Here is a 57,671-nt window from a genome sequence, read left to right on the forward strand (position 1 = left end):
CACGGATAAAGAGACGGGCCGGTTCGTGAAGGTGGAAGGCGACGAAGAGAGTCCCTACTACCAAGGGCGCCTGTGTGCCCGCTGCATCGCTCTTAAGGAGGCGGTGTACCATCCCGACCGCGTCCTGCACCCGATGAAGCGCGATCCGCGCGACCGCGGCAAGGCTGACAAGTGGGAACGCATCTCGTGGGACGAGGCGTACGCGCTGATCAAGGAGAAGTTCGACACCATCAAGGCCGAATCGGGCGCGAAAGCCGTCGTGTTCCACCTGGGAACCGGTCGCGGCACGGCACCTTATATGACACGGCTGCAGTACGCGTTCGGTTCCGTGCAGTACGCCTACATGCTGTCGGGCAACAGCTGCTATGTGCCGCGCGTGGGCGCCTCCAACGTGCTCATGGGTACCTACACCGTGCCCGATTGCTCGCAGAACCACCACGACCGCTACGATCATGAGGGCTGGGTGCCGCCCAAGAACATATTCATTTGGGGTAACAACCCGCTCGTGTCTAATGCCGATGGCAACCTGGGCCACTGGATCGTCGACTGCATGAAGCGCGGCAGCAAGCTCGTGGTGGTGGATCCGAAGCTCACGTGGCTTGCTGCCCGCGCCGACCTGTGGCTGCAGATTCGTTGCGGCACCGATGCCGCGCTCGCGCTGGCTATGGGCAAATACATCGTCGAAGAGGATCTCTACGATCATGAATTCGTGGAGGGCTGGTGCTACGGTTTCGAGGAGTACTACGAGGCAACGCGTGAATGGACGCTCGAGCGCGCGAGCGAGGTCACCTGGATTCCTGCGGAGAAGATCGCCTGCGCCGCGCGTATGATGGCCGAGAAGCCTACGGCAGTACAATGGGGACTTGCACTCGACATGACCATGGAGTGCCTCGCTGGCTCGGCTGCCGTCATCGACCTGTGGTCTATCACCGGACAAATTGACATCCCGGGCGGCATGGTGACAGTGCACCAACCATTCAACATTCAGACGTGGAACCCGCCCGATCCAGCCGAGTGTCTCACGCTCGAAGAGCAGAAGCAGCGCATCGGCGGCGAGGATTTTCCGGCGCTCAAATATTCGGGTGTGGTACTGACGCAGGCTGACATGACGGTTGATCAAATGCTGTCGAACCGCCCGTACAAGATACGCGCGAATTGGATACAGTCCACGAACCCGCTGTCGTGCACGGCTCAGGAGCCGAACACGCGCATGGAGCAGGCCTACCTGAACGCGGAATTCAACGTCATGGTGGATCCATTCATGACACCTACGGCGCAAGCGTGTTGTGACGTGTTTTTGCCCGTGTGCCTCTACCCCGAGCGCAACGGCATTCGCTCCATCTACTACCACGTTCAGACCACAAACAAGGCGTGTGAAGCGCTTGGCGAAAGTAAGTCGGACATGGAAATATGCTGGGAACTCGGACGCCAGTGGAACGCGGACATGTGGCCAGGCGAGACGCTGGAAGAGTTCTTCACCTTCACGATGAAGGAAACCGGTATGACGTTCGAGGAGGCGCGCGCCGAGAACTGGATCTACCCCGAGTATCACTACGAGAAGTTCCGCACGGGTGAGCAGCGCCCCGACGGCAAGCTCGGCTTCAACACACCCACGGGCCGCATTGAGTTGTACTCCACGCTGTTCGGCCAGTGGGGTCAACGCCCGGTGCCCCACTTTGCCGAGCCGCCCTACAGCCCCAACCAGGTGCCCGCGCGCTTTGACAAGGGCGAGTATCTGGCGAAGTACCCGCTTATCATGACCACAGGCGCGCGCCAATGGGCCTCGTTCCACTCCGAGCATCGCCAGATTCCCCACCTGCGCGCACTGCATCCCAACCCCGAGTTCGAAATCGCACCGGCGACGGCTGAGGCGTACGGCGTGCGTCACGGCGACTGGTGCTGGATCGAGAACCATCTGGGTCGTGTGCAGATGAAGGCAAACGTGTCGCCGGTTCTGGACCCGTCCACCATTTCGCTCGACCACGCGTGGTGGTTTCCCGAGCGTGACCCGGAGGACGATGGAGCCGGATGCTATGACACGTATCTTTCCAATCCAAACGTCATTGTGGAAGCGGGATGTGGAGAGAGCGGTTTTGGCAACAATTGCAAGTCGCATATGTGTCGCGTGTACAAATGCGAGCCGGAGGAAATTGTCGGCGACACCGACATGGACTATATCGTGGAGCGTTTCGCGATGAACGAGGAGCTGGTGTAAATGGCAAACGACAAGGTCTTCGGTCTTCTGATCAACTATGAATTCTGCACTGGCTGCCACTCGTGTGAGGTGTCGTGTCAGATGGAGCACAATTTGCCACCAGACCGCTGGGGTATCAAAATTCAGAAGGTGGGTCCCTGGCACATTGGCGGAGATGACTACCAGTACGATTTTGTACCTGTACCCACCGACCAGTGCAATCTCTGTGGAGAGCGCACGACGAAAGGCAAGAAGCCGTTGTGCGTGAAGCACTGTCAGAGCCTGGCTATGCGTTTTGGTTCAGTGGACGAACTTGTGCACGATATAGACGGCACAACAAAATACGTCCTCTTTGTGCCCAAGGCCGGTACGCTGCGGTCATAAAAATGATTGCATCTTAGTCTGCGGAAAAGGGCCTAGCGAGGGGTCCTTTTCCCTTTTACGAAGGAGTTCATCATGGTTGCTTACGGCACGACCGTACGAGTGCACTACGTGGGAACATGCGCAGACGGCACGGTGTTCGATAGCACTGAAGGTTTGGAACCTCTTGAGTTCACCGTGGGTTCGGGAAAGGTAATTCATGGCTTTGACGAAGCGGTTGCGTCCATGAAGGTGGGGGAGACAAAATCTGTCACGGTACCAGCGTGTAACGCATTCGGCGTATGGTGCGAAGATAAAGTGGAATGTGCTCCCTTGTATGCACTTCCGAATGCGAAAGACGTACGTGTGGGCAAGTTGTTCTACTTCGTGACGGAGGTGGGTATACGCATTCCTGCCAAGGTGCTGGATATCGAAGCGGGAGTGGCGCGCATCGATTTTAATCATCCTCTCGCAGGTCAGGATCTTACGTATCAGATCGAACTGCTGGATGAGTTGGGCTGACGTAGCTGTATAGATTTTAGCTTCGGGTTTAGCGCTCTGCTGGAGCCAGAAACTCCATGTTGGAGAGGCCGTAAAGGTCAACAAGTTTGAACGAAATAAGCAGTAAGAGTCTGACATCTGGGTTGTCCAGATCGAGTGCCAGTATCTTTTTGGCTTTTTCGAGCCGGTAAACGAAGCTACTGCGTTGCAAGTTAAGGTGCTTGCTTGCCTCGCTGGAGTTGCAACCTGATACGAGGTATGTTTTCAGAGCAAGGTATAGGTCCTGGTTTTGCTGCGCGAGTTCGATGAGTGGTCGTGGGCAGAAACGCTCAGGATTCATTTCCTTCATGATGAAGTTCATACCAATGTTGAGTGCATGATCGGTGAATAGAATAAGCTGGTCATCGTTTGCGGCATAGCCTTGCCGCAAGGCTGCAAATGCCTGTCGGTAGCTGTCTCGCAAACTGCGTAGTCCGTAGTACGGTGCACTTGCACCTGCGATGAGGTGGTGCTCCTTGGCGAAGTGCCTAAAGTTGGTAAAGAACTGCTCGTGAGGTATATTCATGCGCGAGCAGTTCACCACGGCGATAATGCGGTTCTCTGCAACGAATGCCAAGCAATCGAACGTCGCCTGGAGGCGACTGCATACGGCGGCATAGGGGCGCATGAAACAGCAGTCTTGAATTTGCAGGGATGACGCAAAATCGATGCACAGACAGCGATACTCGTCGGCGTCTTGGCTCCACCCTTGCGCGATGGCGCTTTGAATAAGATCGGCATCGGACACCTGTTTCCCCTGGATAAGCGCTTTTAACGAGGAATGGGCATTGATGAACGGCTGACTGCTCCCCGTGGCACTATTCGCACGAAACAGCCGCTCGATAGCAGCAGCAAGCGTGAGCATGGGTGCGCAGTCATGCTCACCGACGGGCTGGTAGTTAGGATGGACGGAAAGGACAACAGCATATTCGGGTGACAGTGTAATAGTTGAACGTAGCACGGTGCAGTGAAACGCGTGCATCGTGGAAAACGTAGGAACGTGAGACGCAAAGTTTTCGCCGCCTTGCTCGTCTTCTACGCCATCGAACATCATGCTTGTGGGAAGATACTCGCCCTCTGTGATGAGATCGGTTTGTTCGCGCGTAAAGCGTTCATTGCGGTACACGCGGTAGGCAAGAACGCGGCTGAACGGGTCGGTAATGCACAGATCGTTTTTGAAGATCTTGAGGCTTGCGTTTACGAGATCGGGAAGCTCGCCGCCTCGCTCAACAATCATACCGAGTTCGCGTTCCCAAGCGTTGAGACGTTGGAATGCCTCTTGGACAGCGTTAAAGGTTTTGCTCTCCTGGTACTCCGCATTGACCCACACAATATCGCAGTTCTTTGCTTCGAGGCAGTATGCAGGAGGCACGCCACGACACACGAAGGTGAGCGCGAGGTGCGGGTTGCGGCTCAGTTGTCGCTTAATTTTGTCTTTAGCGTTTTCGAGATCTTGGTGGTTAGTTACATAGACGATATGTTCTGAGAGACGGGGTTCGCCGGCACCAAATAGTGCTGGATAGTCAAGGGTTGGCTCGCATGCATTTGAGCATATGCTGGAACCTGCGACTGCTTCGCCCAGTTCGTGCTCGATGGTTTGAAGACTCAATTTCATGGCACGCCTTCGGAGAGGTTTTGTTGATGCTGCTATTTTACCATCGAGGTAGGCATGCTCGCCTCTCTTCCATTTTGGGAATGCTTCTTCGAAAGGGGGTGTGTTACAATGCACATACAATCGGAACGGAGGATGCCATGAGTACCACGTATACCATGAGGATGCAGGAAGGGCAAAAGAAGCTCATCAGCGAATATGCCAAGATGCAGGGTGTGTCCATGGCCGATCTAATGATTTCCTCAACGCTTGATGTCATTGAAGACGCTTTGGATTTGCGCGATTGGAAAGCCGCGAAGGAAGAATTTGACGCGCATCCGGTCACGTATAGTAACGATGAAATTATGCGAGAATTCGGGCTGAGATGACCGCCTGGAAGTTGGAGTATTCCGAGGCTGCTCGGCGTCAGCTTCATAAGATGGATGCCGGACAGCGTACGCTGGTGCTGTCGTGGATGAATAAGAACATCGACGGATGTTCCGACCCACGTTCGCAGGGAAAGTCGCTAACCGGCCAGCTGCCAGGCATGTGGCGCTATCGCATAGGGAATTACCGTGTGTTATGTGATCTACAGGACGACCGCGCGGTGGTGGTTTCTATCAAAGTGGGTCACCGTCGCGATGTGTATAGATGACGGGCGTGGGGAACGTGATTATCTGAGAGATTGTGCTCGCAGGGCAGAAAACAACCTAACTGTTAGCGAAACAGTTCGTCGTGTGATCCGGTGCGTTGAAACACTGCCAAGCCTTCGCCTGTTTTCCAGATGAGAAGCCAATCTCCCGCGTTTGCGACATGGCATTCATAGCTGCCCTTCCAAACGCCAGTGAGCACATGCATATTGTGACGACGCACAAGTTCGTTGTGGCTTCGCTCGCTATTCTCAAGCACGAGGGCGAAAACGCTTTCAAGAGGTGCTGTGTCCACGTGCTTTTTTTGAAGCTGTTTGAAGTCGCGCTTGAATTGGGGAGTGAATCGAGCACTCAGGCGCGCCATTTAAGCCTCCAGGGCTTCCATGAGTTCCTCGACGGTTTTGTATCCCGGTTTCCCTTCGGCAATGATGCGATCCGCTTCTTCGATGGCGCGCAAAGATTCCTCGTTGGGCAGCGGCGTGGTGATGTTAAGGGGAATGGCTCGCTCGCGCACCATTTGGCGATAGAAGGCGCGCGTGACCGAAGAAAGATCGAAACCAAAGCTCTCGGCGATGCGGGCAGCTTCTTCTTTTATGCTCTCGTCCACGCGGACGGTAACCGATGCCATAGCCATGAGATCCTCCTTGTGCTTAATAATTTATAACTAATGCAAGACGATAGTATCAGTATGTCTTACATTTCGCAAGAAGGAGGGCTGCCAAAAAGAGGTAAGGAATGTTTCGTGAGTTCTCTAAAACAGCACTTATCGTTATAACGAGGCAAGTTTTCATGGTTAGCGTACTTGGCAATCCGGCGCGTTCAAGTGTGACGCGCTTCGCGCTACAGATTACACCAAGGGCTGGTTGCCATCCCTACCGTAATGACGAGGGCGTGTTCTCCTGCGATTAACGTGCTTGCATGGTGGCCCCCCGTAGGGTCACTCCAGTGCACCCGCTCCGCCATAGGCGGAGAACGCAACCTCAACCTGTGTTTTCGCGCTTGCGCGCGAACGGGGCTGTAACAAAAGTTCCCTTTGTGAGTTTTCGTAGGGCAAGGGCTCTGCCCTTGCCGCTCAAGGGGAATAAACCTAATGGTCAAACGTAGTTGACGGCAAGGGCAGAGCCCTTGCCCTACGGGCAAGCTGGCAGGTTAAGTGCTTTTGTACCTCTCCCTACGGAGGTTTCCCCAACTGCATGGCAAGACCAACAAGTCAGTCAGCCCGCGTCGTAAAGCTAGGCAAGGCAGCCGCCTCATGGTGAAATAGATAGCGCGATAGCGCGCCACACTTTGATGGGCGACGATCGCTCTGCCAGAGGTGGAAACGCAATCGGCAAAAGGTATGCCAAAGGGAGGCTGACTCTGATTTCAGCTTTGCGCGACACTCAGTTCCCGAGAAAATGGCAGGGATCGCCGTTTGGGTACGGATTTTCGAATTCGAAAGAGGCGAATATTCTCTCCCGATAAAGAAATGCCTGGTCGTGATTTCCCAAAACCCATTTCAACCCTCGTAATCCGTACCTAAACGGCGATCTCTGCCAACCAGTTCCCAATCAAGTGCCAAGCTGCGATCATTCGCTACCATCCCTCTCAAACAACAATCGGCCGCAGGCTTGTAGCCTGCGGCCGATCTCATCTCGGCGAAACGTGGCGTTCAGGGGGTTGCTGCGCTTCGCGTTGATGGTTGGTGAATCCTCGCCCGCCAAGGCGGGGAGGGGTGTGATGTGCGGAAGAACTCTGCTACTTCTCGCCTTCAGCCTGCGAAGACGTGGCATACTTGCTGCAGCGTGCCATGAATACGATGGCGCATACCACGCCAATCACGCCCACAATACCCAGCGGCACGGCGGTCATCGCCCAACTTCCCGTGGACTCCACGATGGCACCCGCGATGGGGGCTGCAGGAATACCACCGAAGTTCGACCCGATAGGCAGTGCGGCCATGACCAGCGCCACGCCAGCCGGGGTCTTAGCGGCCCATTGTGCGTTCGAGAACAGTGCCGGCGGCACAATGTTGGTGAACAGGCCTACGAGTACGGCAACCACAATAATCATTGCCTGACCAGTAAAGATAAACTGGATGATGCCCGCAACGGTGCACAGCACCATGGTTCCCACCAAAATCAACGGCTGGTTCTTCACCTTGTTCAGCACCACGCCAATGATGAGCGAACCAATGATGCCGGTGACGGTGGTGATGGACGAGATGGAGTTCGCGGCCGCCATGTCCATACCCACAAGCGGGGTCTGCAAATACGTGGGCGCCATGGCCGACCACACGGAGAAAATGAAGGCAAAGCATGCGAAGATAATAACCAGAAGCCACGAGTTCAGCGAGGTCAGGCCTGCCCACGGCTTCACGTCGCCGCTGCCAGCCACCATCTGCATCTCTTCGGCGTGGTTGATGCGTACGCCGAAGACGGTCAGCACCAGGCCTACAACCACAATGGCCAGGCATACCCACCACACGCCTTGCCAGCTGCCCGTGGCATTCAGAATAAACGCGTAGGAGTTCAGCATAATGAGGGATCCGGCCGCGGTCCAGCAGGCCCAAATGGAGTTCGGCAGGCCGCGCTTGGCCGGATCCTTAAACAGAAGGGCAATGAGCGTCGGGCCGGCCGTGGCCAAAAAGCCGTTGCCGAGGCCGCCGATGAAACGTGACGCAATGAACACTTCCACGTTGGGGGCCAGCACGCCAATGAGCGAGTCGAGCGCCATGCACACCAGCGCGGCAATGAGCATGCCCTTCGGCCCGATCTTCGTCTGAATCATACCTGTGGCAAACGCAATGATAGTGCCGGCCACCGAGCAGGCAGACATGAACCATCCGGCCTGGCCCAGGTCGCATTGGAAGTACGCCATGAGGCTGCCCATGGCGGGCGGTACCTTAAAAAAGCCAATGGCGAAAATGGCTCCCATAATAAATATGAGAATAAAGTTCGCCCACGCGTTGCCGGTCTTTGCTTTTTCCATAATTTCCCTCTCCTCTTGTTGGCAGGTCCTGCCAGGTTGACCGTAGGGCAAGGGCTCTGCCCTTGTCACCAACTACGTTTGACCTGGCAAGTTCGTTCTTGTTGAACGGCAAGGGTAGAACCCTTGCCCTACGGTCAACCTGCAAAGAGCTTTTGTTGCGGCCTGTCGTCGGTCGTGTGGATGGGCTGCGGTGCGGTCGACCTCGCAGGCGTGGCGGGATCGGCCGCACCGCACGAGCGCTAGTTCTGCCCCGGAGCTTTCGGTGCTGCGGGTGCACCAGGGGCTGCAGGAGCGCCAGGAGCACCGGGCGCCGTGGGGGCACCGGGAGCGCCCGGTGCGCCGGACGTTGCGGGTAGCTCAGCGCCGCATTCGGGACACGTTGTCAGGTTCGGCTCGCAAGAGTGACCGCACGCGGGGCACTTCTTGTTGAGCTCGACAGCTGCTGGTCTGAAGCACATGGTCAAGCCTCTTTTCTGTTGGGGATTACTGGAGGGCCGGCGGGGGACCGACCTCACCAGCAGTATAGGAAACGCCTCCTTTCGCAGCCTATGGAGGAACTTCCAAAACTCCCCTTGCTTTTTTGGAACTTCCTCCGTATCGGCCACGGGAGCGCCGTCTCTAGAATGGGCGCTATTCGGCGAGCGGCTCGCGCTCAAAGATCCCAGAGGACGAGGTAAGAGAGGAATAGGTATGGAGTACAACAACGAGTACAACCTTGACCTGTACCCAAAACAGCTGCACTGGAAGGAGGGCGACCTCACCGCCACGCGTACAACCATGTGGTCGGGCCCGGGTTGCCACGAGGGCTGCCAGGTCATCTTCTACACCGATGACGACGGCAAGCTGGTGAAGGTGGAAGGCGACCCGAACAGCCCGTTTAACCAGGGCCGTTTGTGCATGCGCTGCCTGGAGCTGCCGGAGCTCGTGAACCATGAGGAGCGCCTGCGCTACCCCATGAAGCGCGCCGGCGAGCGTGGCGAGGACAAGTGGGAGCGCATCAGCTGGGATGAGGCGTACGACATCATCGAGGAAAAGGTGCGCGCGTTCCAGGAAAAGGATGGCCCCGAGTCCATCATCTCCATGATTGGCACCGGCCGTAACGTTTCCCAGGTCATCGCTCACAACCAGTACGCGAACTTCGGTGGCCCAGACCTCACGCTCTGCTTCCTCTCGGGCGACTCGTGCATGCTGCCTCGTACGGCGCTTTGCTACGTGGTCATGGGCAACCAGTGGGTGGCCGACATGAGCCAGTTCCGCCCCGACCGCTACGAGAACGACCCCGAGTGGCAGCTGCCTGAGTGCATCGTCATCTGGGGTACGAACCCGGTCGTGTGCAACTCCGACGCCTTCCTCGGTCACTGGATTGTGGAGTGCATGAAGCGCGGCAGCGAACTGGTGGCCGTCGATCCGCAGCTCACGTGGATTGCTTCAAAGGCGAAGTACTGGTTGCGTTTGCGTCCCGGCACTGATGCGGCGCTCGCGCTTGGCATGATGAACGTCATCATCGGCGAGGACCTGGTCGACCACGAGTTCATCGATAAGTGGACGTACGGTTACGAAGCCCTGGCCGAGCGCGTCAAGGACTACCCGGTTGAGAAGGTGGCCGAGATCTGCTGGGTCGAGCCTGAGCTCATCGTGGAAGCCGCGCGCTTCTACGCGAAGGCACATCCGTCCACCATCCAGTGGGGCCTTGCCGTCGACATGTCGAAGATCGGCACACCCACGGCCCACGCCATCGCCTGCTTGGCGGGCATCACCGGCAACATTGACAATCCGGGCGGCAACATCCTCATTGACCAGGCGTGCGGCCTTGAGTTTGGCTACAACTCCGGCATCGAGTACCTGAAGGAGGGCATGGTTGAGAAGCGCCTCGGCAACTCCAAGTACAACCTGAAGAAGTACGGCTTCACCGCGTCTTCCCAGTCCGACGCCATCCTCGTTGCCTGCGAGACGGGCCTCGACGAAAAGGGCGACCCGCGTCCGGTGAACATGCTGTGGATTCAGTCGTCCAACCCCATTACGAACATGGGCCAGGATGCTCCGCGCATCTACCGTGCCATGAAGAATGTGCCGTTCATCTGCGTGGTTGACCTGTTCAAGACCCCGTTCATCGTGGCATGCGCCGACCTCGTGCTGCCCTGTGCCATGTCCAACGAGCGTGACTGCATCCGCGTGTGGTTCGACCCGGTACGCTCGCTCACGAAGTGCTCCAGCTTCTACGAGGCCAAGGAAGACGAGCAGATTATGATCGACCTCGGTCATCGCCTGGCACCCGAGAGTTGGCCTGAGTGGGTTCAGGAGCCGCGCGACTACATGAACTGGCGTCTTCAGGTTGGCAACTGCGGCTTTACGATGGAAGAGCTCGAAGATAAGGGCGGCATGATCTACAACGACTTCCGCTACTATAAATATGAAAAGGGCCTGCTGCGCCCCGACGGCCAGCCCGGCTTCATGACCCCCACCGGCCGCTACGAGTTCTACATCAGCCTGTTTGACAGCTGGGGAGTGGACGCGCTGCCCTTCTACGAAGAGCCGCCCACCTCACCGGTGTCCACGCCGGAACTCGCCGAAGAGTATCCGCTTGTGCTCACCACCGGTAAGCGTTCCTTTGAGTTCTTCCACTCAGAGTGGCGCCAGGCAAACACCACCTCGCGTGAGCTGCACCCGGTTCCGTACTTTGACATTCATCCCGACACGGCCGCGAAGTATGGCATCCATGAGGGTGAGTGGGCCTGGATCGAAAACCAGATGGGCAAGTGCCGCCAGGTGGCGCGCTTCAACGACACGCTTGATGCGCGCGTGGTGTCCACCGAGCACGGCTGGTGGTTCCCGGAGCAGAAGGCCGCCGAGCCGAACCTGTTTGGCGTGTTTGACTGCAATCCGAACAACCTCATTCCGATGTGCGAAAACGGCCCCTCTGGCTACGGTGCGCCCATCAAGTGTGGCATGGCGAAGGTGTATGCCTGCACGCCCGACAACATGAAGCCTGAAGATCAGCCCACCTACCAGGTGACGGCCACCAATGGCTACACGCATGGCCCGTCCCACAAAAGCGACGAGCCCAGCTTCTACGACTACCGCGCCGAATAGAAGGGGAGAACAATGGCTGAAAAGGGACAATACGGTCTTTTGATCGACTACCAGTACTGCTCGGGCTGCCATGCATGTGAGGTAGCCTGCAAGAAAGAACATGACCTGCCCAAGGGCGACTTCGGTATCAAGATTGTGCAAGATGGCCCACGTCAGTGCTCCGATGGCGTGTGGGAGTATGACTACCTGCCGGTACCGACGCACCTGTGCGACCTCTGCGCCGACCGCGTGGCCGCAGGTAAGCTTCCCACCTGCGTGCATCACTGCCAGGCTGGTGTCATGGTGTATGGCGCGCTCGACGAACTTGCCGCCAAGGCAAAGGCTGCTGCGAAGGACAAGATGGTGATCTTCGCGAAGTAGCGCCTCACGGGATGAGCCTGCCCTGCCGAGTGCGACGGGGCAGGCTTCCCGCAGTGTCTCACCTGGTCGTATGCACGTGTGACCAGGCATCCCCGCAAGGTGTTTTCTGGCTGGCCCTCGAGGTCGGCTGGCCCTGTATGCGGCGGATTCAGGGGGATTTAACATACAAGGAGGTTTCCTATGCAAGAGGAAAAGCTCTATCCGTGGCGATGGGTCATCCTTATTGGTATGACCGTTTTGCTCATCAGTTTGCAATTCTCGTTTATCGTTCCCGGCGGCGCTGCCATCCTGGTCATGCAGGAGTATCAGTGCGAACCGATGATGTTTTCCATGATCATGTCTATCCCGTACTTCTCGGGTGTGCTGTTCTGCATGGCGGGTGGCGTGTTGGCGGACCGCCTTGGCTTGGGGAAGGTGTTCGCCGCGGCTTTCATCGTGTCGCTTTTAGGCGCGCTTGCCCGGTGCTTCTCGGGTGATTATTGGACACTGTTTATTTCCAGCTTCTTCATGGGTATGGGTGTGGCGGCCTTGAACGCGAACTCCGCGAAGCTGCTGCGCCTGTGGTTCCCCGGTACGGCGAACTCGTTTGCCATGGGCGTGTACACGGCTGGCATGTCGGCCGGTGCTGCGTTGGCCATTTGGTACGGCTCGCGTGTGGCGGTCATTCAGGACGCGTGGTGGTTCAGCTTTGGCCTGATGGTAGTAGGGGTTATCGTGTGGTTTGCCGTGTATCGCAAGCATCCTGATGGCGAGCATCGCTCTGTGGAGCCTGTCGGCCAGTACCTGCGTGTTGTGGTGAAGAACTGGCACGTGTGGGCGGTGGCTATCGTGGCGTTTTTGGTGTTCGGCATGACGAACGTGAACGGTTCGTACATGGTGGCGGCGGTGACCACCCTCATGGGCGACCCGAGCCTGACCAGCATTGCGGGCGACATGTCCACCATCAACACGGTTATCGCGTGCGTGGCTTCCATGGCGCTGCCGGTGGTATTCGCGAAGCTGTTCAAGAATATGCGCGCGCCGTTCATCATTTGTCTGGTCGGTACTGCCCTCTGCTTCGGTGTGGTGTTCTTCCTGCCGTATGGCCCCATCACGTGGGCGGTGTTCTGCATCCAGCCCATTTTGATGGCGTCGGCCATGCCGTTCACGAAGATGCTGCCCACGTTGCTGCCCAGCGTGAAGACCGAGCACTATGGCGTTGTCGGCGGTATCCAGGCGACGTTCCAGAACTTCGGTATGTTCCTCATTGCGTCGTACATCATTTCGCCCATCGCCATTGCGGCGACGGGCGCGGTGGATGGCGTGCCGTACTACCAAGGCGTGTACGTGGCGACGGCTGTGTTGTGCCTTGTTGCGGTGGCGTCGCTTTTTCTGTTCCCGAACGTACGCAGCTCGGTTGCCGGCAAGATTGCCGACGAGCAAGCGGCGGCGAAGAATGACCAGGTTTAAGGCTAACTGCTGCGGAGAATGAATGTGTTCGCATAAAGTGAGAGGGGGCCGGACTTGTTCCGGCCTCCCGTGTGGAGAGGGACGTGTATGGGCAACTGCCATTACTGCATGAACTGCGGTCGCTGCCGCGGCGAGAAACCAAAACCCATCCTCGTCCGCCGTTGCCCCACCTGCGGCCATATGAACGAACCCGGATCAACCGCGTGCGCCGCATGCAGCGCGTCCCTCACGCTCCAATCCGGCACCACGAGCCTAACCCCCGGCGCGGCACTACCAAAGGCCGAGTCCGCTCAGTAAACCTCCTGCTCAAGCTCTTGCCGGTTATGTTCCAAATAACGTGCCATATAAGGAATGGTAAAACTGACCTTCCCTCGATCAGCCGCTTCAATGATGCCATCCTTGATAAGCTTCGCGCGCACGGGGCTGGCACCGTTAAGGCTCATGCCCAGGCGAGCTGCCACTTCGCTTGTTTCGCTTGCTTTTCCCTGATCTTCGGCCATTGCGAGCAGATAGCGCATGGCTGAAGGCGATACATGGTGGACGGCGGGTTCAATAACCATGGCATCAAAGCGGGCAAGAGCCTCGGAGATTCCCTTTTCGACATCGGCGGCCGACACCTCGCCTGCTTCGCGGCCAAGTCGTCTAAAGGCGACCTGCCAGGTTTGGTAGCCAACCAGCTGCACCATGAAGGGGTAGCCAGCGGATGCGTGTGCGAGTTCGTCCACAAGATCATCCTTGATAGTCATACGACCCAGGCGGCGCATAGTGTCGGCGAGCGAGAAAGCAACCTCGGAAATGGGGATGGCTTCAAGATTCACGGGAATAGCGCGCCTCAGGAAGGTGAGCGTGTTGCCATTCACCACCTCGCTTATCATGGACGGAAGCCCTGCGAACACGAAGGCGATATTCCTATCTTCGCTGATGATGTGCTGGACGGCGATGGCGAGGGCCTTCGTTTCCTCAAGCGAGGCATCCTGCACCTCATCAAGAGTGATGAGCAGGCCCTGGTTCTTCTCGGTCGCTTTTATCATAGCTTCACGCAGATCAAGGGAGGCCCGTTCAATTTCCAGGCTACCCAGGCTCACGCCGAAGGCGGTCGGTTGAATCTTCATGCTGGAGGCATGGCTTGTTCGCGAAAGCGCTTCCAGAATGCGGGCGGAGAAGCCGGGGCTTGCCGTTTCACTGACAACGGTCCATTTCTTGGGTTCTACAAGCGCAATCCGCTTGAACTCACTGAGCATGACCGTTTTTCCCATGCCGCGCACACCTGAGACGCGCATTAAGCGCTCAGGCGCTCCCGGCCCGTTCGCAAGGCCGTCACGGAATTCCTCGATGACCTGGTCGCGTCCAATCAGCTCCGGCGGCATTTTCCCCGCGGTGGGTTTGAAAGGGTTTTGCAATGGTTGCTTGGTGGCGGACATAGGCTCAGCCTTTCATCTCGCAAGAAAGTGAAGGCTCTTTGCGCGGCGCTCTCTTTGTGGCGAGTGCGAGCCTTCTCGGTGTCTTTCTACCAATTTATATCACTTTATACTATTTTATACTAAAGTATAGCTCTTTATAACAAAGTATAGTGCTTCTCGCTGATTGCTATAGGTTTGTCATTCGCAGGCGCGTCACACTGTTATCTCTGCTCTTCGTCCTCTTCTTCCTCACCCTTTGGCACCCCTACCAGCACTTTCTCTATGGAGTCTTGGCTGGTGTTGAGGAAGAAGGCTTTGAAGTCCATGAGCATGCGCTCGTGGGCGCCGGGCATGGAGAGGTCGAAGTCGAAGCGCTTTTGGATTTTCTCTATGTGGTAGAGCACGGTGTTGCGGTGGAGGTGCAACTTCTGCGCCACCACGGTGGCGTTGCGGCCGCTGTGCAGGTAGTGCCAGAACAGCGCCAAATAGTTCGTGTTGTTGCGCACGTCTTCCGCGTGGATTTTCTCAACGACCGTATGGGTGAAACAGAAGCGCATGAAGCGCTCGTCTTTGTCCGAGGGGTCCACCAAAAAGTACATGAGGGCATCGCCAAAGAGGTACACGCCGCGGTCGGCATTCTCGTCGGCGGCGAACTGCAGCCGTATGGTCTGGCGCAGCCCAAGCGCAATCTTCGCCTGTCGGTATGCCAGGTCGAGGTTGGTAATGCCTTCGAAAATTTCCGATACCCCGCAGGCTATGTCGAAGGGCTCGGTCACCCGTTCTTCCAGTTCATCCATGGTGCGGCGGTGCGAAAGCAGGCTGTCGCTCGGTGGCGCGTAACACAGCGCCAGCACCTCGGAGCGAAAGGCGAAGCAGTGCACGTTGCCCTGGTTCAGGTGCGCAGCCGCCTTCACCACGCGCGCCGCCTTCTCGGGCTCGGCGCCCTCATCCACCTCCATGACTATCAGCTTGTACTGCGTGTCCCACCCCAGGGATGCCATCTCCAGTTGCGTGCGCACGTATTCGTCGGAGACGGGCGTGTGCTCCAGCAACTTCTCGAAGAAGAAGTAGTGGGGGATGTTGAGGCGCACTTGGAGGCGCCATTGCCGCTCGCAAATGGGCATGACGTGGCGAAAGAGGAGGGAGAACAGGTCCTTAAGCCCCTCGGTGAGCGGCACCTCGTGGCAGGACATGGACAGCGAGCCGAAGTACGTGTGGCTCAGGTAGAGCGGCCGCGAGAGGCGCGCGTAGGGTGTCACCTCGGAGGGTTCTTTGATGTAGAACGTTTTCTCGGGCAGGTGGAAGCGCTTCTCGGCGATCATCTGGGGCGAGAGGCAGCCGGTCTTCACCAGACGTCGGTGTAGGTCATCGGGTGGTTCTATGCCGGAAGTGCGCGCTATCACGTTAAAGTCGTTGTCGGTGACGAACATGAAATTCTTGATGATGGGCGCGCTGGCATCGAGCGCTTCGGCGAGTGTACCTTGGCGCGCCGCGATGCGATCGAGTTCGTTTTCCCACATCAGCAGCCGTAGAAAGTAGGTTTGCAGCAGGAAGATAAAGTAGGAAAAGCGGTTGGGTTGCCGAATGACCAGCAGACGTTCCGCCTTGTCGTGCAGCTCATCCGGGAAGGTTTCGCCTTCGTCTGCTAAGGCCAGCGCGAACGACGAAGGCCGGTCGCGCAGCGCCGCTTCCGCGTGGCTGAGGCGACACACGAACAGCACGTGGGCATCTTCGATGTCGTTCGGCATATCTGCGGCCACGTTATCGCGCGACAAGGCGGCGAACCAGCGAAACGTTCTGCGCGACCGCGTGGGGCGATGCACTATCTCGGCATCCGAGAGGAAATCCAGCAGCATGGACAGTGTCACGGAGGGCAAACTGCTCCCCGAGACAGATGGAAGGAAGATATCGTCGCCAAAGTCATGCGATGTCACAGCGAACCCCCTTCAAATGTGACAAAAGACCGCCGAGAATATGTGTCGAGTAACAGTAGTATACCAGTGGCTTTTGCGGCCTCCCTAGCGAGGCGAGGCGGGTTCACGAAAAACGGATTGCGGAGAGCGCGGGTGAAACAAGCAGGTGCTGAAGGTTCTTACCCTACGGATAACCTGGTGGACTGCGGGATCTGATGCTTGATGCCCTCGTCATAATGATAGGGAAGCGCAGCACATTTGGGCGTATTCGCTAACGCGAAGCGCGTCACACTTTAATGTGCTGGACATCCTGCTCCCGCTTGCCCCCCCATTCCCTCATTTAGTCGTTCATAACAACTATAAGACTTGCATTATTACTAGACTAAGTCTTATAGTTGTATAGGTCGCATAAAAGAATGCGGTGCGAACGAAAGGGAGGCTTGTCATGGACTATTCTGCTTACTATCGTAAAGCCACTTCGGAAGGGTACCAGGCGTACTATGATGTCGTCGCTCAGGCTGGGGGGATTGACCCGCAGGCGACGGCGCGGACGCGTAACGCGGTTGACGCCGTGCCTGGTGAGGCCAAGGACAAGCTGTTCAACGTGGCCGCCGAGATCAAGAATACCTTCCACGAGTTCGGCGCTCCGTTGCCGCCGCTTCTCGAGGGATGCACGGTGGTGGATCTCTGCTGCGGGTCGGGGCGGGATACCTACCTGGCGGCGCAACTGGTGGGGCCTGGCGGTAGAGTCATCGGCGTGGAATCTAACGAGGCGCGCCTTGGCATCGCACGCAAGTACCTCGACAAGGAAATGAAGCAGTTTGGCTTCGCGGAGGCCAATGTGGAGTTGGTGCACGGCGTGCCCGAGGACCTGTCCTTTATCCCCGACGACACGGTTGACGTGGTCATTTCCAACTGTACGTTCAACCTCTCGCCCGACAAGGCGGCCTACATTGCCGAGGTTAAGCGCGTGCTGAAGCCCCAGGGCGAGTGGTACTTTACCGACGTGTTCACCGACCGCCGCATCCCGCAGGCAACCTCAAACATCATCGAAAACGTGGCTCTGCGCCTCGGCGGCGCGCTCTTCGTGGAGGACTTCCGCCGCATGGCTCAAAGCCTCGGCTTCCACGACCCGCGCTACGTCATCACGCGCCAAACGCCGCTGACCGATGCTGAGGCCGCGCGCTTCCCCGGCATCGCATTCGCCACCATCACCTGCCGCCTTTTGAACTCCGAACTCACGTCGGACCATTGCGAAGACTACGGCGAAGAGATCATCTACGACGGCTCACTGCCCGACTACCCTGAGTTTTTCCTGTTCGACAAGGACATCAAGTTCCCCGCCGGCAAGCCGTGCCACGTGTGCGACAACGTGTCGGTGCTGGGTCTCGAGGGCTGCCGTTATGCGAAAGTCATCACGGTGAAGGGCAACCGCGAGGTGCATTACGGCGACATCCACGGCGACCAGATTATCAAGACAGCCCCCGACTGGGAGGGCATCGTGGACGAAGACGACCAGCCCCTCATGGTGAGCTGCTGCTAGCAGGCACTGCGGCGAAAAGGTAGACGAAGGCGGGCGGGCCAGATGGGTTCCGTCCGCCCTCTCGTGAAAGGTACGAATATGGACAAGATCAGATTTATGGTGGTGAGCGGGTTTCTGGGCGCCGGCAAAACCACCACGATGATAGCCCTGGCTGAGCACATGAACAAAACCTACGGCGAGACGGCTATCATCGCCAACGACCTGGGCGCGAACCTCGTGGACACCAACCTTACCCAAACGTCGGGCTGCACGGTGGCTGAAATTGCCTCGGGCTGCATCTGCTATCAGATGGACAACACCATCGACCAAATCCGTCGGCTGCGCGACAAGGACGGCGCCGTGTTCGTCATGTCGGACATCCCCGGCTGCGGCGTGGGCGCGCTCGACCACGTGTACCACCGCCTGGCCGAAGACTGCGCCGACGAATTCACGCTGTCGCCGTTCACCGTGGTGGTAGACCCGGAGCGGCTGCGCATGATCATGCCGGAGCGCGCCGACATCAACCTGCCCGAAGAGCTGGTATATCTGCTGAAGCTACAGCTGGAAGAGGCTGACCTCGTTGTGCTGAACAAGGCTGACCTGCTTGAACCCACCGACATCGAGCGCTACGTCGACTTCCTCAAAACCGCCTGCCCGGACATTCCGGTCATCGTTATTTCGGCACTTAAGCGGACGGGCATTGACGAGTTGGCGGCGTTTATCACCACGCACGAAACCCAGTTGAAGAACTTCTCCGTGCGTAACAATAAGGAATTCGAAGATGCCGAGGCGAAACTCACCTGGTACAACCGCCGCCTGTACCTCAAGACGAACGACGGCAACAAGATTGACTGCAACGCGGTGGTGGAGGACCTCATTGAGGGCATTCGCATGGGCTTCATTGAGCGCAAGCGCAATGTGCCACACCTGAAAACGTTCGCCACCTCGGGCAACGGCGACTTCAACAAGGCATCGCTCATCGGCGTGGACTACGACGTGGAATATGCGCAGCAACTGTTGCGGCCGCACAAGAACCTGCGCATGATTATCAACGCGCGCGCCGTGTGTGAGGCGCGACCGCTCGCACGGCTTATGGATGATGCGCTGGATGAAGTATGCGAGAAGTACGGTCTGGACTGCCAGGTGTTCTTTACGGAATGCTTTGGAATGGCGGACGAAGGACGATAGGACCTGCGGGGTGAGGCCTGAAGTGGGCGGGAGGGGCCTCGTGCTCAAACAGTCCTCGCTCGGTGGAACAGTCCGCTGGACTGTTCCATTCGCTGCGGAACTGCGCGCGAGACCCCTCCCGCCCACTTCAGGCCTCTAGGCATGTCCAATCACCAAAAATGAGGGGGGGGGTTCAACCTGTGAGGGGTTGGCGGTTAGATCGTTGGGGGAGGAAGAGGGAGGTCGACATGGGGTTTGATGAGGGTCGGGATATTCGGGAGCTGGTGCGGGAGTATTATGGGGAGGTGCTGCAAGGCAGTGATGACCTAAAGACGGATGCGTGTTGTTGTACTTCGCATACGCCGCCGAAGTATGTTCTTGATGTCATGAATGAGATAGATGACGAGATTATGGCGCATTTCTACGGGTGTGGGTCGCCTATTCCGCCGGCGCTTGAGGGGGCGACCGTACTCGATTTGGGGTGCGGGACGGGGCGCGATGTGTATATCTGCTCGAAGTTGGTGGGCCCGTCCGGGCGTGTCATTGGGGTGGATATGACTGAGCAGCAGCTCGCGTTCGCGCGTCAGCATGAGGCTGCGCAGATGGCGCGGTTTGGGTTCGAGCGCTCCAACGTGGAATTCCATTGCGGGTTCATTGAGGATTTGGCCGCGCTTGGCATTGCAGACGAGTCGGTGGATGTGGTCATATCCAACTGCGTCATCAACCTTTCTCCCTTCAAAGACCAGGTGTTTAAGGAAATCTGCCGCGTGTTGAAGCCCGGCGGCGAGCTGTACTTCTCGGACATCTTCTCCGACCGCCGTGTGCCGCCGAAGTTCTATGACGACCCGGTGCTGCGCGGCGAATGCCTGTCGGGTGCACTCTATATCGAGGACTTCCGGCGCATCTTGGCGAAGCATGGCATCGCTGCGTTCTATGACGTGGAGACCGAGCCATTGCACGTGGGCGATTTTCAGATTGAGACGAAGCTGGGCTGCATCGGCTTCGCTTCGCATACGGTGCGCGCCGTCAAGTGTGATGGCTTGGAGGACCGCGAGGAAAACTACGGCCAGACGGCCACGTACCTGGGCACCCTGCCCGAAAACGCGCGCTACTTCGACTTGACCGAAGACGTGCGCCTTATCAAAGGGCGGCCGGTGGCGGTGAGCGGCAACATGGCTGCGCTGCTGCGGACCTCGCGCTATGCGCCGCACTTCACGGTGACGGGCGACACGGCGCATCACGTGGGCGCCTACGACTACGGCTCAGCCCAGGAGGCGCTTGAACTCAGGCGCGGCAAGCGGCACTTCGGGCTCGCCGACTTGGAGCAGGCGTGCGATGACTTAGGCATTGAGCCTTTCGCCGAGCGCGTGCACGATAAGGAGTTGCTGCGCAGCGCGCCCAACCTCACAACCATGCAGGTCAACGTGGGGTATGGCTGCAATCTGGCCTGTAGTCACTGCTTCTTGGAAAGCGGCCCCGCGCGCACCGAGGTCATGGAGCGCGCCACGATGGAGGCGGTGCTTGCGGCCTTCGAAACGGGCGGCTTCCGCACGCTTGACATCACCGGCGGCTCGCCCGAGATGAACCCCCATCTGGAATGGTTCGTGCGCGAAGCGGCGGCGCGGGCAGACAAGGTTATTGTGCGCAGCAACCTGACCATTCTTGATGACCCGGCGTACCGGCACTTCATGCAGGTGTACGCCGACAACAAGGTGCACCTGGTCACCTCGCTGCCGTACTTCAACGAACAAGGCTGCGACCTACAGCGCGGCCGCCAGGTGTTCGATCGCGTGATCAAAGTGCTGCGCAAGCTGAACGCACTCGGCTATGGCGTGAACCCTGACCTCGTCATCGACGTGGCCTACAACGTGTCCGGCCCCTTCCTGCCGCCTGACCAGCGCGAACTGGAGGAATTCTACGCCTTCGAATTGGAGCGCGAGCAGCACGTGAAGTTTAACAACCTCTACGCCTTCAACAACTATGCCCTCGGGCGCTTTGCGCACCAGCTGAAGCACGAGGGGAAGTTTGACTTCTACCTGGACTTACTCTCTGAAAACTATAACGCGGCGGTGGTTGCACGCATGATGTGTCGCACGCAGGTGAACGTCGACTTCGACGGGCGGCTGTACGACTGCGAGGTCAACCACGTGTTGGGCCTGCCGCTCGACGGACCCAGCACCATCCACGACCTGGTGGATAAGCCGCTGGACGTGCGCACCATTGCCACGAACCCCATCTGTTACAGCTGTGCCGCCGGCTGCGGCAGCTCCTGCGGCGGCAGCCTCATGGAAAAGTACGGGGAGTGAGGGGGCAAGCTACCAACCCCCTCCTCTATCCTCGCGCGCAAATATAAGACCTGGTCAATCTCCATCTTTTTCTTTCCCTCACTAGCCAGCGGGACGAAGTTGGATAGGGCGCGGGCGTGCCTCAAGCGCGCATACTAGAGCCATGTTCAAGCGCCCGCACGTACGGGCCCTCCCGTTCGAGCGGACGCGACGTCCGTCTGAAAAGACGAGTGAGGAGGAGGTATCATGGCCGACCAAGTGGAAGTCAAGCGAGCAGGTTGCTTCTTCTGCCACGTGCGCTGCGGCGTGCTGGTAACGAAGGTGAACGGCCGCATCACCAAGATCGAAGGCGACCCAGATTGTCCGCACAACAAGGGATACATCTGCTCGCGCCTCGAGAAGGAACGTTACCTCGATGGGTTCGTGTACAACCCGAATCGCCTGAAGAAGCCGCTCAAGCGCAAGGGCGAACGCGGCGGCGGCCAGTGGGAGGAAATCACCTGGGATCAGGCCTTTGACGAAATTGCCGAGAAGCTGGCGAAACTCCGCGACGAATACGGCCCCGAGACTCTCGCCTTCACCGAGGGCACGGCGCGCACGTGGAGCTGGCTGCATTACAAGTTCACCAACCTGTTCGGCAGCCCGAACACCGGCGGCAACGGCACCATCTGCTACTCGTCTGACATGTGGCTTGAGCCGTGCACGTATGGCGGCTTCTGCTCGGACAAGTCCGACTGGGTGAACGCCGACCTCGTGGTGCTGTGGGGCCGCAACACCATTGCATCCGAGCCGCTTCTGTGGCACTGGGTGGACACCAATCGTAAGGAACGCGGCGCGAAGCTCCTGGTCATCGACCCGCGCTTTAGCGAAGTGGCCCAGCAGGCCGACCTCTTCCTGCAGCTGCGTCCCGGCACCGATGCGGCGCTGGCGCTCGGCTTCATCAACGTCATTATTGAGGAAGACCTCTACGACCACGAATTCGTCGACGAATGGTGCATCGGCTTCGACGAACTGAAGGAACGTGCGGCCGAATATCCGCCCGAAAAGGTGGCGGAAATTACCTGGGTTCCCGCTGACAAGATTCGCGAGGCCGCCCGCATGTACGCCACCATCAAGCCCGCGTGTTTGCCGTGGGGTCAGAAGGGCGGCGACGCCAGCGGCATTAACGCCTCCAGCGCCATCCAGGCGAAGGCAATCCTGCGCGCCATCACGGGCAACCTCGACAAGAAGGGTGGCGACCAGCTGGCTCCGCCGTCGCGCTTCCCCCCGGCGTTCTACGAGCACTACGCCCTTTCGCAGGAGCAGCGCGACAAAATGATTGGCAACGACCGCTTCCCGGGCCTCACGTTCAAGGGCTGGGACGTCATCTCGCAGGCCTATCCGTCGTTCTACCCGTACAGCAACGCGCCGCTGCTGTTCCGCGCCATGCGCGACGGCGACCCGTACCCGGTGAAGGCGCTCATCGTGCAAGCCGATAACCCGGTTATGGCGTTCTCGAATACAAAGCTGGTTGTTGAGGCGCTCATGAACCTGGAGCTGCTGGTGGTGCACGACTACTTCCTCACGCCCACTGCGGCGCTGGCCGACTACGCGCTGCCCGCGGCCACGTGGCTGGAGCGTCCGGACAACTGCTATGCCGTCATGAACCACCGCCCGATGTACTTTGGTGCACAGGCGCGCGTCATCGAGCGCTTCGAAGGCGGCACCGATGTGGACTTCCGCGACGACTATGAATTCTTCTATGGCCTGGCCAAACGCCTCGGCCAGGAAGACAAGTGGTGGGGACCCACCACCGAGGGCATGCTGGACTTCCAGCTTGCGCCCATGGGTATGACGCACGAGAAGTTCTATAACGACGTGAAGTACATGGCCGGTCAGAAGAAGTTCGAGAAGTACAAGGAGCCCGGCTTCAAATTCCTCACGCCCTCAGGCAAGGTGGAGCTGAAGTCCAGCGTGGTGGAGAAGCTGGCCGAAGAAACCGGCATCCCGTTCGACCCGCTGCCGCACTTCGAGTATCCGGGCCTCAGCGTTGAGAAACACCCCGAGTGGGAAGGCGAGTACCCGCTCATCATGATTACGGGCGCGCGCTTCATGCCGTTCTACCATTCGGAGCACCGCCAGCCCGGCCCCTACCGCGACCTGCATCCGGACCCGATTTTCGACATTCATCCCTCTACGGCGGTGGATTTGGACATCCGCGACGGCGACTGGTGTTGGATTGAGACGCACCTGGGCCGCATCAAGCAGCGGGCACGCAAGACGTCCATCGTGGATCCGCGGGTCATCAGCGTGCAGCATGACTGGTGGTTCCCGGAGAAGGACGAGGCGCTGCCCAGCCTGATGGGAGCGTTTGAGTCCAACGTGAACATGATTTTGGACGATGATCCCGACACGCTTGACCAGCTCATTGGCGCGTGGCAGCAGACCGGCGTTGCGGTGAAGGTGTACAAGTGCGAGGAGCAGGACGCGTAACGCATCCTGGCTGGTAGACACCCGGCGTTCGTTCAAAGGCCCCTCGCGCCTGAGTGCGTGAGGGGCTGCACCCGCAAGGGGCGAGGCGGCGCCCGCAAGAGAAAGGACGATGACATGGCGAATGACATCGCGAGCCTTTTCGGCATGGATCCCGAGGCTGCTGAGAAGATAAAAGCTCAGGGTATCGAAACCATCGAAGCGTTTTACGAGGTGGCTAAACACCCTGATACGCGTGCCGATTTGTCCGAAAAGATTGGTGTGGATACGTTTAAGTTGGAAGAGTGGTCGGCCACGGCCGGCAACTTTATTCTCATGTCGAATTGCGAATGGTGAGGGGGTGGGCGTATGTGCTTTAGACCGCCAAGCGCGGAGGCGGGGGAGATCGTGTGCCCCCACTGCTACACCGTGGCCGAGCCCGATGCTGAGGGGAAGTGTCCGGAGTGCGGGGAGCTGATGAGGCCGGCTGATGAGGCGCCTGCGCCTGGAGCGCCCGGGGCTCCTGCCGCTCCTGCGCCTGGGGCGCCTGGGGCGCCGAGTGCGCCGAAGCCGCCAACGGCGTAGCGCGAGAGGCTTGGGCCCGCTCCGCTTCGCAGAAGGGCTGACAAGCAAACCACGTGAGGTTCCCGTTGCTTTGGTGGCGGGAACCTTGGCGTGCTTTGGTTCGGTGAACTAAAACGGCAGGTGTCGGTGGGTAAAAAGGAGTATCTGTCGAAGGGGATGCGCTGCGCCGCGCAACACGCTAGGATGGGCCCAGGGCGCAAGGGGGATGATCGGATGGCGGGATACGACTCCAAACTGTGTGTGGCCGAGGCGTTTGCTTCGCTGGTGCAAACCATGCCGCTTGAGCGGGTGACCGTGGGCATGGTGGCCGAGCGCATTGGCAAGCATCGCAAAACGTTCTACTACCACTTCTCCGACAGGGGCGAGGTTATCACGTGGCTCTTCCGCTACGATTTGGCGCAGGGTCTCAAGGCGCTGTTCGATGATGGTCTGCTTGTGTGCGAACCTGCTGGTGAGGGGGCCTATCCCACGTTGCCGTTCTACGTGCGCAACATGCAATCCGACGGCCGGTTGTACAACGCACCGTTTTTTGACGAGCTGTCCCGCACGCTGGAGCGCCGGCGCGCCTATTACCGCGCGGTGCTGTCGGTCCGCGGGCCGGGGTCGCTCGAAGAGTATCTGTATCGCCTGTACCGCCCCCAGATCAAGCAGGACATCATGCTACTGATAGAGCGACGACTGGCCGATGAAGGGCCGCTTGAGCGGGCGGTTGAGCAGGAGTTATTGTCTGGGGGCTCGAATGTCGATTTCCTGGCTGAATTCTTTACGGGTGCGTTCATCCAGCGCATGGTCAAGCGCCTGTTAGATGAGCCCTGCCAGCGCTCGCTCGAAGAGGTGCGCCCGTACGAGAACATCGTGCACGACTCACTTGCGCTGCTCATTGAACGCTCGGTGAATTCGCGTCGACAGACGGGTGGGTGGACGAAGGGCGGTCAGCCTGGTTCGCCGCCGTTCGCGGCGGAATGAACGTGTAGCATTGCGGGCAACTAATAGCATCCGGAGGAACTGGCGAACCGCACTCCGGGCACACGCCTGACGTCGCGGTTTGGCCCGCGTCATCCTGCCAACAAGCCCCACACATCACGCAAGGAATACACACCCTCGCACTCCCCTTCCCGCGCCGCCACACACGCCACCCGCCGCGCCACTGTCGCCCCAATTATACGCTCCCCACAAAGACGTTTCCCTAACCAAGAAGCGAGAAGTGTGGTGAAGAAGACTTTGCGCGGAGGGGCTGCGGAAGGGGCCGTGTGGAAGGGGCCGCTGGTTGATGGCGGCCCCTTTCTTCGGTTGAATTACTCCTTCTCGCCGGGCGAGAACAATACGCACTTTTTGATGTACGTCATCTTCTTGGCTAGTTCTTCTACGTCTCCAAACTCCATGACTTTCGCCTGGCAATTATGTACGCAAGCGGGAAGTTTGCCCATGTCTACACGCTCGGCGCACAGGGTGCACAGATCGGTGGGTACGGGGATGTAGAAATAGTCCCATCGTCCATCTGGCTTTTTGGCTGGCCCATATTCCATTACCTTGATGCCGAACTCACCTTTGTCGAGGCCGAGTTCCTTTTTGCATGCCACTTCGCACGCATGGCAGCCGGTGCAGAAATCGTATTGAATGATAAGCCCTTGGTTAGAAGTCGAGATGGCTGCGCTCATAGCTCCAGCCCCCTTTCTCTGTTACTTGCTCGGTGGGGAGAACTTCGCTGTTGGCTTCGGTGCATCGATATATCGTGCAGAGCAGTCCGTTGTAGGGTGCGCCGTAGCCGCTTTGGCCGATATTGCATTGCGTGGTCAGGTTGTTGATGTTTGAGTCGAACACGCCGAAGAGCCGCTCGCGATCGCCTTCAGGGAACCACCACCCATGTTCGGCCATGACGAAACGAGGGTTCAGACCTGGGGTAATTTTGATGCGTTGACGACAGCGGCCGCGGTGATTCTCAACCCACACCCAATCGCCTTCTGCAAGGTGGTGTTCTTCAGCAAGCTCGGGGGATACCTCAATCAGCGGGTCGGGATGGAACTCACGCATCGTTTTAAGATTGCGGTGCTCGGAGTGGAAGAATTCCCACGAACGGCGGCCGGTCATAAGGATAAGAGGATACTTTTCGGCAAGTTCGGGAGTTGAAAGCGGGCTTTCTCGCGGCTCTTCGTAGTAGGGCGTTTGCGGGAGGCCGAACTGCTCAAGCAAAACGGGTGTGAATTCGAAGCGACCTGTTACGGTGTTGAATCCGGGCTGGCCGTCGTAGCGCACCTCACCGAGTGCGTACTTACGATAGTGCCACTCGGGCCATTCGATAACCTTCTTTTTCAAGTCTTCAAAGGTAAGATCGGTATTCGATTCCGAGAGAATTTGGTCCATCCAAGCAATGTCGTTGTCAGGGATGGGGCTTTCCGGGTTCAAGCGATTGCAAAGTTCGGCCACCAACTCCTCGTCGGATTTGCACTCGTAGTACCGCTCTGAGGTTTTACGTATGGAGCGTAGAGGCCACCACCAGGCGCGCAGGGAATTGCGCTCGGGTCCCATGGCGATGGGTAGTACCAATTCGCAGTACGCCATGGCGGAAGGGGTAAGAACATAGTTAACGTCAACATTAAATTCGGAGTGGTTCACCATAGCGTCATAGATGCGCGGTGCCTCGGTTGCCATGTTGGCGATAGGGTTGGTCGAGTAAAGGACGAACATCTTCAAAGGCATATCACCTTCGACGTCATTGATCTTGCCGTCGGACTCAAGCGCTTCGAGCACTACATCCTCTTGGGCCATGTTACCGACATCTCCCTGTGCATGCATGGGGAAGACGTTGTTTCCGAGAATCATCTTACGTTGGTCTTCGGGGACAAAACGCCAGTTGCTGCCCGTCGAAAGAGCCAGGTTGAACGCGTGGTCAACCATGAGTAGATTGCCACCTGGAACGTCTATGTTGCCGGTCATGGCAACGATGCCCAGAATTGCTTGGCCTGCAGGGGTAGCGGCTACCTGCTGGTCGAGCTTAAGACCCCACTGAAGTGACGTGGGATGAGAAGAACCGATGAAGCGGGCGGCAGCGCGGATGGTATCGGCATCGAGCCAACAAATCTCCGCAGCTTTCTCCGGTGTCATAGTGCGGCACGCTTCGATGAACGTATCGTAGCCGAAGGTCCAGCAGTCGATGAACTCGTGATCGATGAGCCCTTCTTCGTCGATGACGTTGGCGATGGCCATTGCCAACGCCGCATCGGTGGCAGGACGAAGTGGCAACCAGTACTTTGCTTTTGCTGCCATCCAGGTCAAGCGCGGATCGATGACGACAAGCTCGCTACCGCGCTTCATGGCTTCAACCATCCAATGACCAAGAAAGCCATCTGGATTTGAAACAATGGCGTCGTTGCCCCATATAAGAATGCACTCAGGCAGCACATAGTCAGGAGAGTCGAAGCGCTCGGGCAACGCTTGGGACATATCGGAGATCAGAAAGCATCCAGCCATGAGTGCCATAATGGACGCACGTGGCCCATAGCAGGAACTGCCGGAAAGGAAGCCTCCGGTATCCGAGGGACTGTTAAAGCCGATGTAGCAGAGTGCCGTCGAGTGGAAAAACGTCGTGTTGCGACCTGTTCCCTGCTGAACGACGATTGAGCCGCTTCCGTAGGTTTCTTGGAAATAGCGTACCTTCTCCTCAATGAGATCGAATGCTTCGTCCCAACTGATACGTTGCCAAGCATCCTTGCCGCGATCTTCGCGAGCGCGTTTCATGGGGTATTTTAGGCGGTCTTCCGCATACATGGCCTCGACGATATCAAGACAGCGCATGCATAAGGCACCGCGGTTGTACCCATTGGCCGGGTCGCCTTCAATTTTTTCGAGCTTCCCCTCCTTGTTTACGTAAGCCAGAATGCCACAGCCATCGTGGCATCCGGGGGCGCTCCACTGGGTGGTTCGATAGACGGTGTAATCGCCTTCTTGCCAATGGTCGAGATCGCTCCGGTAGATGTCGGGGTTGTAAGTGTTCCCCTCCAAATACTTTTTTGTCATGGTGTCACTTCCTTCTCCTCTTGCTCGTCCTCGTTCGAACTCTCCGTGCGGTGCCGAAGCACCTGTGCGGAAAGCCGCTTACTTACTTGCTGCCGGGAGCTTTGGGTGCCTGTGGGATACCAGGGGCCATCGAAGTGTCGGGGGCGCCTGGTGCGCCGGGTGTGCCAACGTTTGGAATCGGCAGCGTACTTGCTGGGAGTTCGGCTCCGCATTGGGGGCATACCGTCTCGGTGGGTTGACAGGTTGCTTTACATGAAGGGCAGGTCTTGTCGGTAGACACTGCGGCAGGTCTGAAGCACATAAGAATCTCCTTTCGGGAAACGGTGAATGAGGTAAATCGAAAGAGCCGGGTCGGCTTATTGCATCGTAGCAACGGTAAAAATTGCTGTCCCTCGTCCGGTGGTTTGTTCGTGAAAAAGGGCCTTCATACCGATGGTATGAATTGGGATCGAGGAGCGAATGCATACTTCCTGATAATGGTGTGTGCTCCAAGATTTTGAGAAGGTGGAATACATCGAAAGAGGGGGCTCGGCTTGGGCGGGACGTGTGCAGCTTTGACGTTTGAACTGGGAAAATCATCTCTCCTTTTACATTAGTTGCTCTGCGGGGGGAAACGATGGTTTACCTGAAGAGGGCGCAGAAAAAGTTGCTCTTCAATAGCAGTGAGCCCGTGAAGTCTGAGGGGGAACAGGTTGTTTTAACCGGACGTGAGGATCGGGGGCGTACCGGCCCGGTAACACCGTTTCCTCGCATCGGCGTTTGTTATGGAAGCACGGTATCGTCGGGCGTGTGGCGTCTGCGTTTCCCTGACGAAACGGTTGGTGCGAAAGATTGAACGTTCTGTTTCTGCGGATCAGAGCTACAAGTGGAATACGTGCAAGGGGGTTTCGATGGGCTACGCGCGCAAACAAGATGAATCACAGTGGGGCACAGGTCGCACGTCGAAAAACGGAGCCAAGATATCACTGTTGCTGAGTGGCGATGACGGAATGGTGCAAACGGCGCTCATCTCTCCGCTCTTGGCTAGTATCGCGATAGCGTATCCGGATGCCACTGAGCTTATGCTCGATCAAGCAATGTCGGTAACGGCAATGACCATGTTGCCTGCCATGCTGTGCTCAAGCGTTCTTGCTCGCTATTTCAACAAGAAAAAGCTCATCATGTTCGGCACGCTGTTGTTCATGCTTGCCGGCTTATCGGCGATGTTTGCACCGAACATGGTCATTTTGGTGCTGACGCGCGCGATCCTTGGTATTGGAGCGGGCATCGCGTTTCCGCTGGTGCCTTCATCGATTGCCTACCTATTCAATGAGCATGAGAAGAACCAAATGCTCGGATGGATGAATGCGTGCGGTTCGCTCCTCTCATTCACGTTGAGCATGGCGGCTGGATGGGTTGCGCTTGTCAACTGGAAACTTGCCTTTCTCTTCTATCTCATCTTTGTTCCGATTCTTGTGTTGCAAGCGATTTTTCTGCCGGATTTTAAGCCCGAGAAAAAGGAGGCGATCGACAGGGGGCTTCGCAAAGAGCCACTGAATTGGAAGATGTGGCTCGTTGGCATAGGCATGCTTTTGTTCATGGTCCTTGCGATGGTTGCAACGTTCAAATTATCTTTGTTTGTTGAACTTAACGGTTTGGGTACGTCGGCCGACAGCGGAACAGGCGTGTCCTGCATGACTTGCGCCTCGTTTCTTATTAGTTTGTTTTTTGCGACGTATTTCGAAAAGCTTACACGGTTCGCTCCGGTTGTCTCGTTGTGCTTCGCCGGTGCTGCGTTCATTACGCTTTCGGTTTCAGAAAGCATCCCCGCTGTGTTCGCCGGTATGGTTTTGCTGGGATTCTGCATGGGAACCATCAACCCGTTCTTTATGTCGACCATGTCACGTGTTGCTCCTGATACGCGAAAAACGCTCGGCATGACCATGATGTGCATCTTTCAGCTGGGCGGGCAGATTTTTACCCCGTACTACATGATGCTGGTCGGATCTCTCGGTTTTTCGTCCGAACGTTCCCTGTTTGGTTTTACGGCGGGCCTGTTCATTGTGGCAGCTGTTGTCGTGGCTGTATTCGCTCTTTACGCAACGGCGAAGGAAAGGAGGCGGCTGACACCTTTGTACCGGAATGCAGCTTATCTGCTGCGTTGTCTGTTTGAAGTATTTAGGAGGGGTTCAATGTCAAGTATTGCTAAAGCCTTAAACATGAAAGAGGCTTGGGGCGTGTATGCGCTTTATGTCATGGTTGCAGGTGCGGGAGCGGTGACACCTGCCCTGGCTGCCTTTGGTGCGGCGTTTCCGGATGCCAACCCGGTTACTATCAGCCTGATTCAAAGTCTGCCGTCTCTTACAACTATTATTGGTACGTTGTTCATCGGGGCTGTTGCGGGCAAGAAGATACCGTTTAAAGTAGCCGGCATCATAGCGCTTGTTGTGTACTTCGTTTTCGGGTGCCTACCTGCGGTGTGGAACGACTCGCTCACCTCAATTCTTATCGCGCGAGCGCTGGTCGGATTTGGTATGGGCATGGTGTCGCCTTTGGGCGCGGCAATCTTCCTGCGCCTTGTCGATAACAAGCAAGAGCGCTCCAAGTACCTTGGTCGTGGTGGAGCTATGCAGCAAGCAGGTTGTGTTGTACTGACACTGCTCGGTGGCTTTTTATGCGCGATCGACTGGCGTCTAACATTTTGGGCGTATGGTCTTGCTCTTGTCGCGCTTCTCATTTTTGTCATCTGCTTCAAGGAGCCCCCGTCGCTTGCTGAAGAGGCGGCTGCAAAAGGCACCTCGGAAGAGAAGTCGCGCATTCCTGGAACGGCTTGGTTCTTCATCGTTATCTTCCTGCTTGCCCAGGTGGTGTGCAGCCCAACTATGATGAACTTCTCAATGCTGATGGCAACTAACATTCCAGGCGAAGATCCAACAACGGTAGCAGGTATCGCAGGCACGCTCCTTTCGGTGTTTGTGCTTGCGGGTGTTGTCTCTTCGGTGCTCATGGACAAGCTGATAGGCCTGTTCGGGAAATATACCGGAGCGGTTGCCCTAGCAATTACGCTTATTGGTAACATCATTATTGCTAACGCCAATTCAGTCGCGCTGTTTACTATTGGCATCCTTGTATTCGGCTTCGGTTGGTGTCTTGTTATTCCTGTTATTAACCTTGAGTGCGGCAATGTGACCAACAAAGCAGGCCTTGCAATGGTTGCCTCGCTTGTCATGGTTGCGATGAACCTCGGCAACTTCGTTGCCTCCTACTACATGGGTGCCGTGTTCTCAGTCGTGGGAAACAATCCGTCGATGTGTCTGATTGTCGACTCGGCTGCATTTGCCATTCTTGCTATCGCATGGGCGGTCTTCAACATGCGGAATAAAGCATGGATGAAAGACAGTTCTTCGGAGAATTAGCGTTCGGCAGTCTTGCAGGGCTGTTTGGCAAAACCGCAGAGACGAAGCGCAGCTGGGCGGCACGCATGCTTAGGCCGTCCAGCGCGCGAAAGATTGGAGAAGCAATGGCATTCGGAACAATCACAACGCCGATATCATGGCAAGAGGGGGACTATACCGTCACGCGCACCAACTCGTGGTCACCTCCGGGAGATCATCCGACGGGCGCAGGCATGCTTCTGTATGTGAAAGACGGCATTCTGGAGAAGGTGGAGGGAGATCCTGAGCAGTCTATCACCAAAGGTGCGCTGCCCATTCGCATGCTGTCGTTACCGGAATACGTATATAGCCCCTACCGGATTCTGCATCCCATGAAGCGCGCACGCGACAAGCGTGGTGACGATACGGCATGGGAACAAGTGTCTTGGGATGAGGCATACGACCTGATCGTTGCTAACGTTCGTCGCTGCACTGAACAGTATGGGTCTAACTCCATTGCGACGTTTGTTGGAACCGGTCGCGAGGCTGGCAACTGGGGTCCCACTATGTCGTGCCGAGTATTCAATAGCCCTAACATTGTATACATGCAATCGGGCTGGTCGTGCTACGGCCCCCGCATGGCATGCACATCCTACGTGCTGGGGGCACCGTATCCTGAGCTCGATTATGCGTCTCAGTATCCAACGAGTTACGAAGATCCTCGTTGGCGACGCCCTGAAGTCATTCTTATATGGGGCAAAGAGCCTTTGAAGTCGAACCCTGACGGGTTCTGGGGACACTCGATTGTTGATATGTATGCCATGGGCACGAAGTTCATCGTTGTCGATCCTCGTTTGACCTGGGAGGCTGCTCGTGCTGAGATATGGCTTCAGGTGCGTCCTGGCACCGATGCAGCGCTCGGCATGGCGTTTTGCAACGTGATCATTTCAGAGGATCTGTACGATCACGATTTTGTTGAGAAGTGGTGTTTCGGATTCGATCAGTTCGCCGAGCGCGTGCAGACGATGAGTCCGGCCGAAGCGGCGAAGATATGTGAAGTGCCGGAAGAAAAGATCGTCGAAGCGGCGCGCATGTACGCCAAGGCAAACCCAGCAGCTTTACAGTGGGGCCTCGCCGTTGACCAGAAGCCTAACGGAATTCAGATGGGTTTCTGCTGCCTAGCTATGATGGCAATAACCGGAAACATCGACAACCCTGGCGGCAACATTATGGGCGCTATCGATATTGGCGGTTTAGGTTCGGGCTATACCGACCTCGACCCGCAGAGCAAGGTCAATGAGATGGTGGGTGTCGACGAATATCCCGCGATGGTGAGAACGCAGCAGTTCACCCATCCCGATACCGTGCTCGACGAGCTAGAAAAAGAGGACTCTCTCTTCCATATGGGCTTTTTCACAAGCGCAAACGCTATAGCGAACCCGTGTAACCTTCCCAAGCGGTGGGAGAATGCACTCAATAAGCTTGAGTTCAACGTTGTTATGGATATCGTTATGACGCCAACAGCTGAGGCGGTATGCGACCTGTTCTTGCCCGTTAACACCTACGCCGAGCGCGACATGTACGTGGCGACTCACTACGGCGCATGCGGGACGTGGATAGGTGCAATTAAAAAGGCTATCACGGTAGGTGAGGCAAAGTCCGACATTACCATCATGCGCGAACTTGGGAGCCGCTTGCGCCCGGAACTTTGGGACCAGTACAAAACCGATATCGAGTACATTGACGACCAGAAACTCTGCACATTAAAGACGCCTGATGGGCGGCCGCTCGCCATGCAGGATCTGTTCGACCATGGCAGCTATCACGTAGATTACGAGTATAAAAAATACGAGAAAGGCTTATTGCGTCCCGACGGACAACCTGGTTTCATGACGCCGACCGGCCGTATTGAACTGTACTCTACCATGCTTGAGGCATGGGGCGATGACCCTTTGCCGTATTACGAGGAACCGCCGACCTCCCCGCTTACAACGCCGGAATACGCCGAAAAGTATCCCATGGTGCTCTCGACGGGAGCACGAACCTGGTCCTATTTCCATTCCGAACAGCGCCACGTGCCGCTACTTCGTGAAGTAGAGCCCTGGCCGCTTGTGGACATCAATCCCAAAGATGCCGAGAAATACGGTTTGCACGACGGGGAGTGGGTCTGGCTTGAAAACGACAATGGGCGTTGCAAGATGAAGCTTTCGGTTCAACCGGGACAGAAAGAGGGTGCACTCGCTTCTCAGCATGGTTGGTGGTATCCAGAGCGCGAGGCCTCATCGCCGTCGCTGTTCGATGTATACGAAGTGAACGTCAATAACCTGGTGCCGTACAAGACGATTGGCAAGCTGGGCTGGGGTGCGCCTTTCAAATGCCTCATGTGCAAGATATACAAGGCAGAGCCCTCCGTAGATATCGACAAAATCGAGGAGGTCTACCATGGCTAAAAAGGGACTCATGATCGACTACTTGCTGTGTACGGGATGCCATTCTTGCGAAGTGTCCTGCAAACTGGAAAAAGGTCTTCCGACCGGGAAATATGGCATTAAGCTTGCCGAAGACAAACCGTGGCAGATTGACGAGGATACATGGGAGTATAAGTGGATTCCCGTTCCAACCCAGCTCTGCGATTTGTGCGAGGAACGTACGGCTGCGGGCAAGGTGCCAAGTTGTGTGCTTCATTGCTGCTCGCACTGTATGCATTATGGCGATATGGAAGAGTTGGCGAAGGAAATGGCCGAACTTGATCGCAAAGCCGTGCTGTTCACCGTGTAAGCGGGCGTATGGAAGAGAGTGGTTTTGCGGGGGCCTTCGCGGTGAGAAGGATGCTGGCGAAGGCTTCCCGTTTGAAAAAAGGAGGTTTTGATGACGAAGGACGAGTTTCTTGCATTGACGGAAGAAGAGCAACTCTCCTGGTTGACCGAACAGACCGATGGCGGCCGCGAGGTGGTCGACATCTGCGAGGAGATGGGTTGCACGCGTGCTGACCTTCAAGGGTTTGGCTATACCTGGGCCCTGGGACAGTGGCGCTATCTTTCCATGAAAGACCGCGCATCGGTAGTAGCGCAAAACTAGAACCGAAAAAGGTGTCTGAAGGCGCACTCGGTCGGTGCCTTCAGACACCTGAGCAGCAGGTTGGGAAAGGGTATAGGTGGAGGTGTTGTGTTTTAGGCTGTCTATGTCTTTTTAGGATAAGGTAGACAAGAATAGACAAGGGGAGAGAATTCGAAATTCGCATTGTATTACCTATGAGTGTCGTTGAATATGATAGGCTCAGGGTCTAAAACATACGTTGTGCTGCGCCTTTTTCGGTCATCCATTCTGGGTGAAACTTTCGTGTGGTTACCCATTATCACTGATGGCGCTCAGTGCGACGGACTCTTGTATATAACGTAGTTGTGAGAAGCGGTTTTACCTAGTGCGACGGGGCTCAATCAGGGGGTGGCTTCAGGGATGGAGCGCGCAACAAAAAATGTCGTAGATACTGCCGCAACAAGGAATAAGGACTTGGTGGGCGATCCTGAAAACGGTTTGGTGCTCTTGCCCTTATGTGATATTGCGGGGTATTCCTGTTTCGTTGCATGGGCATTTACCGTAGGCTGGGATAAGGGCGTAGTGCCGCTTGGGGACAGCGGGGAACTCGATTTCCTTATTCTGAGGTGCGCGCTTTTTGGTGGCGTTGCTTTGGCGACATGTTTTCTGCTTTTTACCGGTCGCTTGGCCTTCGCTGGACTTCGCAATAAAATTTGGGAGGCATTGGTTCCAGCGCTCTGCATGGGGCTTGCGGTTACGCTTTTTGTGCCTCTTCCCTTTGAAATTACGCTCATGCTTTGGTTTGTTGCGGGAGCCGGTCAGGCTGCAACATTTTTTCTTTGGGGAGCAAGGTTTAAAGTTTTGTCCCACAAACAGCAGCTTTATACCGTTTGCGGAGCTTTTGCCGTGGGCGGTTTGGTGCTCTCAGTGTTTCCTTTTGTGGATCAGTCGGTTGTGTCCCCTACGGTTACCATACTTCCCGTGGCATCATATGGTTTTATGCGCTTGGCCTACCAGAGGTACGCTGGCAGGAAAGAAGAAACTGCAGAGTGGAAAGCGCCCGTAACCTTTTCCGGTGGTGTGAAAAAGTTGCGGGAACAGATTCCTTTTGATGAAGATCGCCGCTCCATTATTCTTAAAGGGCTTTTTACGCTGCTCTATTCAATAGCGCTTGGATTTGTGGCATGCGCCGCTTTAGCGGATTGGCTCTATCCGGCAAACGGTGTCGTCATTGGGTTCGGGAATGCAATCGCTGCCTTGATCATGGTGATCGTGCTAAGCGATCGTGAGCGCGATGTGTGCAATGTATTGCCAAAGCTGTTTCTGCCGGTCACGAGCTTTTGTTATCTGTTCTTGGGAATTCTTTGGCCGACGGAGTGGGTTCTCATATGCGCTGCCATCCTTTTTGTTCTGTTTGGGTGCTATGAGATACTAAATGCGCATACGGCGTACGCGTATTCATCCTACGACTCCGTGCGATGCTTGTGGGAGTTGTACTCATCGAAAGCGGGCAACTCGGTTGGATTCATTCTTGGATGGATTTTCGCAACGGGAAGTTTATACCTCTTAGAGGCGGATACGACGATACTTTTGGCTTTGTGCTTCTTTATGGTGTCGATTGCGGTGGTGATCGACACGGCATTATTCAAGAAAATGAAGTTGGAGTTTCACGAGGTCGTTGTCGACAATGAACCTACGTTGGAGGTACTTGATTCGAAGGCCATTGAGTCAGTTATTCAAGGTAAGGGAAGGTGGAGTCGTACGTGCGATGAACTTGCGGAGCTCTACAAGCTATCCCCTCGCCAAAAGGAGATATTCCTATTGCTCGCACGAGGGCGCAATGTACAGTTCATTCGTGATGAACTGGTCTTATCAACTCCGACGGTCAAGAGCCATATCTATAACATCTACCAGAAAATGGACATTCATTCCCACCAGGAACTGATCGACCTTGTGGAAAACAAGGTAAAGGGATCGTGAGGTGCGGGTTGGGGTCGATGGTGATCGGTACTCAACCGAAAAGGGAGGTTCTTATGTGCGGTTACCTTTGCACCGGTTGTGGAAGATGTAGGGGCGAGGTAAAGGGTACCAAACCCTACGGAACCTGTTTGATTTGCGGTACTGTAAATGATTTGCAGGCAAAGGTTTGCTTAAAATGCGGTAGTGTCCTTGTACCGCCTCCGGGAGTGACGCTTGAAATTAAGCTGAAAAAGTGCTGATCAGTTGAGCTTACTGGTGTAGTGGACACGAAGGGGCCGCTGGTTGCTCGCGGCCCCTTCTGCTTCCGTTATCCGTTTACTACCATGCCGCCGTTTATGTGGATGACTTGGCCGGAGATGTAGCTGGAGTCTTCGCTGGCCAGGAACACGTAGGCGGGGGCTAGTTCGTAGGGCTGGCCGGGGCGACCCATGGGGGTTTCTTGGCCGAAGGTGCGCACCTTCTCGCTGTCGGGGCCGTAGGACGCCGGGTTCAGCGGCGACCAGATGGGGCCGGGGGCGACGGCGTTCACGCGGATGCCGCGCTTGACCAGTTCCTCGTTCTCGGACAGCGAGCGTGTGAACGCGGTGATGGCGCCCTTCGTGGCCGAGTAATCCAGCAGCTGTGGCGAGCCTTGGTAAGCCGTCACCGAGGTGGTGTTCACAATGGTGCCGCCCTGCGGCAAATGGGGGAGCGCGGCCTTCACCAGGAAAAACATGCTGAAGATGTTGGTCTGGAACGTGCGAACCAGCTGGGCTTGCGACACGTCCAGGATGCTCGCCTGAGGCGTCTGCTCGCCAGCGTCGTTCACCAGCACATCGAGGTGGCCCCATTCGTCCACCACACGCTTGACCACGCTTTGACAGAACCCTTCGTCGCCCACGTCGCCCTTGAACACGAGGGCGCGCCGGCCGAGTTCGCGGATGCGATCGGCCACGGCCTGCGCATCGTCATCAGAGGAATAGTACACGAGGGCCACGTCGGCACCCTCCTTGGCGAACGCGATGGCGGCCGCGGCGCCAATGCCGCTATCGCCCCCGGTCACGAGGGCGGCCTTGCCCTCAAGCTTGCCGGCCGCGCGGTAGGAATCGCTTTCCAACTGCGGCTTCGGGTCCACGTTCGCGCGGACATCGTCCATGGCATAGCCCGCCTTCGGGGCCTGAGTTTCCAGTGTTGCGGTTGCAGGCATGAAAGCCTCCTTTCGGTTGCGTACGGGCGCAGCATAGAGCGCGAACACGCCGCCGCTCGTGCGGCCCGCACGCCTGTTACACGGCGCTTGCCGCCCGGTAAGCGTCTCGGGGCGCGGGCGCGCGCCGCGGCCACAACACCCAATGCCGCTACTTGTGGAGAAAATGTGTAGACGCCCACTATCCGCAGGTCTCGCTCTTCGTTCCGCGGGGGATATGTTCTACCTGCGGTTATCGCCCCTCGCGCGCCGCATTCCCCTCGTAACGCGCACGCCGCAGCACTCTTCACATTCCTTCCGCGCGTGCTACTATGCCGAATATATGCCGCTTGCTAGGGACGGACCGGGAAAAGATGTCACGCGGCGTATACGGGAAAAAGCACTACAAAGGACAAGGGATAACCATGCGAAACCGAATTTCACGGTACGGCAAGGCGGCGTGTGCATTTGCGCTGTCGTGCGCTTTAGCGGCAGGCCCGTTTGCTGAGGGTGCCTCGGCGTGGGCGGCCACCTCGGCAGACTCCGAAAAACTCCGGGGGGGGGGGGGGGCATTCTGAGCTTATAGCCTCGAACAGCGACCCTTCCGCTGACGTTGGTGCCGAAGGTACCGACAACACCTCAAGCACCACTTCGTCTTCCGGGTCAGGCGACGCCGCGAACACCGCAGAAAAGTCGCAGGTCACCCGGCAACTTCCCTTAACTAACTCAGCCGCAACGTCCGCCCAAACAAAGGGCGAAGTTGCGCTCTCGCCTGAAGCTGCGCGCGCCTCGCTGGGCACCATTGTGGTTGACGGCCTCACCTACGAAGTAAACCCCGACGGCGCATCGGTCGCCCTCGTTGGCTGGCACGGCACCGCGCCCACGGGCGACCTCTCCATTCCCTCCCAGGTAACAAGCGGCGCGGACACCTACACGGTGACGGCCCTCAAATCCCTCGGGGGGGGGGGGGCATTCACTGACTCTTCCGTAGAGTCGCTCACCCTTCCTGAAACAATCACAGACATCGACGAGGAGGCGCTCACCGAGTGTCCCTCGCTCGCGCGCATTCAGGTGAGCTCCCACAACGGGAGCTTTGCGTCGTTTGACGACATGCTGTTTTCCAAGGACTACTCGCATCTCCTGCTCGTTCCCGAGGGCAAGGAGGGCGCCGCCCACATCCCCGATCAGACGAACTTTGTCCCTGCCTTGGGCATTTCCCGATGCCCTGGGCTCCTCACCGTCGAAGTTGGGGAGGGCGGCGCCGCATTCTCATCATACAACGCTCAGCTTTTTAGTAAAGATATGAAAACGCTCGTCGTCGCGCCCGCGGGCATTGGTACCTCGGTGGTGCTGCAGGCGGAAGTGGAAACTATTGGCGAATATGCCCTGGCGGGGTGTAAGGACCTCACGTCGATCACCGCGCTGGGCACTGTGCGCGAGATTGACCCGAACGCGTTTGCTGACGAAGTGAAGGCCTCCGCCGTGGTAGCGCTTCCCGCAGGAAAGGACTACGACGAACGCAAGTCCGTGTGGGAAGCGGCAGGCTTTCAGCACTTTGCCGAACCGGCCGAGCCGGGCGTGACAGTGGGGCCGGAAGCGGGTGGCTCGAATGCCGATGCTGGTTCTGATGCTGAGGCTGCCGCAAGTGGCTTCGTGTTTACGCTGTTGGAGGATTACACTCTTTCCGCCGGATGGGAAGGTGTAGAAGATCCCGCCGCTGAGGTGGAAATCCCCGCATCCGCCGAGATCAACGGCGTGTCGTATCGCGTGAGCACCATTGCCGCGAACGCCTTCGCGAACCGCGGCGCGCTTGCAAGCGTAACCCTCCCCGCCACCGTGACCTCCATCGGTGACGCCGCCTTCGCCGGCTGCGCCAACCTCGCAAGCATCCAACTCCCCGACACCCTCCGCGAACTAGGCGAGCGCGCCTTTGAAGCCACGGGGCTCACGGACGTGTGGCTCCCCGCCAGCGTGCAAGCAATCGCCTCTCGCGCCTTCGCCTCCTGCGAGTCCTTGACCCGCATCGTCGCCCTCGGCACCCCACAAGTAGCCGACGACATCCTCGCCGGCTGCGCCAACCTCTCCCTCTACTGCCCCTACAACGCAGACAACACCTACCCTTGGAACCTTGGCCTCATCGCCAACAACAACCACCTCAACCCCTACGGCCTCACTCTCCCCGAAGAGCCCCTCACCCTCGAGGTAGGCCAACAAGCCAACCTCTTCGAAAACGCCCTCACCGAGGTCCCCGAAGGCTGCACCCTCACCTACTCCTACGCCGCTGCCCCCGTGTCGGTGGAAAACGGATTAGTCACCGGCAAAGCAGCAGGTACAACCGCCGTCACCGTGTTCTTGTCACTCGAAGACATCACTCTTGCGCAAGGTTTTCTCCCTGTCACTGTGAAAGAGCCGAGTACTCCCGCAGAAGAAAACCAGCCGGAACCAGAAGCTCAACCAAAAGACGATCAACTCAAGGAGGAACTCCCCCTAACCTCCACCCCAACGTCCCCCGAAGCTGAAGTAGATGCCGAAGCGGAAACACTCATCACAAGCGAGACAGCCGCTTTGTCCACCGCCAATCGCGCTTTCTCGGCGGATAGCAGTCGTTTGCTCTACACGGACAACACTTCTGAAGTAAAGCCCTTGCAGACCGATGTGTCCTTTGAACAAGTGTTTTCTGGCACCACCTTCAAGTTCACCGTTCTTACTGATGGGGGAAGTGTGTCCGTCAGTCGGTCGGACGATGCAGCTTTACTGCCTGCTGGGAATGTGATTATCCCGGCTCAAGTTACGGATGATCAGGGTAAAACGTATGCGGTAACCGCCATTGCCGACCAAGGGTTTTCGTGGTGTCCGCAAATTACCTCTGTCTCATTTGAAGAGGGCTCGTCGCTTACCGTAATCGGTGAGCGAGCCTTTGGCGATGACCGCGTTCTGGAGCACATCGCCTTGCCCTCCACTCTCACAAGCATTGGCGCAAACGCGTTCTACAACTGCGCTTCGCTCGGGACGCTCGAAATCCCTGATGGGGTGACGGAAATTGGGCCGCTCGCGTTTCACAACTGCAGCAGCCTGACGCAAATCGTGCTGGGCGCGCAGTGCAACGCCCTTACCGACCGGCTGTTCATGAATGAGACGAAGCTCGCCTCCATCACCGTAAAAGGAACCATTGACCTGTTCGAAAAGAACGCGTTCGCCGGCACGCCTACCGAAAACCTCACCATCTACGTGCCGTCCGCCGCGGAGAAAACCAAGTGGGAAAACGCCAACGCAAAAATGGAATACGGCCTGGTGAACGACAATATCCGCGTCGCGACCGATTTCTGGCAGGTCATCTTTAATACGGGCACCGAAACGCCCGCCTCGTTCACGTGGCCTGTGGCAAAGGGCCAGCCCCTGTCCGAGCCAACTCTTTCCAGGCCGGGATACGGCTTGGCCGGTTGGTATACCGACCAAGCATGCACGCAGCCCTGGGATTTCGCCACGCCCGTGACAAGCGATCTCCCGCTCTACGCAAAATGGGTAGAAGAGGCAATCGACGAGGCGTCCGGCCTGATCTTCCGCATGCGCTCCGACGGAGCAAGCCTGTCGGTTGCAGCCGCAGACCCCAACGTCATCAGCGGCACGTTCATCATCCCCAGTTCCTATGAACTTGCAGGCGTATCGTATCCCGTCAAAGAAATAGGAAAGCGCGCCTTCTTCGGAGGCACACACATCACCGCCGTCACCATCCCCGATTCAGTAGAAATCATCGGCGTCCAAGCGTTCCGCGGCTGTTTGGAAATATCACGGGTCACCATCAGCGAAAATAGCGCTCTTGAGGTAATCGAACAAGATGCCTTTGCTGACATTGATCACGTAGCTTCTATCTACCTGCCCAAAAACGTTCGCGTGATTGAGCGGACGGCTTTTTATGATTGCCCGGCTCTGAACAGGGTTGAATTTGCTTCTCCTAATACCCTGGAAATTCTCGGCGAGTCGGCGTTCCAGCAATGCATAAGGCTGACAAGCATTCAGCTTCCCGATTCCTTGCGAGAAATTAAAGATGCCGCATTTGACAATTGCAAGTCCCTTGCCACTGTTCATCTGCCCTCGTCGCTTGAATCCATTGGAGCGATTGCTTTTCGGAACTGCTCCATGCTTCCGACTGTCGACTTCCCGCAAACTTTGCAGCACATAGGGAATGAGGCGTTCCGTTCGTGCTCTTCGCTCAAGGCTGCCTACTTGCCAGCTTCTTTGACGTCGCTTGGCCAAAACGCCTTTAATTCGTGTGCGAAGCTTGAGTGCGTGACGCTTCCTGCGACCCTTGAGTCTCTGGGATACGGCGCCTTCTCAAAAGCCCCACTTAAAGGTGTGCTTGCTTGCGGAGCGTATAAAAACCTTGAGGTATCGTCGGCTTTTGTGGAGGTAGCAAAAGAAAACGTCAAGGTTTTCCTGCCCGCTATTGCCGAAGACGGCAGCGGCGACACCTTTGAAACCTTGCAGCAGGCTTGGACTGACTACGGGTTTTCCCAGTTCCAGTGCTCGGGCGGGCCTTTACCCACCATAAACAATGTAAGCAATACCGATAGGTCCATTGCCTCCTGGAATTTTATGTCGGACGGAACGCTTGTTATAGCAAGTACGGAAGAGCTTGCTGATTTTGGATGGACGTGGGATAAGACAGAGGCTTTGGAGAATGAACACTGGAGCGTTGTGCGCAACTTCGTAAAGAGTGTTGATATGGGTAACCTATATAAAGCGGCCAGCATGGAGTGCTGGTTTAAGAATATGTCGAATTTAACCGATATTTCGTGCGCTTCGGTTCCGGAAGGTACCCTCAATTGCAAAGACATGTTTGGGGGTACGGGGATCATCGAAGTGCCCTCAAGTTTCACTTTGCCGAAAAGCGTACAGATTGCATACTCAATGTTTATTGGCTGCGCCTCCTTGACCAGCGTGAATTTCACTTTGCCGAATGGGTTGCAAAACGTACAGTCGATGTTTAACGGCTGCACTTCCCTGACTCATGTGGCAGATTCGTTCAGGATGCCAGATAGTGTGAGCATTGCTAATTCTATGTTTGAGAATACAGCCATTGAGAGTCTTCCCGATGGGTTTACCTTGTCAACATCGATAAAACAGACCGGAAGAATGTTCTATGGTTGTAAGAATCTTACCTTCTTGCCCGATTCTTTTTTGCTGCCTGAAGGACTTGTTCATATAGATAGTATGTTTGAAGGTTCTGGTATAGCGGAACTGCCTGACGCATTCAATTTGCCAAAAAGTGCGCAACATATCATCAAAATGTTTGCCCATTGTAAACAGTTGTCATCGCTTCCCAAACATTTTCGGATTCCTGAAAGCATAACTCCCTTTTATTCTATCTCGGCTTTTAATGGCTGTGATAATCTGACCTCCCTTAATGCTGAATTTTCAATGCCAGCTGCTCTTATTGCAGAGGCTTCCTCGTTGTTTAAATCTGAAAAAATGTTGCCTTTGTACTACGAAGGCAACGACCCTGTTGTCTTGGCAGCGACTGAACCATGGTGGAGCAATCAAAATAGAAAGCTGGTAACACCGAAAAATACCACGGTTAACTTCAAGGTGTCCGATAAGGCGGGGTCGGGATGGACTAACATTTCCGCTGCTTCACCTGATGAGTCGGGACTTGTTGTCGAGCCGCTTGCTCCTTCTCGCTATGCAAGTAACCAAGTTTTTACTCTATGGTATACGAATGAATCGTGCACTCAGCGTGTCGACTTCTCTAAGCCAATCAAGGATCAGGTATCTGTTGATGAGAATGGGAAATACACCCTTTATGGCAAGTATGTCGCCGGTAGCCTGGGCGGAAACTTGCCGACCGTCAATAATGAAGGACATGCTTCCTGGTCGATTTCCGACGACGGCACCTTTTACCTAAGAGGAAGCGGCACTATTGACAACCTCGGTTGGGATACGGGATATGACGAATTTACTCCTATGGAGGGGCACTGGGCTCCGTACCGCGATCTCGTATATAAGGTGTCCATGCAGCCGGGCATTTCCTCTAATACGACATGCTTCTGGTTCGCTGACATGCCGAATCTCGTGGATATTCAGGAATTGGTAGTCCCGCGGGATGTGGTGAAAATGGCATGGACGTTCCAGAAGAGTTCAGCAATTCATACTTTCCCTGAAGGGTTTACGATTCCTGAAGGGGTTACCAACGTGCATGGCATTTTCCGTTGGTGCTCGTCTATCAGCACGTTCCCGGAGAGCTTCAGCTTGCCTTCCACTACTTGGGAATTGAATAGTATGTTTAGGGCCTCTGGCGTGGAAACCTTGCCGGAGAATTTCACCTTGCCAGAAAAGGCACGGGGATTGCGATGGTTGTTCTGGGATTGCTCGCGACTCAAGTCGCTCCCTTCCCGCTTTAGGATTCCTGAGACCGGCGGAGTTGACGCTTATGGCATGTTAGAGAATTGCGTCTCCTTGGTTTCCTTGCCTGAGGGCTTTAAGATTCCCAATAACGTGGTGAAAACAAAGGCGAACTCAGGTATGGATCGAATACTCAATAACTGCCCCTCACTCACTGTTCTGCCCAGTAGTTTTAGCTTTCCGGATGCTCCAGAAGGTTCGCCATGGATAACTCCATTCACGTGTTCGGTGTTTGGTGATGAGTCAAGCTATATTCCCACATACTACAAGGGGAAAGACCCCAGCGTTTTGAACTATGACTGGGGTTCGCAGCGGCGAACACTTGTGACGGATTCATCCGATGCGAACAACTACGGGATGCGTGAAGTGACGTTCAAGTTGCAAGAGGCCAGCGGGAACTTCGACTGGGTTACTCGTGCAGTTACCATGACCAACTCGTCCGGTATAGTTACCAATCCCGGCATACCACTACTGGTGGGTTACACGTTTACAGACTGGTGTGTTGACGAGGGCTGTCTTGAGCCGTTTGATTTCACGCAGCCTCTGCCCGAGGGTGTGACCACCCTTTATGGCAAGTGGGTAAAGCACGGAGGCCGTTACGTGGCTGAGGGTGCCTTGCCGGTGGATGATAATATCGGTAGCGCATGGTGGAGCATCACGGCTGATGGAACATTTAACCTCAAATGCGAAGGTGGCAGCAGTATTGACGTGGGAGACCTGACATGGAATGACGGCAGGAAAAAATACTGGCAGCCCTATGCGGGTGAGGTGTATTCACTCAACATGCATAAGGACGTACGTGCTCGTTCCATGACCGCATGGTTCAAGTACATGACGCAACTTGAAGACGTACGTGAAGGCTTCTTCATTCCTGAGAATTGCAAGTGGACACAGCACCTCTTCTTCAATGACAAAAAATTACGTTATCTGCCAACGGGGCTCTTTCCGGCGGACTGCAAGGTCGCAAACATTTGGGGCATGTTCCAGTATTGTGAATCGCTTGAGAGTCTTCCTGCCGACTTCACTATTCCGGAAAGCGTGGACACAATGGGATGTCTCTTCTACTGTGCCACTTCTCTTGCATCTTTGCCGGAAGGGTTTCGTTTGCACGATAGAGTTACCAGCATAAGTGAGGCGTTTAACTACTGTAAAAGCTTGCGTTCACTTCCGGAGAATTTTGCGATTCTCTCAAGCGTTAAGTCGCTTGGTTCGGCGTTTACCAACTGTACGAACCTTACTGTGCTCCCGGCGGGTCTTTTGAGCGAGCTTTCTGATGAAGCTAAGGCCAAACTTAACGATCCGCATACGAGTGCGAGCAACGATGCCGTTGGCGTGTTTGGCTTCTCCAGTTCTGTTTTCACTGGTACGCTGCCTACCTATTTCCCGGCACCGAAGGATCAGCAGGGTTTGATTGATTGGGAAGCTCAGAAGCGCACGTTGGTGACTGACCCCGCGCAGGAGGGTCAGGCGCTTGTAACACTTATGCTGCCGAATGAGGGTGGCACGGACTTCTATTCCTGGCAGACGCTTATGGTTGCGAAGGGGAGTTCGCTTGACCAGCCGGCCGCTCCGAAACGCGCTGATGGATTGTTCGCGGGTTGGTATAGGGGCGGGGACTACACTACCGCTGTCACCTTCCCGCTCATGGTGAGTGGTAACACAACGCTTTACGCCAAGTACCAGCCGCTCAGTGGCACTTTGCCCACGACCAGGGAAGGCGTTGAGGGAGTAGGCGAGGAAGCAACCTGGTCGCTGTCCGAAGATGGCCTACTCACGATAGATTGCGTGGAAGGCGCCAAGATTTCTGACCTTAAGTTTGGCGGCGATCAGAATTACTGGGGTCCTGTGCGAAGCTTGGTAAAAAAGGTGGTCATGAGTCCAACGGTCAAAACTAACGTTATGGCTTACTGGTTTCAAAACATGCCGAACCTGGTTGACATTTCTGAAGTGTTCATTCCTGAGGGCGCGAAAGAACTTTATGGGCTGTTCATGAATTGCACCTCACTTGCAAACATTCCGGATTCGTTCCAGGTGCCCGAAGGCGCTACGGATACCGGCGCCCTGTTCCAAGGTTGTTTGAAAATTACGGCACTGCCCGAGGCTTTCCGAATTCCGAATAGTGTTATTACGACATACCATATGTTCAGATCCTGCAGTTCTTTGACGGCTTTGCCAACCGGCTTTAGTTTGCCGGCGAACTTGCAGAAAGCTGAGAACATGTTCAGTGGCTGCACGCAACTCCAGTCGTTCCCAGAAGGCTTCACCTTGCCTGAAACGTTGACTATGGCGCACTCTATGTTCTCGAACTGCACCTCCCTGCAATCCTTGCCAGAGGGCTTTAAGCTTCCCGACAACATTGTGCGAATTCACGGCATGTTCAAAGACTGTTCAGCGCTTACGACGCTCCCGGAGGGATTCACCATTCCCCTTAAGGCTCCGCTCGCCGATGATGGTAAGATGGATAACATGTTTGACGGCTGCAACTCTCTCAAAGTGCTTCCTTCCACGTTTGATTTCCCGCTGGCGGTGGCACAAGAATCAACCAATTTCTTCATGGCGAAGGACGCTGACACCCTGACCTATTTCGCAGGGCCCGTTGTTTCGGCTGTTCGCCAGTACGATTGGGGCTCGCAGAAGCGCAAGCTGGTTGTTCCGGACGACCCTGAGAATCCCTTGCCGTCGAACGTGCATCCGGTAACGTTTAAGCTTCCCGATGCTTCCAGTCCGGATGGGTGGGCGACGTATCAATCGGTGCTGACGGACGAGGGGACCGGCAAGGTGGCGAAGCCGAGCGATCCGGCGCGTTTTGGCTATCCGTTCCTTGGGTGGTTCACCGAACCGGACTATCAGAGGCTTTTCGATTTTGATTCAGTGATCGATTCGAACGAAGTGGTGGTGTACGGCAAATTCGGCGCGCCTATCTTGCGTTTTGAGGCGCCGGTTCAGGCGACGGTGGAGATTGACGCCACGGGCTCGGTGTCCACGGCGAGTGCGCAGGCGCGGTCGTTCACGCCTGTTGAGGTGAACGTGCAGGGGCTCCGTCTGGACAAGCGGTTCGGGGCATCCAAGGTGTTTGACGACCCTAGCAAGGTGAGCGCGCTCGTGCAGTTCCCAAGCGGGACTCCATACGCGGTGCCGCTGGGAGGGGGGAGTGTCGCCACTTCCGCCACGGTGCCCGTGTCGAGCGGTTTTGCGAAGCCGGGGCTGTTGTCCTGCACGGTGAGCATGGACTTGGGAGGCACGACACTCCGCTACATCCCAGATGCCTCAACAGAGGTAGCCGCACTCATATGGACGGTGTCTTTATAGGGTGATGAACTGGGGAAATGAGCGCTGGCACCCCCGTGGTGTATTTAATTATTAAAAAGGTAAGAATTTTGGGCATCCAGACGGGCGACGAAGTACAATAAACGCGGTGCTTCGTCGCCTGGGCAGCTTGAGTAGATTGGAGTTGCCATGGATGTTCAAACTGTTATTGCGGTCTGTGCAGTATTTACTGTTGTTCTCGGAATCGTAAGATTGGGCTCTAAAAGGGATAAGTAACGACGAACAGCGTTTGGTAGGTACGTTAGGTTAAAGAAATAGGCCGGGTCGCCGTCGAAAGTTTCCCGGCCTTGCCATATACGCTGCCCGGATTGGCGGGGCACCGATGGTTGTATTTTAGCACGTCCGCTCCCTTATTTCATCTTTTGAGGTTGTCAACAATTTATGAAGAAACTGTGAATTTGCAGGTTTGGCGAAAAGTATTTTGCAAAACATGTGCGGAATATGTTCTACCTGCGGTTATCGCCTTGGGCGCCCTTGGTTCTCCTTGTGATGGGGGAGCGAGGGCGCTCTTCACTTTCCCTTCTCGCGTGCTACTATGCCGAGCATATCCCTCAGTGAGTGGGGTACGTGCATCGGGAAATGCACAAGAATTTTGGAGTAAAGGGACAAGGGAAATGAATAATCGTCGAGCTTTGCGGCTCGGCAGGGCTGCGTGCGCGGTAACGCTTACGCTTGCTCTGGCGACCGGTACTCTGCCTGCATTCGCAGGCGATGCTGCAACATCTGAAAACCTCCGGGGGGGGGGGGGGGCTTTCTGAGCCTATAGCCTCCGAAACCTCTGACGCTACAAGTGCGGAGGGTGCGGCCGAATCTCCGAATGCGAGCGATGTCTCGCAGTTCTCCCAACAGGTCCCACTCGACCAATCTTCTTCCAATGAAAACCAAACCGAAAACTCGCCTGTACAGGATGCGGGTTCTACTGGTGTGTCTAGCCAGGTAGCAGGTACGGTTCCGCTTCCTGAAGGCTCTGCTGATGCGGTAGCCTCAATTGTGGCTGATGGCCTTGTTTTCGAAATTGACACCACAGTCAACACCGCCAAGCTGGTTGGCTCGGCTGTGACGCCGCCCAAGGGCGACCTCTCTGTCCCACCATCGGTAACCAGCGGGTCAACCACCTACGAGGTAACTTCCATCGCGAAAGAAGCTTTCGCGAAGTGTGCGGAACTCACCTCGATCTCGCTTCCCGCAACGCTGCGCGAGGTAGACCCCGACGCAGTTGCTGGATGTACTTCCCTCAAATCCATCACTATCAGCGCCAAAAACGAGGCCTTCGCCTCGCATGACGGCATGCTGTTCTCAAAAGACTACTCGCGTCTCCTGCTCATTCCCGAGGGCAAGGAGGGCGCTGCCACCATCCCCGGCCAAACAACATACGTCCCCGCTCAGGCATTTTCCCGGTGTCTGAGCTCCTCACTAACTGCCGGGGATGGCAGCGCCGAATTCACTACGCTCAACGGGATGCTTTTCTCGAAAGACCTTAAAACCTTGGTTGTCTGCCCGCCCAAGGTAGGGAACGCCGTCGTGCTTCCCACTGAAACTGAGACTATTGGCGAGTACGCCCTCGCCGGCTGCAAAGACCTTACCTCAATCACCGCACTCGGGAACGTGCGTGAGATTGATCCCACTGCTTTTGCCGACGAAACCAAAGCCACTGCTGTAGTAGCCCTCCCAGCAGGGGAGAGCAAAGCTGTTTGGGAGCAAGCAGGCTTCCAACACTTCGCCGAACCAGCCGAGCCAGGCACAACTTCGCGTCCAGAAGTTAACGACTCTTCCGAGGCTGCCGCCAGCGGCTTCGTGTTTACGCTGCTTGATGACTACACGCTTTCGGTCACCTGGGAAGGTACCGAAGACCCCGCCGTCAACCTCGAAATCCCCGCATCCGCGAAGATCAACGACGTGTCCTACCGTGTGAGCACCATCGCCGCCAACGCCTTCGCGAATCGTGGCTCGCTAACCAGCGTGAAACTTCCTGAAAGCGTGACCTCCATTAGTGAAGCCGCCTTCGCAAGGTGCGCCAACCTCGCAACCATCCAACTCCCCGACACCCTGCGCGAGATAGGCGAGCGCGCTTTCGAAGCCACTGCCCTCGCCGAAGTCTGGCTCCCTGCGAGCATACAATCAATCGCCTCCCGTGCCTTCGCCTCCTGCGAGTCCCTGACCCGCATCGTGGCCCTCGGCACCCCCGAGGTAGTCGATGACGCCATAGCAGGCTGTGCCAACCTCTCCATCTACAGCCCCTACAACGCAGAAGGTACCTATCCCTGGAACCTCGGCCTCATCGCCAACAACAACCACCTTCTACCCTACGGCCTCACTCTCCCCGAAGAGCCCCTACATCTGGAGGTAGGCCAGTCCGCCAACCTCTTCGAAGGCGATCTCCACGAAACCCCCGAACCCTGCGAAGTCTCCTTCTCCTACGCCGCCAAACCCCTATCCGTAGCCCCTGACGGCACCGTAACCGCCAAAGCCCCCGGCACCTCCGAGGTCACCGTGACCCTCACTCTCAACAACCAAGAACTAACTCGTGCCACCCGTACGGTGGTAGTCAGCGCCTCATCTGAACCTGTAATCCCATCTGGGCCTGAAGCTTCTGAGAAACAGGAAAGCGTTAAAACCGAAGAGCTTCTAAATGCTCAAACGGAACATACCGTTCAAACGCCAGCAACAGAACCTTCGATAGCTCTCGCCAATGAACTTGACCCAACAACAATCTCTTTGGAGACAGGCGAACTCGTAAACGAAAGTGGCATGATCCAACGCGCAGCTATGCTTGCAACCGGTGAGAGCTTCGAGCAAGAGGTTGCCTCCGGACACACACTTAAATTCACCGTACTTTCCGAAGCGGAAGGGGAGATGAGCGGTGAGGTAGCGGTGTCTAAAAGCGCAAACGCCGCTCTTGATCCTCGCGGCTCTCTAATTGTTCCAGCTACCGTCGAAAACAATGGATCGAAATACCAGGTTACTGCTATTGCGGACAATGGATTCTCGACTTCATTCTATCTGAATTCTATCTCTTTTGCCGCAGGTAGCACCTTGTCATCATTGGGCATAGGCAGTTTTAATAACTGCCGTTCCTTGTCGCAAGTTGCTTTGCCGGATACCGTGAAAAGCATTGGAGCCTCTGCGTTTACCAACTGTACAAGTTTGACTGATATTGATGTATCATCGGCGGTTAGCATTGGAAAAGAATGCTTTTTGACCTGCACATCCTTGTCTTCTGTGGCTTTGGGTGCTCAGGTGACTTCTCTTGCTCCGTATATATTTTCGAACTGTAGATCACTCAGGACGGTATATGTATATGGAACGATAACCTCTTTCGAAGAGGGGGCATTTGACCTTTTGCCGACCCAGGATGTGAGCGTGTACGTTTCTAATGCCGATAGCGCTGCATCCTGGTCGGAGGCTGCGGGCGCAGCGGGCTATACCTTCAAAACGGTAGAAGTTTTGGGGGAGCGCTGCTCGGTCACGTTTGACTCCCAGGGAGGTATGCCTGCATCCTTTGTTCAAACAGTTGCAAAAGGCGTCCCGATAGCTGAACCGTCTTCGCCCATAAAGGAAGAATTTAGCCTTTCGGGTTGGTTCACTTCTGAGGGTATTCGATGGGACTTCTCCCAGCCGATCGAAAATAACATGACGCTTTACGGTCAATGGGTTGAAGAAGCCACTGACGGAACGTTTTTATATCGCATGCGCTCCGACGGCAAGAGTTTGTCGATAGCCGCGATTAACCCCTCATCGTTGACGGGGCACGTCGTTATCCCTTCCGAATACGAGCTTGGTGGTTTAGTCTTTCCGGTTGAGGAAGTGGCGCAATTTGCCTTGTATCGTTCTCAAGTAAGTTCTCTTGTAATCCCAAAATCTATTAAGGAAATAGGGAATCAGGCGGTTTCGGATTGCCCTCAGCTGACATCGGTAACATTTGAAGAGGGAAGTAGCTTGCGCATCATAAAGACTTCTGCCTTTTCAAAAAGCACTCTTACCGCTATCGATATCCCTGACACGGTGGAAACGCTTGAGGCGAGCGTCTTCCATGCTTGCCCGAAGCTTCAGTCGGTTAAGTTGCCATCTCGTCTTACTACCATCGAGCCATTCCTCTTTTGTTTTTGCCAAAACCTTTCCTCTGTCAATATCCCTCGCGGTATTACCAGTGTAGGAGGGCATGCGTTTCAGAATTGCCTTCTCTTAGAGTCGGTCGATCTTCCTGATGCCATCACCACAATCAGGGATTATGCGTTCACAGCGAATCAATCTTTGAAGTCCATTAACCTGTCTCAAGTAACGTCCATTGGCGCGTATGCTTTTAATGATTGTCGCTCGCTGGAGACAGTGAGTCTTCCTGCAACTCGCGTACTTGGAACAAAGGCCTTCCGACTATGCGCAAAGCTGACTTCTGTGGATATGCCCGTTGTCGAGCACATCGGTGCAGAAGCTTTCTCAACGTGCGGCGTGCTTGCTTCAATCAACTTTCCGTCTTCCTTGCAAGCTGTTGATGCGAGCGCGTTTACTGACAGCAACGCTATCGCGTTTATTCGCGCGAATAGTTCTTTGCCGAATGTAGGCATCGCGACGGCTTTTGATGATACTGTTAAAGCGAAAGCGGTAGTCATTCTGCCGAGGGTTTCCACCGATGGCAACGCAACGCCATATAATGAAATGAAAGCGGCATGGGAAAACTACGGCTTCCTCAAGATTTCTCCCATGGGCGGAGCCTTGCCCCTAGCAAGTGATGACCCCAATTCTCCCAACACCGACGAGAACAAAGCTGGATGGACGCTTTCCGACGACGGCACGCTCACTATCCATAGCACCGAAACTATTGCGAACCTTGGATGGGCCTACACTGACGGTTCGAGCGGAGTGTATGAGAAATACTGGGGCCCTGTACGAGCTGCCGTTACGCGCGTATCGATGGAAGCGGTGACTGGGGTAGAAGAGTCCATGGAATGCTGGTTTCAAGAAATGCCTAATTTGGTCGAAGCTGTCGGCGTGCGTGTGTTTCCTGGGGTTACAAGTGTCGCCGGTATGTTTCAACTTGATTCAAGTTTGGAAACGATTCCAGTTCTGAGTTTCCCTGATAGTGTAACCAGCGTGCGCGGCTGCTTCCAGCGTTGTTCGTCGCTGAAGGAAATCCCCGAAGGCTTTACCTTGCCAAAAAATGTTGAAGATTGCTCGTACATCTTCAATAGTTGCTCTAACTTAACTGATCTGCCCAGTGGCTTCAGTTTTCCGAATTCAATTGAGGCGATGGCTGGGTTTTTCGCTGAATGGGTGAAACTCGAAACGGTACCAACATCCTTCACCTTCCCTTCCCAGGTGAAGCGTATAGATTACCTGTTTCAAGGATGTAAAAGTTTAAGCTCGTTACCTGAAGGCTTCTCGCTGCCGTCGACGGCAATTAACGCCGATAGCGTATTCTATGGTTGCTCTTCTCTTGTCTCCTTGCCCGATTCGCTCAGCTTGGCAGGAGCCCCTGATCTGCAGAGTGCAAGAAACTTCCTTGGAAACTGTACAAGTCTGGTCTCCATTCCTGATGACTTTAAAATACCGGATCGTATCACTGATATTTCTTATCTTTTCTACAACTGCGTCTCTCTTGTCGCGCTCCCTGACGGTTTTGGGATTCCGGCTGAGGTAAACACCCATGGCATGTTTGCGCTCTACTGGACTCAGGGTGAGCAACTTCCCGGCAATGTGAGGGTTCCTTTGTATTATGCAGGATCGAACACAATCCTTGTAAATGAATATAATTGGGCTTCGTCTAATCGTACGCTGGTTACTCCGACGAACAGGCCCGATGGGGCAAGCGTGGTTACGCTCAACATAAAAGAAGCGAACGAAACTGGTGCTGGTTCATTCTGGACGGCCACATATACCGATGCCTCTAGCATGTTGGTAGAGCCTCCCTACGTGCCAACGCGCCCAGGTATGGTGTTCACCCTGTGGTACGCCGATCCTGAGTGCACGCAGCGGGTAGACTTCTCGCAGCCTTTCGGTGCTGATGTCACTATTTACGGCAAACTCGCACCCGGCACACACGAGGGCGAGTTGCCTTGTGAGGCCAGCACGGGTGCGGCTGCCTGGTCGATTTCCGATGATGGCACACTCTTTATTAGAGGAGCTGGAATCGTCGACAAGTCTGTCAGGTGGACGGAAGTGAATGACTCTATGTACTCTGAATATTGGGGTCCGTATCGCTCCCAGATAGAAAAGGTTTCTATGACCCCTGCTCTACGTGCACGTAATTTGTCTGGGTGGTTTGCATTTATGGACAAACTCACGAATGCTGTCGAGCTGCATATTCCGGAAGGTGTAACTGGAATGAGGCGTTCCTTCCAAGGATGTTCCTCTCTTGAGACGCTTCCTGAAGGATGGGCCCTTCCTGGAACCGTTGTTGATACCTCCTGCATGTTTGAACGTTGTGTAAACTTAACATCGCTACCCAGAAGTTTTGTTCTCAATAGGGGAGTACAAACGGTGCAATATATGTTCTGGCAGTGCTCATCGCTTGCCTCGCTGCCGGAGAACTTCGGTTTTCCCGAAAGCGTCACTGCGAGTGCCAGTGTTTTTGGTGGATGCCTATCCCTCTCCGTACTACCTGATGGGTTGACTCTCCCTACTGCGGTCTGGGGTGCTAATAACCCCTTCTACTGTGACATTGATCCTGGTGAGCCTCGTATCCCTACGTATTATGCGGGGAGCGATCCCGGCGTGCTTACGTTCGACTGGGAAAGCCAAAACCGTACGCTCATTACCGATGAGTCGGACATGGGTATCATGCAGCAAGGCGTCTTCAAGATGCAAATGGAACAGCCGGATGGCTCTTTTGCTTGGGAGACACGCTCTACGGCTTGGTCGAACAAGCAAGGCATCCTTGCTGACCCCGGTGCGCCAGTCCATCCAGATGGCTATGCGTTCACTGGTTGGTGCACGGACGAGGACTGCCTTACGCCCTTCGACTTCACGCAGCCCCTCACTGAGCGTACAACTCTCTATGGTAAGTGGGTGCTTGCTGGTGGCAAGAATGACCTTAACCGTGCAGGTGGTGAATTGCCGTGCGTAGATGCTGCGGGCCAAGCTGTTGCCTCAACGGCGTGGTGGCGCGTGACGGCTGACGGTGCGCTTTTTATCGAGGGTGAGGGCGAAGTGGCCAACCTGGCAATGACCTGGGACTCTAGTGCCGCAACGCAAACCTTTTGGGAGCCGGTGCGCGACCAGGTGAAATCCATCCGCATGGACAAGCGCATCAAAGCGCAAGACATGAGCGCGTGGTTCTGCCGCATGCCGCTGCTTGTTGACCTGTCGGGTTTCGCCATCCCCGAAGGCACGCGCACGGTCAAGGATATGTTCTACCGCTGTGCGAGCCTTGCTGAATTGCCCGCAGGTTTCAGGCTTCCTGATTCGCTGGAGAGCGCTCACAGCCTGTTTTTGAAGTGTGCCTCGCTGGCATCGGTACCCGCTTCCTTCACCTTACCTGACGTGGGCAATCTGAAAGAAGTGTCGAAACTGTTTGGTGATTGTGTGGCTCTGACGTCGCTGCCCGTAGGGTTCACCATTCCCACATCGGTGACCTTTGTGGACGAAACCTTCTTTGGCTGCACGTCGCTCGCGTCGTTGCCGGAGGGCTTCACTATTCCTGCTTCGGTGACCAAAATGCACAAGGTGTTCTGCAACTGCCCAACGTTGACGGTTCTGCCAGCAAGTTTCGACTTCCCGCAGACGGTAGCCGAGGAAGCCACCGAGCCTTTCTGGTGCGCTGAGCTCACACCTACCTACTTCGCCGGCGCGGCGGATAGCACCTCAAACGTGCTTTCCTATTCGAAGTGGGATATCCAAAACCGCAGCATTGCGACGAACGTACCCGATGGCCAGGTGCTCGTTGAGCTGATGTGCCCTGAAGCGGAAACGGGCACTTACGGCCTGTACGCTCAGCAACTCGCGGCGGCCGGTGCCACGCTAACTGCTCCTGACGCGCCCAACCTGGACGGCTTTGCGTTCGCCGGCTGGTACAACGAAGAAAGCTGTACAACAGCGTTTGACTTCTCGCAGCCGCTGACCGGCAATGTCAAACTGTATGCAAAATACGTCGGCCGCAGCGGCCTGCTTCCCACCACCGACGGCGGTGAGAATGCTTCCTGGAAACTCACCGATGACGGCACGCTGGTCATCTCATGCGAGCCAGGAGCTATCATCAAAGAACTGTGGGCGCCTGCGGATGAGTTCCGGGTTAACTACTGGGGCCCAATGCGCGACGAGGTAACCGCGGCAATAATGGAACCCAACGTCCAGGCGGAAAGTATGGCCAAGTGGTTCCAGGCTATGGTGAATCTCGAAGACGTTTCACGCGTTTACGTGCCCTCAGGGACGACAAGTCTGCGCAATACGTTTTCGAATTGCGCAAAAATTGTCAACTTGCCAGAGGACTTCACCATACCGTCTGGGGCGCAGATTGTGGACATGCATGATACGTTCATCAAATGCACGTCACTTACTAAGCTGCCCGATGGCCTACGTATTCCCGATTCGGTTCAATACACCGACGGCATGTTGTTTGGCTGCACCTCGCTCACGACACTTCCGGCTGGTTTCAATTTGCCAGCAAGCCTGATTAACGCAGAAAACATGTTCTGCCTTTCAGGTTTGACGACGCTTCCTGCAGGTTTTGAAATACCTCAGCATGCGCAAAACCTCGCGTATATGTTTGCAAACACTCCGCTGACATCGCTACCTGCCAGTTTCCGCATAACGGGTGATGTGACCAGCTGTTCCAGGATGTTTTCAGGATGTGAGTCACTGCGTTTTCTTCCGGAGGGTTTCTCTGTTCCGGTGAATGTGAGCAACGCTGGTGGGATGTTCCGCGGCTGTCGTTCGCTTGAGAGTTTGCCTGAGGGCTTTGCCATTGAGGGTGCAAACACAGACGTGGCACAAATGTTCATGAACTGCCCGAAGCTTTGCTCACTTCCTGCTAGTTTTAAGTTGCTTGCCTTGAAGAACGGGGAAGCGGCAGGCTTAGAGACGATGTTTGGCATGGCTACAGACTTTCCGGGCTTCAGCTCTGAGACGCTGACTACCTGGTATGCGGGCGCAACAGAAGATGTGCTTGGTGCCGATTATTGGCTTACTACCTACAATCGTACATTAGTTACGGCGAACGACCCGCTGCCTGCAAATACCTACAAGGTTACATTTAAGTTGGCGGATTCGGTCGGTGCGGTACCGGTCGAGTGGATGAAGGTTTTGGTCACGACAGGAGAAGATGGAAGCGCGCATGTGGTTGATCCCGGTGTGCCTCAGCGTTTCGGTTATATCTTCTCTGGATGGAAAACAGCCGACGGGACTGCCTTCGACTTCTCTTCTGCCATCACGCAGGATATGGAACTTATTGGCGAGTATGTCTTGAGTGTCGACATCGATGTGCCGCTTGCGGCGAAGGTGGAGGTTGACTCGTCGGGGAATGTGACGCCGGCGGTTTTCAAGATGCGGTCGAATACGCCGGTGGCGTTGTCGATTGCGTCGGTGTCGTCCGAGGCGGCTTCGGGTGCGGAGAAGCTGTTCCCAAATGCTGCCGAGCGCGCGGGGGTGCAGGTGCGCGTCAAGGTGGGTCAGGATGAAGCTTTGCTTGCCTTTGACGAGTCGAAGGGTCCGCTGAGCAACCTTCCTGCAGCCACGGTTTCGTCGCCAACTCTAGTGGACGCCGAAATAGGCCTCAATCGCAACGGCGCCCAACTCGACTTCCAGCCAGGCGAAGATATCACCTCGTTCGCAAAGCTGATTTGGACGATTGTTCCTGAGTTGTAAATTCTTCCCCGATCTATGCGAGTCGGGGGAGGCAATGGGGTATGCCGGGCGGGGTTTGGCGAAAACCATCCCGCTCGGCAC

At 56.0% G+C, this 57,671-nt stretch carries 33 protein-coding genes and 1 pseudogene (1 of these 34 only partly in view); 24 read left to right on the forward strand and 10 right to left on the reverse strand.

All coding sequences use genetic code 11. The annotated features are described in order from the left end of the window. The 3 genes from QNJ86_RS07465 to QNJ86_RS07475 form a co-directional block, all read left to right on the forward strand. Window positions 1–2,215: the 3' portion of a molybdopterin-dependent oxidoreductase gene (locus QNJ86_RS07465; protein WP_283831976.1), read on the forward strand. Its footprint begins 194 nt before the window's first position; only the last 2,215 of its 2,409 coding nucleotides appear in the window; its start codon lies off the left edge, out of view; the stop codon is at window positions 2,213–2,215. After that, on the forward strand, window positions 2,216–2,578 hold the full coding sequence (locus QNJ86_RS07470; RefSeq protein WP_283831977.1) for a 4Fe-4S dicluster domain-containing protein: 363 nt from the start codon (window positions 2,216–2,218) through the stop codon (window positions 2,576–2,578). It abuts the gene before it with no gap. A gap of 72 nt (window positions 2,579–2,650) precedes the next feature. Then, window positions 2,651–3,076: an FKBP-type peptidyl-prolyl cis-trans isomerase gene (locus QNJ86_RS07475; RefSeq protein ID WP_283831978.1), complete on the forward strand. Its 426-nt coding sequence runs from the start codon at window positions 2,651–2,653 to the stop codon at window positions 3,074–3,076. 28 nt (window positions 3,077–3,104) lie between these two features. Here QNJ86_RS07475 and QNJ86_RS07480 read toward each other — a convergent pair whose 3' ends face one another. Next, a complete protein-coding gene (locus QNJ86_RS07480) occupies window positions 3,105–4,709 on the reverse strand; it encodes a PucR family transcriptional regulator (RefSeq protein ID WP_283831979.1) in 1,605 nt (534 codons plus the stop codon). 137 nt (window positions 4,710–4,846) lie between these two features. Between QNJ86_RS07480 and relB the strand changes: the two genes are divergently transcribed. Next, on the forward strand, window positions 4,847–5,074 hold the full coding sequence (relB, locus tag QNJ86_RS07485) for a type II toxin-antitoxin system RelB family antitoxin (protein ID WP_283831980.1): 228 nt from the start codon (window positions 4,847–4,849) through the stop codon (window positions 5,072–5,074). Next, window positions 5,071–5,340 (forward strand): type II toxin-antitoxin system RelE family toxin, encoded by a 270-nt coding sequence (locus QNJ86_RS07490; RefSeq protein WP_283831981.1) that lies wholly within the window; start codon window positions 5,071–5,073, stop codon window positions 5,338–5,340. The genes relB and QNJ86_RS07490 overlap by 4 nt, the downstream gene beginning before the upstream one ends. 62 nt (window positions 5,341–5,402) lie before the next feature. On the opposite strand, the gene QNJ86_RS07495 is transcribed toward QNJ86_RS07490, so the two are convergent. From QNJ86_RS07495 to QNJ86_RS07510, 4 genes are all read right to left on the reverse strand, one after another. After that, window positions 5,403–5,699 carry a type II toxin-antitoxin system RelE/ParE family toxin gene (locus tag QNJ86_RS07495; protein ID WP_283831982.1) on the reverse strand — a complete coding sequence of 99 codons (297 nt, stop codon included), beginning with the start codon at window positions 5,697–5,699 and terminating at the stop codon, window positions 5,403–5,405. Beyond that, on the reverse strand, window positions 5,700–5,969 hold the full coding sequence (locus QNJ86_RS07500) for a type II toxin-antitoxin system RelB/DinJ family antitoxin (RefSeq protein WP_283831983.1): 270 nt from the start codon (window positions 5,967–5,969) through the stop codon (window positions 5,700–5,702). It abuts the gene before it with no gap. A gap of 1,103 nt (window positions 5,970–7,072) precedes the next feature. Then, on the reverse strand, window positions 7,073–8,305 hold the full coding sequence (locus QNJ86_RS07505; protein WP_283831984.1) for an MFS transporter: 1,233 nt from the start codon (window positions 8,303–8,305) through the stop codon (window positions 7,073–7,075). A gap of 239 nt (window positions 8,306–8,544) precedes the next feature. Next, window positions 8,545–8,763 carry a hypothetical protein gene (locus tag QNJ86_RS07510; RefSeq protein WP_283831985.1) on the reverse strand — a complete coding sequence of 73 codons (219 nt, stop codon included), beginning with the start codon at window positions 8,761–8,763 and terminating at the stop codon, window positions 8,545–8,547. A gap of 232 nt (window positions 8,764–8,995) precedes the next feature. On the opposite strand from QNJ86_RS07510, the gene QNJ86_RS07515 reads away from it, so the two are divergent. The 4 genes from QNJ86_RS07515 to QNJ86_RS07530 all read left to right on the forward strand — a co-directional run bounded on the left by QNJ86_RS07515 (window position 8,996) and on the right by QNJ86_RS07530 (window position 13,501). Then, window positions 8,996–11,395 (forward strand): molybdopterin-dependent oxidoreductase, encoded by a 2,400-nt coding sequence (locus QNJ86_RS07515; RefSeq protein WP_283831986.1) that lies wholly within the window; start codon window positions 8,996–8,998, stop codon window positions 11,393–11,395. A 12-nt stretch (window positions 11,396–11,407) separates the two neighbouring features. Continuing rightward, entirely contained in the window at window positions 11,408–11,755 is a 348-nt protein-coding gene (locus tag QNJ86_RS07520) for a 4Fe-4S dicluster domain-containing protein (protein WP_283831987.1), read from the forward strand. Window positions 11,756–11,935: 180 nt separating this feature from the next. Further along, on the forward strand, window positions 11,936–13,204 hold the full coding sequence (locus QNJ86_RS07525) for an MFS transporter (protein ID WP_283831988.1): 1,269 nt from the start codon (window positions 11,936–11,938) through the stop codon (window positions 13,202–13,204). An 87-nt stretch (window positions 13,205–13,291) separates the two neighbouring features. Next, complete coding sequence (locus QNJ86_RS07530; protein ID WP_283831989.1) at window positions 13,292–13,501, forward strand: hypothetical protein; 210 nt, start codon at window positions 13,292–13,294, stop codon at window positions 13,499–13,501. Here the strand turns inward: QNJ86_RS07530 and QNJ86_RS07535 are convergent. Both QNJ86_RS07535 and QNJ86_RS07540 read right to left on the reverse strand, forming a co-directional pair. Then, on the reverse strand, window positions 13,495–14,625 hold the full coding sequence (locus QNJ86_RS07535) for an ATP-binding protein (protein ID WP_283831990.1): 1,131 nt from the start codon (window positions 14,623–14,625) through the stop codon (window positions 13,495–13,497). The two genes, QNJ86_RS07530 and QNJ86_RS07535, sit on opposite strands and share 7 nt — an antisense overlap. 200 nt (window positions 14,626–14,825) lie before the next feature. Then, window positions 14,826–16,538, reverse strand: coding sequence for a PucR family transcriptional regulator (locus tag QNJ86_RS07540; RefSeq protein WP_283831991.1), 1,713 nt, complete (start codon window positions 16,536–16,538; stop codon window positions 14,826–14,828). Between the two features lie 424 nt (window positions 16,539–16,962). Between QNJ86_RS07540 and QNJ86_RS07545 the strand changes: the two genes are divergently transcribed. The 7 genes from QNJ86_RS07545 to QNJ86_RS07575 all read left to right on the forward strand — a co-directional run bounded on the left by QNJ86_RS07545 (window position 16,963) and on the right by QNJ86_RS07575 (window position 25,490). Next, the gene (locus QNJ86_RS07545; RefSeq protein WP_283831992.1) at window positions 16,963–18,060 is read left to right on the forward strand and encodes a methyltransferase domain-containing protein; all 1,098 of its coding nucleotides are present in this window, start codon (window positions 16,963–16,965) and stop codon (window positions 18,058–18,060) included. 78 nt (window positions 18,061–18,138) lie between these two features. Beyond that, window positions 18,139–19,227, forward strand: coding sequence for a GTP-binding protein (locus tag QNJ86_RS07550; protein WP_283831993.1), 1,089 nt, complete (start codon window positions 18,139–18,141; stop codon window positions 19,225–19,227). 227 nt (window positions 19,228–19,454) lie between these two features. Beyond that, entirely contained in the window at window positions 19,455–21,512 is a 2,058-nt protein-coding gene (arsS, locus tag QNJ86_RS07555; protein ID WP_283831994.1) for an arsenosugar biosynthesis radical SAM (seleno)protein ArsS, read from the forward strand. Between the two features lie 225 nt (window positions 21,513–21,737). Further along, entirely contained in the window at window positions 21,738–23,963 is a 2,226-nt protein-coding gene (locus QNJ86_RS07560; RefSeq protein ID WP_283831995.1) for a molybdopterin-containing oxidoreductase family protein, read from the forward strand. 114 nt (window positions 23,964–24,077) lie between these two features. Beyond that, window positions 24,078–24,296 (forward strand): DUF4332 domain-containing protein, encoded by a 219-nt coding sequence (locus tag QNJ86_RS07565; RefSeq protein ID WP_283831996.1) that lies wholly within the window; start codon window positions 24,078–24,080, stop codon window positions 24,294–24,296. A 12-nt stretch (window positions 24,297–24,308) separates the two neighbouring features. After that, the gene (locus QNJ86_RS07570) at window positions 24,309–24,524 is read left to right on the forward strand and encodes a hypothetical protein (RefSeq protein WP_283831997.1); all 216 of its coding nucleotides are present in this window, start codon (window positions 24,309–24,311) and stop codon (window positions 24,522–24,524) included. Window positions 24,525–24,737: 213 nt separating this feature from the next. Then, the gene (locus QNJ86_RS07575; RefSeq protein WP_283831998.1) at window positions 24,738–25,490 is read left to right on the forward strand and encodes a hypothetical protein; all 753 of its coding nucleotides are present in this window, start codon (window positions 24,738–24,740) and stop codon (window positions 25,488–25,490) included. Between the two features lie 329 nt (window positions 25,491–25,819). On the opposite strand, the gene QNJ86_RS07580 is transcribed toward QNJ86_RS07575, so the two are convergent. Then, a complete protein-coding gene (locus QNJ86_RS07580; protein WP_283831999.1) occupies window positions 25,820–26,182 on the reverse strand; it encodes a 4Fe-4S dicluster domain-containing protein in 363 nt (120 codons plus the stop codon). Continuing rightward, the gene (locus QNJ86_RS07585; protein ID WP_283832000.1) at window positions 26,157–28,538 is read right to left on the reverse strand and encodes a molybdopterin-dependent oxidoreductase; all 2,382 of its coding nucleotides are present in this window, start codon (window positions 28,536–28,538) and stop codon (window positions 26,157–26,159) included. The genes QNJ86_RS07580 and QNJ86_RS07585 overlap by 26 nt, the downstream gene beginning before the upstream one ends. A gap of 890 nt (window positions 28,539–29,428) precedes the next feature. On the opposite strand from QNJ86_RS07585, the gene QNJ86_RS07590 reads away from it, so the two are divergent. The 5 genes from QNJ86_RS07590 (at window position 29,429) to QNJ86_RS07610 (ending at window position 36,907) form a co-directional block, all read left to right on the forward strand. Beyond that, a complete protein-coding gene (locus tag QNJ86_RS07590) occupies window positions 29,429–31,933 on the forward strand; it encodes an MFS transporter (RefSeq protein ID WP_283832001.1) in 2,505 nt (834 codons plus the stop codon). A gap of 104 nt (window positions 31,934–32,037) precedes the next feature. Next, window positions 32,038–34,341 (forward strand): molybdopterin-dependent oxidoreductase, encoded by a 2,304-nt coding sequence (locus QNJ86_RS07595; RefSeq protein ID WP_283832002.1) that lies wholly within the window; start codon window positions 32,038–32,040, stop codon window positions 34,339–34,341. Beyond that, the gene (locus tag QNJ86_RS07600; RefSeq protein WP_283832003.1) at window positions 34,334–34,669 is read left to right on the forward strand and encodes a 4Fe-4S dicluster domain-containing protein; all 336 of its coding nucleotides are present in this window, start codon (window positions 34,334–34,336) and stop codon (window positions 34,667–34,669) included. The genes QNJ86_RS07595 and QNJ86_RS07600 overlap by 8 nt, the downstream gene beginning before the upstream one ends. Before the next feature lie 90 nt (window positions 34,670–34,759). Further along, window positions 34,760–34,969: a hypothetical protein gene (locus QNJ86_RS07605; RefSeq protein WP_283832004.1), complete on the forward strand. Its 210-nt coding sequence runs from the start codon at window positions 34,760–34,762 to the stop codon at window positions 34,967–34,969. A gap of 435 nt (window positions 34,970–35,404) precedes the next feature. Further along, on the forward strand, window positions 35,405–36,907 hold the full coding sequence (locus QNJ86_RS07610) for a LuxR C-terminal-related transcriptional regulator (RefSeq protein ID WP_283832005.1): 1,503 nt from the start codon (window positions 35,405–35,407) through the stop codon (window positions 36,905–36,907). Between the two features lie 307 nt (window positions 36,908–37,214). Here QNJ86_RS07610 and QNJ86_RS07615 read toward each other — a convergent pair whose 3' ends face one another. Next, window positions 37,215–38,093, reverse strand: a complete 879-nt coding sequence (locus tag QNJ86_RS07615; RefSeq protein ID WP_283832006.1) for an SDR family oxidoreductase — start codon at window positions 38,091–38,093, stop codon at window positions 37,215–37,217. A 912-nt stretch (window positions 38,094–39,005) separates the two neighbouring features. Between QNJ86_RS07615 and QNJ86_RS13900 the strand changes: the two are divergent. The 3 genes and pseudogenes from QNJ86_RS13900 to QNJ86_RS07625 all read left to right on the forward strand — a co-directional run. After that, window positions 39,006–39,521: pseudogene (locus QNJ86_RS13900) on the forward strand (leucine-rich repeat protein); the annotation flags it as partial. A gap of 75 nt (window positions 39,522–39,596) precedes the next feature. Beyond that, a complete protein-coding gene (locus QNJ86_RS07620; RefSeq protein ID WP_283832007.1) occupies window positions 39,597–47,777 on the forward strand; it encodes a leucine-rich repeat protein in 8,181 nt (2,726 codons plus the stop codon). Between the two features lie 690 nt (window positions 47,778–48,467). Beyond that, window positions 48,468–57,590, forward strand: a complete 9,123-nt coding sequence (locus tag QNJ86_RS07625) for a leucine-rich repeat protein (RefSeq protein ID WP_283832008.1) — start codon at window positions 48,468–48,470, stop codon at window positions 57,588–57,590. Window positions 57,591–57,671: the final 81 nt, after the last annotated feature.

This window comes from Gordonibacter faecis, from assembly GCF_030077735.1.
Classification (GTDB): domain Bacteria; phylum Actinomycetota; class Coriobacteriia; order Coriobacteriales; family Eggerthellaceae; genus Gordonibacter; species Gordonibacter faecis.

Coding starts and splice junctions, on each gene's coding strand:
- QNJ86_RS07470 (WP_283831977.1), top strand. CDS start 2,216: ATGGCAAACGACAAGGTCTTCGGTCTTCTGATCAACTATGAATTCTGC.
- QNJ86_RS07475 (WP_283831978.1), top strand. CDS start 2,651: ATGGTTGCTTACGGCACGACCGTACGAGTGCACTACGTGGGAACATGC.
- QNJ86_RS07480 (WP_283831979.1), bottom strand. CDS start 4,709: ATGAAATTGAGTCTTCAAACCATCGAGCACGAACTGGGCGAAGCAGTC.
- relB (WP_283831980.1), top strand. CDS start 4,847: ATGAGTACCACGTATACCATGAGGATGCAGGAAGGGCAAAAGAAGCTC.
- QNJ86_RS07490 (WP_283831981.1), top strand. CDS start 5,071: ATGACCGCCTGGAAGTTGGAGTATTCCGAGGCTGCTCGGCGTCAGCTT.
- QNJ86_RS07495 (WP_283831982.1), bottom strand. CDS start 5,699: ATGGCGCGCCTGAGTGCTCGATTCACTCCCCAATTCAAGCGCGACTTC.
- QNJ86_RS07500 (WP_283831983.1), bottom strand. CDS start 5,969: ATGGCTATGGCATCGGTTACCGTCCGCGTGGACGAGAGCATAAAAGAA.
- QNJ86_RS07505 (WP_283831984.1), bottom strand. CDS start 8,305: ATGGAAAAAGCAAAGACCGGCAACGCGTGGGCGAACTTTATTCTCATA.
- QNJ86_RS07510 (WP_283831985.1), bottom strand. CDS start 8,763: ATGTGCTTCAGACCAGCAGCTGTCGAGCTCAACAAGAAGTGCCCCGCG.
- QNJ86_RS07515 (WP_283831986.1), top strand. CDS start 8,996: ATGGAGTACAACAACGAGTACAACCTTGACCTGTACCCAAAACAGCTG.
- QNJ86_RS07520 (WP_283831987.1), top strand. CDS start 11,408: ATGGCTGAAAAGGGACAATACGGTCTTTTGATCGACTACCAGTACTGC.
- QNJ86_RS07525 (WP_283831988.1), top strand. CDS start 11,936: ATGCAAGAGGAAAAGCTCTATCCGTGGCGATGGGTCATCCTTATTGGT.
- QNJ86_RS07530 (WP_283831989.1), top strand. CDS start 13,292: ATGGGCAACTGCCATTACTGCATGAACTGCGGTCGCTGCCGCGGCGAG.
- QNJ86_RS07535 (WP_283831990.1), bottom strand. CDS start 14,625: ATGTCCGCCACCAAGCAACCATTGCAAAACCCTTTCAAACCCACCGCG.
- QNJ86_RS07545 (WP_283831992.1), top strand. CDS start 16,963: ATGGACTATTCTGCTTACTATCGTAAAGCCACTTCGGAAGGGTACCAG.
- QNJ86_RS07550 (WP_283831993.1), top strand. CDS start 18,139: ATGGACAAGATCAGATTTATGGTGGTGAGCGGGTTTCTGGGCGCCGGC.
- arsS (WP_283831994.1), top strand. CDS start 19,455: ATGGGGTTTGATGAGGGTCGGGATATTCGGGAGCTGGTGCGGGAGTAT.
- QNJ86_RS07560 (WP_283831995.1), top strand. CDS start 21,738: ATGGCCGACCAAGTGGAAGTCAAGCGAGCAGGTTGCTTCTTCTGCCAC.
- QNJ86_RS07565 (WP_283831996.1), top strand. CDS start 24,078: ATGGCGAATGACATCGCGAGCCTTTTCGGCATGGATCCCGAGGCTGCT.
- QNJ86_RS07570 (WP_283831997.1), top strand. CDS start 24,309: ATGTGCTTTAGACCGCCAAGCGCGGAGGCGGGGGAGATCGTGTGCCCC.
- QNJ86_RS07575 (WP_283831998.1), top strand. CDS start 24,738: ATGGCGGGATACGACTCCAAACTGTGTGTGGCCGAGGCGTTTGCTTCG.
- QNJ86_RS07580 (WP_283831999.1), bottom strand. CDS start 26,182: ATGAGCGCAGCCATCTCGACTTCTAACCAAGGGCTTATCATTCAATAC.
- QNJ86_RS07585 (WP_283832000.1), bottom strand. CDS start 28,538: ATGACAAAAAAGTATTTGGAGGGGAACACTTACAACCCCGACATCTAC.
- QNJ86_RS07590 (WP_283832001.1), top strand. CDS start 29,429: ATGGGCTACGCGCGCAAACAAGATGAATCACAGTGGGGCACAGGTCGC.
- QNJ86_RS07595 (WP_283832002.1), top strand. CDS start 32,038: ATGGCATTCGGAACAATCACAACGCCGATATCATGGCAAGAGGGGGAC.
- QNJ86_RS07600 (WP_283832003.1), top strand. CDS start 34,334: ATGGCTAAAAAGGGACTCATGATCGACTACTTGCTGTGTACGGGATGC.
- QNJ86_RS07605 (WP_283832004.1), top strand. CDS start 34,760: ATGACGAAGGACGAGTTTCTTGCATTGACGGAAGAAGAGCAACTCTCC.
- QNJ86_RS07615 (WP_283832006.1), bottom strand. CDS start 38,093: ATGCCTGCAACCGCAACACTGGAAACTCAGGCCCCGAAGGCGGGCTAT.